This window comes from Rhizobium sp. WSM1328, from assembly GCF_057653715.1.
The window spans coordinates 280,768-336,538 of record NZ_CM172788.1 but is presented as its reverse complement, the minus strand read 5'-3'; the positions used below and the strand labels follow the sequence as shown (position 1 = coordinate 336,538).

Below are 55,771 nucleotides of genomic sequence, written 5' to 3'. Positions count from 1 at the left end.
AGCCGGATTGCTGGGGTCGAATTCAGTGCTGAAGTCGCCTTCGTCGACGCCGACCTTTTTGACGCCGACAGTCTCGACACCGTTGGTGCGATCCATCTGCTGGCCGAAGGTGATCGTCTTGCGGCGATAGGGATCGGCACCGGGCGTGTCACCCGTCGAGCGGGCATTGGCGATGTTTTCCGAGACGATGCGCAGCCGCGTCGACTGCGCCTCGAGCCCGGAACCGGCGATTTTCATTGCTGCTGAAAGCGGATCCATAACTTTACTTCCTGACGGTCATCAACATCATGCGGTTGAAGGAACTGACCAGCGAGGTGTTCAGATCGTACTGACGCTTGATATCGCCCGACTTGGAGAGCTCCTCGGCCAAACCGACCGTATTGCCGGATTCCTGGACACCGATTTCCTGGTCGAGCGCGGCATCCTTGACGTCGATATCGCCGCTGTCGCTGAAATCGTTGCCGCTGAGATGCGCCGGATTGGTGCGCGCCATGTTGATATTGGAATTGTCGAGCACCGCATCAAAGGGCGTAACGTCCTTGGCGTGGAACTTCGGGGTATTGGCATTCGCGATGTTGCCGGCAACAACCTGCTGACGAATCGTCAGCCATTCCGCCTGCCGCGAAGCCAAGTCGAAAAGTTGGATCGGTTGCATGAGAACTCTCCGTTTTTACTGTCCCGAACCTAGTGCGGTAATCTTGCGTGGGACTTACGGGAATTCAGGCTTCGAGGCGGCTTTCGGCGAAGGCCGCCGCTATGACGGCGCCGCGCGTCTTGCCGATGCGCCAGGACGCTGTAACTCTCTGAATTGCTGCGTCATTTCCCCAAATCGGAATCGATTTAAGGAATGACGCAGTAAAAAACAGGGGCTCCGGCCGGTCACGGCGGAGCCCCTGTTGCCTTCCGCGTTTGCGGACAGGTTCAATTGTTCTGGTAGGTCTCGCCCTTGGAGGTGACGATCACCCATTTGCCGTCGCGCTGCTCGAGTGTCGCAAGGCGGCTTTCATCGGGCAGGATCGAGCCGATGCGCACCACATACATGCCGGAGGGATCCTCGATCAGCGCCCGGCCGTTGGAAACATGCAACAGCCGGAAGGACGATTTGCCGGGGAAGGGCTGATCCTCCTGTATAGCGCGGCCATCGCGCTCCTTGCCGAGATCGGAGACCGTCGCCGTCGTCAGCGGATCGATCGGCGGGGCCTTCTTGTCCGCTTCGTTCTTGTTGACCATGGCAAGCGGCGAGACGCTGAAGACGTTGCGGGCCGGCCAGTCCGGCAGTTCGCGCGAATTGCTGCTGCTGGCGACATTGATGCCGAACTTGTCCGCGTTGAAGAAGACGTACCAGGGAAAGAAGGCGGAGGCGCCGGCAAGCGCCAGGCCGGCGAAGGTCAGAAACCGATCCAGGATGGCGGCTTTCCTGCGCTGCTTCAGGGAAGCAATGCGTTCGTCGTCGAAATCAGCCACGTCTAGCCTCTCCTCTGAATAGGGGCGCCCTGATTGCCCATGCCGGCTGCAGCCTTGAGCGCACCGGCGAGATCGGCGAAAGCGTCGAGCGAGTCGCGGTCGCCCGGAGACTGCTTCAGGACGTCGTAAATGATCGGCACCTGCTTGATCGCCATGTCGAGATCGGGATCAGCACCCTGACGGTAACCGCCGATCATGCGCAGATCGCGCGTCTCTTCGAAACGGTGGATCAGCACCTTCAGCCGCGATACCAGCTTTTCCTGATCCGGCGTCCAGGCCTTGCGGGCAAGACGCGAGATCGAGGCGAGCGGATCGATCGGGGGATAACGCCCTTCTTCGGCGAGACTGCGCTGCAGGACGATATGTCCGTCGAGGATGCCGCGGGTCGAATCGGCGATCGGGTCATTGTGATTGTCGCCGTCGACAAGGATCGAGATGATCGCGGTGATGGTGCCGGCGCCCTCGGGACCGGGACCGGCGCGTTCCAGGAGGCGCGGCAGCTCGGTGAAGACGGAGGCGGGATAACCGCGCGCGATCGGCGGCTCGCCGGAGGCGGTCGCCACCTCGCGGATCGCATGGGCGAAACGCGTGACGCTGTCGATGATGAAGAGGACGTTCTCGCCCTTGTCGCGGAAATGCTCGGCGATAGTGACCGCCGTCAGCGGCGCCATCTTGCGCAGCATCGGGCTCTCGTCGCTGGTGGCGACGACGGCGATCGCCTTCTTCATATTGCTGCCGAGCGTATCCTCGATGAATTCGCGCACCTCGCGGCCGCGTTCGCCGACAAGCGCAATGACAACCTTGTCGAAAGCATCGGCGCGGGCGAGCATGGAAAGAAGCGTTGACTTGCCGACGCCGGAGCCGGCGAAGATGCCGAGGCGCTGGCCGAGGCAGAGCGGCGAGAAGATGTCGATCGCGCGTACGCCGGTCTTGAAGCCGGTCTCGACACGCTTGCGGGTCATCGAGGGCGGCGCGGTATTGGAGATCGAGCGGCGATCGAGGCCCTCGGCGATCGGGCCCAGCCCGTCGATCGGCTCGCAGAGCGAGTTGACGGTGCGCCCGCACCAGCTGTCCGTCGGTGCAATGCGGAAGGCGCCCTTGCGGATGACGGTATCGTGGATGCCGATCGGCTCGCCGGGTTCGATCGGGCAGACATAGATCAGTTCCGGCTCGACGCGCACGACTTCGCCGAGATGGATGCCGGTCGCCGATTTATGGGCCACGAACTCGCCGAGACGAACGTGACGGGAGAGACCGTGAACCGTGTAGTGGCCGGCGGCGATGGTCTGCACGCGACCGCCATGGGCAACCGCAAACTCCGGCGATGCGTATCGGTCGACGAGGCCCGCCAGATGCGCCAGCTTCGGGGAAAGGCCGTCTTCGGACAGTAGCGTGGTGCTCATGCTTTAACTTTCGCCCTAAAATACGTCGCGTGCAGCTTGCTGCATGCGACGTATTTTTGGTCTTTGTTGTTGTGCATGTCGTCCTCCCAAAACCGCCGGACACTTTTGGGCGACATGCATTAGCGGCTGCCCCCAAGTGTCTGGACGGCTTCCTTGAAGGAATCCTCGCTGTCGCGCATCAGCGACGAGACACTTTCGAAGGCGCGGTTGACTTCGATCAGCTGGGTGATCTCGCGCATGGCGTTGACGTTGGAGTTTTCGAGATAACCCTGCTCGACACCGACATTGAAGCGGTCGACGACGGCGCGCGGCTGGTCGGTGGTCATGATGCCGCTGTTTTCGTAACGCAGGTAACCCTTGCTGATATCGGCCTCGAACAGGCCGAGCGAAGCAACCTGGCGGTCGGCCTGATAGATGATGCCGTCCGTACCGACGGCCGGCTCGCCACCCTTCGTGTTGAGCTGAATCGGCGCGCCGCCGGCGTCAAGAACCGGATATCCCCTTATCGAGACGAGTTCGCCGGTATCCTTGATCGTGAAGCGGCCGTCCCTCGTCAGAACGCGGCCGGCCGGCGTATCGAGCGCAAACCAGGCATCGCCCTTGATGGCGAAATCGAGCATGTTGCCGGTGTGCTGCAACTCGCCATTTCCCTCGTTCAGGTAGTCGTTGCCCTGGGAAACGAAGGCCACCTTGGTGTTCAGCTTGTTCTTAGTGGCCGCCACCATCTCATCGAACTTCACCTCGGTGGCGCGAAAACCCGTCGTGTTCACGTTCGCCATGTTGTCTGCGATGGTGTTCAGACGCTTTTCGAGAGCCATCTGCGACGACAGAGAAACATAAAGACCGGATTGCATGTCGGTAAGCTCCAAGCATTGGCGATGAACGGAACGAAAAGCCGGGGGTCGTCTCATGTGGTTCGGCCGGGATTTCGCTGAGGCGGCATCTCAGAAACGGGCGCGGGCACCCATTCGTCTTCTTTAGACTGACGGCAGATGCTTGCGCGAAGCTGGCACGCGGAAATGCCTTGCGATCGGGCCTTTCATCAGCCTCACGCAAGGCAGAAACCCTATCGGTCTAAAAGAAAAGCAACGTTCAGATTGGGCTGACGATGAACATCATTATCGGATTTATAGTGACTTGCGGCTGTATCGTCGGCAGCTTCATGGCGATGGGCGGCGAAGTGGACGCGCTGTTCCAGCCCTTCGAATTCCTCATCATCGGCGGCGCCGGCCTCGGCAGCTTCATCATGGCGAACCCGATGAAGGTGGTGAAGGACTCAGGCAAAGCGCTCAGCGAAGCCTTCCGGCACGCCGTACCGAAGGAACGCAATTATCTCGATACGCTCGGCGTGCTCTATTCGCTGATGCGCGACCTGCGCACCAAGTCGCGAAACGAAATCGAAGCCCATATCGACAATCCGGCCGAATCGACAATCTTCCAGTCGGCTCCGACGGTTCTGAAGAACAAGGAGCTGACGGCGTTCATCTGCGACTACGTGCGCCTGATCATCATCGGCAACGCCCGCAGCCACGAGATCGAGGCGCTGATGGACGAAGAGCTCAACACAATCATGCACGACAAGATGAAGCCCTACCACTCGATCCAGATCATGAGCGATTCCTTCCCGGCGATCGGCATCGTCGCGGCTGTTCTCGGCGTCATCAAGGCGATGGCCCATATCAACGATTCACCCGAAGTGCTCGGTCATCTGATCGGCTCGGCACTCGTCGGCACCTTCCTCGGCATTCTCTTGTCCTACTGCGTCTGCTCGCCGCTGGTCTCCCAGATCAAGGTCGTGCGCAACAAGCAGCACCGCCTCTACGTCATCGTCAAGCAGACGCTGCTTGCCTATATGAACGGCTCGGTGCCGCAGGTCGCTCTCGAATACGGCCGCAAGACGATCTCGGCTTACGAGCGTCCTTCCATCGACGCGGTCGAGCAGGAAATGATGAACCCTGGTGGCGAAAACAAGGCGGCTTAAATGACTATGAGCAATGCTTCGCACGACAAACCGGCAATGGATCCTGCCCTTCTCGCCAAGCTGACAGGCGGGCTCGGCGACAGAGGCGGAGTTGCCAAGATCTGCAGTTCCTTCGGGGAAATCTACAGCGAATTCTTTCCCGACGTCATCAAAAGCGAGACCGGCCTCGACGTGACGGTCAACTATCTCGGCTGCGAGATCGGCTACAAGAACCACCTGATCGAAGATCTGAGCGCGAACGTCACGCTGGTCGATGCGACGCTGCGCAACTGGTCGCAGAACATCACGCTTGCCTGCGGCAACGGCTTCGTCATCACGCTGATGGAGCACCTGCTCGGCGCCACCGCCGATACGATCGAGGAACCGGCCGACCGGCTGCTTTCGATCATCGAGCTCGATCTGGCGGTCATGGTCTTCGACAAGATCGCCAAAGTGCTGCGCTCGGCCGTCAACGCGCCGGGCGGCTTCGAACCGAGCCTTTCGGCCCCGCACGCCCTTGACGCGCGCGCCCGGCCGCCGGAAGATCGTCCGGACGAATTCGCCGCTGCCATCAACATGTCGATCACGCTTGCCGGCATCGTTTCGGAATTCGCCTTGATCGTTCCGCAGACGGCGCTGCTCAAGACCAAGGTGACGCCGCCGAAGCCGAAACGCCAGGCCACCGGCAAGTCACCGGAATGGACTGAGCAGCTCGGCGACCAGGTCCGCCGCTCGCATGTCACGCTCGAGGCGAAGATCAGGCTGCAGGACCTGACGCTTCGCACGATATCGAAGCTGATGGTCGGCGACGTCATTCCGTTCCGCGACCACGGCGACGTGCGGGTCGAGGTCAGCGCCAACAGCAAGGAATTGTATGTGTGCGAGTTCGGGCGTTCAGGCGAAAATTACATGGTCCGCGTCAAGGATACGATGAACTCGGATGACGAACTCATCCGTCATTTAATGAATTAATCGGTTCTCTGGCTTTTGGGCTGCAAAGGCAGTTTGAGGCAAGTTTCAACTGGAATAGTGATTTCATGGCTACGAAGAAAACACAGCAGAACAGCGACCTCTCCCTGGATCTTCCGGGCAGCGAAGCCGATCTCGATCAGGCGATCGACGATCTGCGCGGCGTACTGAAGCAGGATGCCGACGGCGACCTGCCGCAGTTTGGCGACGACCCGCAGAGCGACCCCTTCGCAGCAGGAACGGACCTGGCGGCCTTCGGCGGCGAGGCTTCGGAAAGTCCTTTCGGCGGCGACGATTTCGGCGGCGATTTCGGCGGCAGTGCGAGCTCGGCTGCCGGCATGGATTTCGGCAGCAGCCCCTCCTTCGAGGAGTCACCGGCTCCACTCGGCAGCGCTTTGAATTCGAACTTCGACCTGATCATGGACATCCCGATCGACGTCCAGATCATGCTCGGCACCAGCCGCATGCAGGTCTCCGGCCTGATGAACCTCAATGAAGGGGCGACGATCGCCCTCGACAAGAAAATCGGCGAACCGGTCGAGATTATGGTGAACGGCCGCAGGATTGCACGTGGCGAAATTACGGTGCTTGATAACGACGACACGCGATTCGGTGTGAAGCTGATTGAAGTTTTGAGTACGAAAAAAGCCTGATCCCTGTGTGGGACGGAGAGGTTAGACCATGATGGACTTTGACGATTTCGGCGGCGCATTAGCCGGGAAACCGTTGACCCAGGCTGAAAAGGCGGCGGCTGTTCTTCTCGCTATGGGAAAGGGAGTCGCCGGCCGGCTGTTGAAATATTTCACCCAGGCCGAACTGCAGACCATTATCTCATCCGCCCAGTCGCTGCGCGCCATTCCGCCGGACGAGCTGCTGTTGCTCGTCTCCGAGTTCGAAGACCTCTTCACCGAGGGCGCCGGACTGATGGACAATGCCAAGGCAATCGAAGCCATTCTTGAAGAAGGCCTGACGCCCGACGAGGTCGACAGCCTGCTCGGCCGCCGCACTGCATTCCAGGCCTACGAAACCTCGATCTGGGATCGCCTCAGCGAGGCGGAGCCGACATTCGTCGCGCAGTTCCTGCTGCGCGAGCATCCGCAGACCGTCGCCTATATTCTTTCGATGATGCCCTCCTCCTTCGGCGCCAAGGTGCTGCTGCAGCTTCCCGACAACCGCCGCGCCGACATCATGAACAGAACGGTCAATATGAAGACCGTCAGCCCGAAGGCTGCGCAGATCATCGAGAACCAGGTCATGACGCTGCTTGCCGAAGTCGAGGCAGAGCGCAATGCGGCCGGCTCGACGAAGGTCGCCGATCTCATGAACGAACTCGACAAGCCGCAGGTCGACACGCTGCTCAGCTCGCTCGAATCGATCAGCCGCGAATCGGTCAACAAGGTTCGCCCGAAGATCTTCCTGTTCGAGGACCTCATGTACATGCCGCAGCGCAGCCGCGTCATGCTGCTCAACGACATCTCGACGGATGTGCTCACCGTCGCGCTACGCGGGTCGCCCCCCGAGATCCGCGAATCGGTTCTCTCCGCCATCAGCCCACGCCAGCGCCGCATGATCGAATCGGATCTGCAGAGCGGCATGGGCGGCGTCAATCCGCGCGAGATCGCGATTGCCCGCCGCGCCGTGGCGCAGGAAGCGATTCGCCTGGCCAATTCCGGCCAGATCGAGCTCAAGGAAAAGGAAGGCGACGCTTCGGCGGCCGCCTAAAGTGCGCCGCGATCTTTCAGATTCGCTCCTCGCGCTTTAGGTCCTTGTTTTTACGCATGTCGTTGTCGCAAAACCGCTGCACACTTTTGCGCGACATGCTTTGGCGCTTCGAGACTGTTGACAAATCCGGCATGTCGAACGGCGGCTGTTGATCGCCGTGCCACAGGCGGCTACCCTTCCAGCAACAGACCGTGCTCTAAAGCGCGTCGCATAGAACTCGGTTCCTGCGACGCGCTTTAGGTCTTTGTTCTGATGCATGTCGTCATCCCAAAAGCGCTGCACGTTTTTGGGCGGCATGCATTAGCTGCGGCCTATTTCTTTGAAGAGGGCCGCGACTTGGCAGACGATGACAAGGACAGCAAAACAGAAGCCCCAACCGCGAAAAAGCAAAGCGATGCCGCGGAAAAGGGCAACGTGCCGTCTTCGCGCGAACTTTCGATCTTTGCGACCATCCTCGCGACCTTCATTTACCTCGTATTCTTCCTTCCCGACAGCGTCGGACGCATGAGTGAAACGCTGCGCGACATCTTCGAACAGCCCGACCAATGGAAGATCGAGACGGGGCCGGATGTGCTGGCACTATTCGTGCGGCTCGGCTGGGCAAGTGCGGCGCTGGTGGCGCCCGCCTTCATCCTGTTCATGGTGTTCGGCGTCGCCTCCTCCGTCTTCCAGAATCTGCCGACACTGGTGCTGGAACGCATCCGCCCGCAGGCCTCGCGTATCTCGCCGATCAAAGGCTGGTCACGGCTCTTCAGCGTGCCCGGCCTGGTCGAATTCGGAAAGTCGCTGTTCAAGGTGGTCGTCGTCGGGGTGATCCTGTTCTTTGTGCTCAGGAGCGAATATTTCGGTTCGATCGACGCGATGTTCTCCGATCCGCAGACGATTCTGGTGCGACTGATGGCGGCGATGCGCAAGATCATCATCGTCATGCTGATCGCCACCGCGATCGTGGCAATCGCCGATCTTTTCTGGACGCGCCATCACTGGTTCACCGAGCTGAAGATGACGCGGCACGAGGTGAAGGAAGAAAACAAGCAGGCGCAGGGCGACCCCTTCGTCAAGAGCCGGCAGCGCTCACTGATGCGCGACCGCGCGCGCCGGCGCATGATCGCCGACGTCCACCGCGCGACGCTGGTGATCGCTAACCCGACGCACTATGCGGTGGCGCTGCGTTACGCGCGTGAAGAGAACGATGCGCCGGTGGTGCTGGCCAAGGGTCAGGACCTGATTGCGCTCAAAATCAGGGAGATCGCCGAGAAGAACGGCATACCGGTGTTCGAGGATCCGCCCCTTGCGCGCTCCATGTTTGCGCAAGTCTCGATCGATAGTGTCATCCCGTCAGTCTTCTATAAGGCGGTAGCGGAGCTCATCCACCGGGTCTACGCTGCGGACGCCAAGAACAAACGGGTAAGATAAGCCGAATGAAAAAATGCCCTCACTCTACCCAGCGTGAAAAGATCCTCGCAGACGCGATCAGCCCGGTCGCTACTGAACTGCGCCTTCTGGATGCTTCTGACCTTATTTCACTGCTGCGCTTCGAGTATTACGGCAACCTTTCCGATCTCGTCGCTTCGGCGGCGGAGCTTTTCTTTCATCCGGGCACGGTGAACTTCGGCCTGGGCGGCAATTATACTCTGGAATGGGGCGGCAAGCCCGAAGTCGTTCTCGATCTGGAAATCAAGCCACGCGGTGTCACCGTCTACGCACAGCTCACCCTTGCCGAAGACCACGCCGGCATCGAGATCAATCATATCGCCTTCCAGAACCCCTCGGCGGATCCTGACGAGAACACCATATTCCTCAGAAGAAGCCTTCGGGAATCGCGTTACAGCATCAACCAGCCGCCTCAGACGCTGGCCGGCTGACGTCTTTCAAGACAACCGAGCTTTCGCATTCGCCTTGGACAGCAATTCAAAGCGTTACAGCGTCGCTTGCGCGTCTGGAAAAACGCGCGACGCTGAAAACGACCGCGCGGGTTCAGCTGATATAACCGAGCCGGATCGCCTTGGCGATCGCCTGGATGCGATTGACGGAATCGAGCTTGATGGTCGCCGAGCCGAGATAGGCGTTCACGGTGTGCACGGACAGGCCGAGCTTGTCGGCAATCTCTTCGCTGATGCGGCCGTCGCCGGCCAATTGCAGACAGGCGATCTCGCGTTCGCTGAGCGCCTCGGCAGCCGCCGTGCGGCGCTCGTCGAGCGAGAGCAGATCCATCATGATATGGCAGCATCGACCGTGCAGCTCGACGATGGTATCGCTCGAAGGATCGATCTCATCGCCGGTGAAAAGGATGAAACCGTTGCCGACGGCGCCAAGCCGCACCGGAAAGGCAAGTCCGGAGAAAGGCAGAATACCGTCCTGCAGCCGCGTCATGAACGGCGAGAAGTCCGCCGGACCGGGTGCCGCACGGTCGTAACCGCCTGCCCATGAGAGCGGCAGCAGCGACTTGTCGATATGGTCGAGAAGAATATCGCCGTAGGCATCCGTGAAGGCCTTGCCGAAACCGGCATTGGAAGACCCCCAGTTCTCGAGCTCGCAGACAAGCCGCTGCTTTGCCGGAATGCCCGAGCCGCTGACGCGGAAGATCGCGAAGCCTTGCGCATCGGCGAGCTTCTGCATCGCGATCAGCCGCGGAAAAAGATCGGACCGGCTGGAAATCCTGTTCACACGTACCATTCGCAGCTGCTCGGCGCTGCTCATGGTCCTGCCTGATGGATACCCCATATATCCCCCTATACGAGATTATTGCGGACGGCGAAGGCAATGGCCTCGGACCGGGTCTTGGTCGCCGTCTTGCGCATCACGCTGGTGATGTAGTTGTTGATGGTATTGCGGGATATTCCGAGAATCATCGCGATCTCGTCGCTGGTCTTGCCCTCGGCGATCCAGAACAGGCATTCCAGCTCGCGGTCGGTCAATTCGAAATCGCGATCGACCTTCGTACCGCCGCAGCGAAGGAAGCTCGCGACATAACCTGCAAGCAAGCCTACATCGCGCAGGCGCTCCGGCGAAAGGATGAATCCCTCCCCGAACAGGAACATCAAGGCCAGCCGCGACCGGCCGACATTGAAGGTCACCGAACAATATTGGCGGCTGGCGCCATCCGGGACCTCGGCACTGTCAGGCAGAAGAGCAAAATTCGGCTGGAAGACCTGCATGCATTTTTCCAGCTCGGTCGACCGGGCATAGCCGCGGACCAGATCATTGGCGATGTCCCTGACCAGGTCGAAAGGCCAGTCAGACGAAACGATGAAATCGAGGCCACTTTCCTGGAGGAGATCGCAGCGCGCCAGAAGGTAGTACGAAGCACCCACGTAGTCCGTCAGTGCGCGCAGACCAGACTGCAACCTGCCGGTGCTGGCGACGCCGTGGAGGCGCTGGAGCAGCTCATCACGCGGCAACAGATCCGGCACCGCCGCACTCGCGAAATTCGCCATCTGCCTCTCGCCTTTGCTCGCCTGAATTACATTCATATCCACTGGCAATGTCCTGCGGCTGAGAAACGATCGAACTCGGTGCAACAGCAATTTTTCTGTAAGGGATTCAAGTCAACTTCCGCTCGAATCCCATTTCGAATCACCCAAGGGTAAGCCAGTCGATGCAAATCACCATCTCCGACTTCTAGGGATTTACTTTCGCTGTCGCCAATGCACTGATTCGACCACTCGTTCCAGCCTTCAGATAGAGGGAGGCTAAGGTGATTCTGGCGGTATCGCAACTTGCTTCGCGTTTTACGCGAGTCCATCTCATCAAGTCGCGCTACAGCCGCATTTCAGTTGTCGGGTCTAACGTCTTATTCGAATTCTCGACCCTGATGTCATGCCGGGTCTCTTGCATCTCCAGTCACGGCTTTTCAGCAAACAGCGGTTCGGGAATCAAGCTTCGGTACCGACATGAAAAAAGGCCGGTTGCCCGGCCTTTGTTTTACGCTGCTTCGTCGATCGCCCATTTCCTGAGGATTTTCGCGGCGCGTTCCTCGTTGATCTCGACCATACGGGAAAGCTTGCGTTCCGGGCCTTCCTTGACGCGCCGATTGAAGTTTCCATCGTCGTCGCCGAGGCTGAGCAGGTCCTCGGTACTGTCGAAGCCGAAGTCGGACCCGAAGCCGTCCATGAGAGCGCCTCCGGGTGCTCCCGATGCAGGCGCGAAGTCCGGAAGCTCGAGGCCGGCCGCTTCCGGCGTCGCGTCGCCGAAAGCCGCAGAGCTGCCGTTGCCGCTGACGCTGCGCACCAGTGGCCGCAAGCCCATCCAGACCACCAAGAAGGCGACCGCGACAAAGGCGAGCGAGTTGATGATGCCGGCCAGATTGCGGCTCAGCATATCCATGACGCGGACACCACCGGTGGCGTCTTCGAGCAGCTGATTTTCGAGGAAGTCCATCGCCGTGACGGTGACGACGTCGCCGCGCTTGGCGTCGATGCCGGCCGCCGAGGCGACGATCTTCTGCATTTCGGCGAGATAGGCGTCGACCTTTGTCTGGTCGGCGGGCTCACCGACCATCTTGGCGATGCGGCCCTTGTTGACCACCACGGCGATCGAAAGCTTTTCGACCTTATAGCTGCTGCGGGTCGTCGCCGTCGTCTTGCTGTTGATTTCGTAGTTGGTCTGCTCTTCGCGCTTGTCGGACTTGTCTTGCGATTCGGGCCCGGCGGAGCCGCCGGCCTCGGGAGCCGCCTGCGGAATGTTCTGCTCGACCGTCGTCGCGCTATCGGACTGCTTCTGCTGCGACTGCTGGGCTTCCTTGGTCGAGCGGACCGAACGTTCGACCTTGGATTCGGGATCGTAGGTCGTTTCCTGGATCTGCTGGGCGTCGGTGTTGAGATCGGCGGTGACGCTGGAACGGAAGTTGTCCATGCCGAGGAAGGGTGCCAGCGCCTTGTCGATGTTGGATTCGACTTCCTGCTGAACGTTCTGGACGATGTTGAGCGAGCGGTTCAGCGAGCTGTTGCTCGCCTCGTCGCCGGAAGCGAGGAGCTGGCCGGCGGAATCGAGGATGGTGACGTCATCGACGTCAAGCCCCGGCACGGCCGAGGCGACGAGGTGGCGGATCGAGGTCGCCGCGCTGCGCCCGGTGGTAGCGCTTGCGCGAATCATGACGGATGCGGTCGGTTTCTGCTCCGCCTTCCGGAAGTTTCCAACCTCCGGCATGACGATATGGACGCGCGCGGCTGTTATACCCGAGATCGACTGGATGGTGCGGGCGATTTCGCCTTCCAGCGCTCGAACCCGCGTCACCTCCTGCATGAAGGAGGTCAGGCCGAGGGAGCCGACATTGTCAAAGAGTTCGTAACCGGCATTGGCGCTGTTCGGCAGGCCGCGCTCGGCAAGCATCAGGCGGGCCTTGCCCGTCATCCCAGCGGGAACGCTGATGCTGGTGCCGTCGGTGCCGACCTGGAAATTGATGTTGGCTTCGGCAAGCGCCATGCTGATCTGGTTGAGATCGGGCGAATCCAGACCGACATAGAGTGTTTCCTGTGCCGGCTTGTTGACGAAAAGAGCGGCCGCAAGGACGATTGCAATGGAAACGGCACCGACGCCTCCCAGAATCATCAGGCGTGTTCGGCCAAGGGAACCGAAGTTCTTAAAGATCTGAACTAATTGATTTAACAGATTCATTCTGTTCTCGCACGATTCGTCAAAGACAAAGCAGGCTTATTGCCTCATCAGACGAATAGTCGGCGAAACTTGTGCGAGCGTTTCGTGAGAGCGTGCGGGAGCGAAAAGGCCTAAAGTAATTCCAGCAAAAATGCGCAGCGGTTTTGCGTCCGGGATAGCGCAAGAACAAGGAGAGAGCGTTTCCGTCAGTCGGAGAAAAACGGAGCGTTCTAGAAGAAATCGAAGTCGCCGGCTGCCTTGCTCAATGGCTGGGAATGGCCGTGGCGTGTGGCCCCGCCCAATGCCTTCTGCATCTCTGCCAGTTTGACGAGGCTGAGCGCGGTTGCGACGTCGACTGCCCAGCCGTGCGGGATTTCGCCGGTGATGGTGTCGATGAATTCGGCAAGGCCGCGTGATTTCTGCACGGCCAGATCGATGCCCTGCATGACCTTCATGGCATCCGGCGAGTTCAGGATTTCGGCGCTGCCGAGGTCGAGAAGCTGGGGCTCGATGCGTTCGATGAGGTAGGCGACATCGTGCAGTTCGGACACGATGCGCATCAGGATGACGCTCAGCGCTTCGACAGGCGCGGGCGTTTCCATCATCTGGGTAAATGTCATATGAAAATCCTCGCCATCAAAAAAATTCGATACTGGTTTCGACGGGTTTCTGCGGAGCGGCGGGACGCTGCTCGAGAGCGACGGTTCTCTGCGTTTCGGCGCCGGTCAGAGGGTATTGCCGGGCACGACCGGAGACCGGCCAATATTCAAGCTTGCGTCCATGCTCTCCGCCGGTCGAGGAACCGACCACCGGAATGCCTTCATCCCTCAGGAACTGCACGGCGAAGGCCGCGTTCTGCTCACCGACATTGGAGAATGTCGAGATCGTCTTCGCGCCGCCGAAGATTTTTGCTTCCAGCCGGTCGCGCCGGGCGCCCTGCTTCAAGAGACCGTTGATCAGCAGTTCCATCAGATGCACGCCGTAGCGCGTGGCATCGCCGCCTGATGTCGGCGACGTCGCCGAACCGGGCAGCAGAAAGTGGTTCATGCCGCCGACACCGGCGACAGGATCTCTGAGGCACGCAGCCACGCACGAACCGAGAATGGTCGAGAGGACCGCATTCGGATCGTTCAGAACCTTGTACTCGCCCTGAATGATGTGCACGCGGCGGGCTGCCCCCTCAGTGATCATTTCAGGGCTCCAAACACGGCTTCGATGGCCGCTTTCATCTTCTCGATCGTGAACGGCTTGGCGAGCACGTTGTTGGCGCCGAGCTGGGCCGCCTTCTGCACCAGTGCGCGGTCGCCCTGGGCGGTCAGGATGATGAAGGCCGCCTTCTTGGTGTTCGGGTTGGTGCGCACGGCCTGAAGGAAGCCGATGCCATCCATCTTCGGCATGTTGAAGTCCGAGATCACCAGGTGGTGCGGCTGCTCGGCCATGATCTTCATGCCCTGCTCACCGTCACCGGCCGAGGTGATCTGCTTGAAACCGAGCTGGGTCAGCGCGTCGCTGAGCAGCAACCGGCTCGTTACCTGATCGTCGACGATCAGAACTTTGATTTTCTCCGCGATCGACATTTATTCGGTCCCTTCCTTTCGGGCGGCTGTCATTTTCAATATTTCTTCACCAATGGCAGACAGCGGCAGCTGCTGCTCAACGGCGCCAAGTTCGTGGGCAACCCTTGGCATTCCGTAAACGACACAGGTTTTTTCGTTCTGGCCGAGCGTTCTGGCGCCGGCGTGGCGCATTTTCAACAATCCGGCGGCGCCATCGCGGCCCATTCCGGTCAAAATCACGCCGACGGCATTACGGCCCGCCAGTTCAGCGACCGAATCGAATAGCACGTCCACCGAGGGGCGGTGACCGTTGACCGGTGCCCGGTCAATGAGTCGGCAGCATGGTGCCGAGGCGTTGCTGACCTGGAGGTGACGCTCGCCGCCGGGCGCCAGATAGATCTTGCCGATTTCGAGACGGGCACCGTCGGTCGCTTCCTGCACCACCGGCGCACAGAGGCGGTTCAGCCGTTCGGCGAAGCTCTTGGTGAAGGTCGGCGGCATATGCTGGGTGATGACGGTCGGCGGGCAATTCGCCGGAAACTTTTGCAGCACGGCGATCAGCGCCTCGACGCCGCCGGTGGACGAGCCGATCGCGACGATCTTGCGGCCGACGCGGAAGTCGCCAACCGAGGGCGGTGGCGCGACGGCGGCGACGGGCTGGGAATATTGGCGCTGCGTGCGCGCGGCGGCCTTGACCTTCTCGGCGAGGTCGCCAAACGGCCTGAGTTCGCCCGGCGCCGGCTTGCCGACACAGTCGAACGCGCCGATCTCCAGCGCCGCAAGCGTCGCCTCGGCGCCGCGATGGGTCATTGTGGATACCATGATGACAGGCATCGGCCGCAGCGTCATGATCTTTTCGAGGAAATCGAGACCGTTCATGTTCGGCATCTCGATGTCGAGCGTCAGGACGTCGGGGTTCAGCCGCTTGATTGCCTCCCGCGCTTCCAGCGCGTCGCCGGCCTGGCCGATGACGTTGACCTCGGGGTCGGAACTCAAGACGGCGGTGATCAGCCCCCGCATCGTCGGCGAGTCGTCAACAACGAGAACCCTTGCCGGAGCGCTCATGCCTTCCTCCCGAGACCTTTGGACGTGTAGCGATAGGTCGTGATGCCGATATTGTCGAAGACGTGTTTTGCCTCACCCGAAACACGCTCGGAATGACCGATATAAAGATGACCGCCCTCCGGCAGCAGGCCGGCGAAACGCTGCCAGATCTTCATCTGCGTCGGCTCGTCGAAATAGATGACGACGTTGCGGCAGAAGATGACGTCGAACTTGCCCTTGAACGGCCATTGCGCCATCAGGTTCAGCTCGTTGTAGGTGATCAGCCGCTTGACGCGGTCGTCGACCTGGAACTTCCGGCGGCCCTGTATCTCGACTTCGCTGAACCATTGTTTGCGCATGGCGGGCGATACGGTTTCGAGCGCGCTCTCGTCATAGGCGCCGGCGCGGGCGATCGCGAGGATCTTCGGGTCGATGTCGGTCGCCAGGATCTTGAAGTCGTAATCGGCGACGTTCGGCATCAGCGACAGCACCGTCAGCGCGATCGAATAGGGTTCTTGCCCGTCGGAAGAGGCGGCCGACCAGATGCGTACCCTGCCGCCCGATCTCGCCCGCTGCAGAAGCTCCGGCAGGACATGGTCGCGCAGGTGATCGAAATGATGGTTTTCGCGGAAGAAGCGAGTAAAATTGGTCGTCAGATGCGAAAGCATCTCGCGGCGCGGCGCAGCACCGGCCGGCGAAGCGACGAGGTCGCAATATTCCCGGAAGCCGGACAGGCCGAGATTGCGGATATGCTTCGACAGGCGCGAATAGACGAGCGACGCCTTCGTTTCGTTGAGGAAGATGCCGGCATCCGAATAGATCATTGCGGCGATTTCAGTGAGGTCGCGGCGCGTCAGCGGATATTCTCCGCTCGCCAGGACCTCGTCGGATCCCTGTCTCTGATCTTTTGCGCCCATTACACTCATGCGGCTTCGCTTTCGGTCTCTGGAAAGAGGGATTCGAGTTCGATCAGGCAGATCATGCGCTTCTCGATGGCGAGAATGCCGCGGGCAAATTGACGCTCGAGCTCGGAGGAGATCTCGGGCGTCGGCTGGATGGTTTCGTCGGTCACCGTCAGGATATCGGAAACGGCGTCGACCAGCAGGCCGACGACCTTACGCCGGACCTGGGCGACGATGATGACATGACGGGCAGTCGGATCGGCCGGCTTCATGCCGAGCCGGGCCGCAAGATCGATGATCGGCAGCACCGCGCCGCGCAGGTTGATGACACCCAGCATATAGCCAGGCGAATGCGGCATCGCGGTCGCCGGGGTCCAGCCGCGGATTTCGCGAACCGACATGATGTTCACGCAAAATTCCTGATCCCCGATGCGGAACGCGATCAGCTCGCGATCCCCCTCGTTCAGATTTTTTACAGTGTACGACATTCCCTTATCCCACCGCTGCTAACGACATTTCCGCTTTGAGCGACTGGCCGCGCGAGGCGCCGACGACTGCGTCGACATCGAGGATGAGAGCGACGCGCCCGTCACCGAGGATGGTGGCGGCGGCAATGCCCGGCACATGGGTGTAGTTCGCTTCCAGGCTCTTGATGACCACCTGGCGCTGACCCTGGATGGCATCGACCATCAGGGCGCGCTGGCCGCCGCCTTCGGATTCCACCAGAAGCGCCACGCCCTCGACCGGATTGGCCTGGGTGGCGCGGAAGTTCAGGATGCGGCCGACATCGACCAGCGGGCAGAAGCTGTTGCGGATCGAGATCAGCCGGTGGTTGGCACCGAAGGAGTGGATCGCGGCCGCTTCCGGCTGCAGGGTTTCGACGATCGCCGTCAGCGGCACGACCAGCGTCTGGCCGGCGACAGTGACTACCATGCCGTCGAGGACGGCGAGCGTCAGCGGCAGGCTCATGGTGAAGACCGAGCCGTGACCCGGCTTCGAGGTGATGTTGATGCGGCCGCCGAGCGCCTGGATCGAACGTTTGACGACGTCCATGCCAACGCCGCGGCCGGAGATGTCGGAGATCTTGTCGGCCGTCGAGAAGCCCGGCAGGAAGATCAGGTTGTCGATTTCCTCGTCCGACAGGTTGGAATCGGCCGGGATGAGGTCGTTGTCGATCGCCTTCTGGCGGACCTTCTCGCGGTTGATACCGGCACCGTCGTCGGCAAGCTCGATCAGGATGCGTCCCGAACGATGCTTGGCGGTCAGGCGGACAGTGCCTTCGGTGTTCTTGCCGGCGGCTGCACGCTTTTCGGGCGTTTCGATGCCGTGGTCGACGGCGTTGCGGATCATGTGGGTCAGCGGTTCGGCCAGCTTGTCGATGACCGTCTTGTCGACTTCGGTGTTTTCACCTTCGGTGATCAGGCGGATCGACTTGCCGGTCATGTCGGCGATTTCGCGGACGATACGCGACATGCGCTGGAAGACCGGCTTCACCGGCTGCGCGCGGATCGCCATGACCGAGTCCTGGATCTCGCGGGTGAGCTGCTGCAGCTCCTCGAGGCCCATATTGATCGAGGAGGTGCCGGTCGTGTCGTTCTCGATGACGCTCTGCGACAGCATCGCCTGGTTGATGACCAATTCGCCGACGAGGTTGATGAGGCGGTCGACACGGTCGAGATCGACGCGGATCGTCTGGCCGGCACCGGCGGCATTGTTCTGAGCGGCAGCACTTGCTGCGGCCGCTGCGGCGGCGGCCGATTCCTTCTTCTCTACGCGGGCGGCGACAATCTGCGTGACGTTGGAGGCAGTCTCGGCTGCGGCAACGGCTGCGGCCGTCTCCTCGGCCCGCGCGTCTGAGGCGGAAACCTCTTCGATTGCGCCGGCTTCGTCCAGGATCGACAGGTCGAAAGGAACCGGCACCATCGGCAGTTCGTCGTTGCTGGTCGCCTCGGCCCTTGCTTCTTCGACCGGCTTTACCGTCAGTTCGCAATCCCACTCGGCGAATTCGAAGACGGTGCGGATGGCGTCCTCGCCCTTGTCCGTCTTGATCGTGACATTCCAGAAGAAATAAGCGCCTTCCGGATCGAGCTCCTCGAGGCCCGGGAGGTCATCCGTATTGCAATAGATCGTCATTTCGCCGAGGCGCGAGAGATCGCGCAGCAGCAGGGTGGCGTCATTGCCCTTGGAATAGAGTTCGTAGCGCGGCTTGAAGATGACTTCATAGGCCGGCATGCCGCCGGCATCGCCCTCGCCGCCAAAATCGTCGAAGGAAAAGGGGACCGGCTGGAAGCCGCTGTCGTCCGTCGGCTTGGGGGTCGGCGCCGGAGCGGCCTTTGCGGCTGCCTTCGGCGCAGGCGCCTCGACTGACGCCGAGGGAGACGGCATTTCACCGTTGGCCAGCGCCTCGAGCTCCCTGACGAGGCCGCGGCTGCGGCTTTCATCGACGCTGCCGCCGTCGCGCGCAACGTTCGTCAGGTCAGCGAGCACGTCGGCCGACTTCAGCATCACCTTCAGGACGTCCTGGTTCGGCTCAAGCTTGTTGGATCGAACGCAATCGAGAGTGGTCTCGAAAACATGGGCGAAGGCTACCAGATCGTCAAGGCCGAAGGCGCCGGCGCCGCCCTTGATCGAATGCACGGCACGGAACACCGCATTGACGGTTTCCGGATCGCGATCGCCATCATTCATTTTCAGAAGACCGGATTCCAATTCTGCGAGCTGTTCCTCGCACTCCTGGAAAAAGATCTCTTTGATTTCGTTCATATCCATAGGAGCAAATCCTGGGTTTAAGCGGTTACACGCTCAATGGCATCGATCAGCTTGGCCGGGTCGAAAGGCTTGACTATCCAGCCCGTGGCACCGGCTTGGCGGGCACGGTTCTTCTTTTCCGCGTCGCTTTCCGTGGTCAGGACCAGGATCGGGATCGCCCGATATTTCTCGTTGCGGCGGACACCTTCGATGAAGCCGAAACCGTCGAGGCGCGGCATGTTGATGTCGGTCACGATGACGTCGGGATTGGACTCTTCGAGAACCTCAAGGCCCTCGATGCCGTCTTCCGCCTGGATCGTCTCGAAGCCAGCATTGTTCAGTGTCACGAGAAGCATGTTTCGGATGGTGCGGGAATCATCCACGGTCAGCACTTTTTTCTTCATTGCCGAATCTCCTTGGCAAGCAGGTGGTCAATATTGACGCCAACCAGCTGCATGGTTTTCTGAAATGCGTCGGACACCTTGGAGAAGGTGAACGGCTGCTTGTCCTGCTCCCAGGTCTTCTCGGCGGACATCAGAACCTGGGCGCAAAGCGCGCCGATCCGTTCGACGCCGGAAGCGTCTATCGAAAGACCGCTACCCCGGAGGGAGAGGAGTTTATCGCGCAAGGCGGAAGCCTCGTTGAGGTCGAGCACCGCTGTCAAATCCAGCGTTTTGCCACTCTTCTTTGCTGCCATCAGCTTTTCCTTGTCCCCTTGTCCCCGGCCCGAAAAGACGAGCTGCGGCAATCATCCGATAGGTTAGTAAACATTCCGCCCACCTCCGACGCTTGCGAACGCTTGCGGAAGGCCAAAATCGTCATTTTCGTATTCGTCCACGACCGGTGCCGGGCGGGTAGCGCCCTCAAGGGCCCGCGGCGGTGTCACGCGCACCGGCGCAGGGCGCCCGGCAGTGGCGTTTTCCCGGGCGATGCGGAATTCGCGAATCGTCTGGCCGAGCTCGAGAATGACGCTGTGGAGGTGGTCGGCGCCTTCGGCCGAGCGCTCCGCAAGGCCGGCGCTATCGGCCACCTCGCCACCCAGGCCCTTGACGTCTGATGTCACGCTGTCGAGGCTTGCGGCATGTTCGCCGGTTCGGGTGGCGATGCCTGATATGGCGGCGTTGATGTCGGTGACCTGGCGCACGATGCTGCCGATCGAATCCTGTGTGCGGCCGACCATCTGCACGCCAGCGTCGACCTGCGCCTTGGTCGTCGTCACCAGCGTCTTGATCTCGCGGGCGGCTTCGGCCGAACGCTGGGCAAGGGCGCGGACTTCCTGGGCGACGACGGCAAAACCGCGGCCGGAATCGCCGGCGCGCGCGGCTTCGATGCCGGCATTCAGCGCCAGAAGATTGGTTTGGAAGGCGATCTCGTCGATCGCCCCGATGATCTGGCCGATCTTTTCGGCCGACTGCTCGATATCGGCCATGGCGCTGATCGCGCGGCCGACGACTTCACCGCTTTCCTCGACGGCAGCGCGCGTCGTGGCGGCCGCCTGTTCGGCAGCGCGGCTGTCAGCAGCACCATCGCGCACACTGCCGGCGATGCCGGCAAGGGCAGCGGCGGAAAGCTGCAGCCGATCGGCCTGGCCGGACGCCGTGCCGGCGAACTGCCGCGACAGACCGGCAAGCGAACCTGTCGCCGCTTCGGCCTTGACCGTGCGCTCGGTAATAGCGGTGAATTCGGCCTGGAGGCCGTCCAGCGCGCCATTCAGCGCCGCGGCGATCCCGCCATAGGCGCCGTCGCCGTCGACAGGCGCGCGGCGTGTCAGGTCGCGTGCGGACAGGCCTTCGATGACATCGCCGAAGATCCTGATGATCTCGGCCTCGTTGGCGGCGCGCTGATCGGCGAGCGCGCGCTGCTCCCCGGCGCGCAGCGCATTGAAGCGGAGCGAGACGGCAATTTCCACATCGACCATGACGATGCGGATGATCGCCGTCATCAGGTCGGAGATTTCGCGGGTGCGGCGCTTGGCCGACGGCAGCAGCGGACGGCCGGCAATCTGCTCGGCGAGGCCGGAAACGACATGCTCCAGCATGACGCCATGGCCGGCCACGTGCCAGCGCGGGTCAAGACCCATCTTGCTTTCGGTATCGGAGAGAACCTTGACGCGCTCGGCATAGAGGCTGTCGAACCGCGCATCCGTCAGCACGTCCCAATGCGAGGACTGCAGATCGTGCAGACGCTCGACCTGGCGTTCGCTCTCGAAATTGCGCGAGGCGTCGGGGAATGACTGGAATCGGTGGAAGAGATCCCTGAGGCCCGCCTTCAGATGGGCTTCGAGCGCCGGCCGGTTACGGCGCACCAGCTCGCACTGGTCGGTATCGAGACCGGCAAAGCGCAGGCGGTCGCGCAAGCTGCCTGCCTGCGCTCCACGAGCCTGATCTGATGGCATGTCCTGCCTCAACGCCTGTCCCCAACCACTTTCCGGGCGAAGGCCCGGCCAAAAACTTGTGCAGCATCCGATGAACGCGAAGCGTGGAGACGGTCCTCACCACCGGTTACAACCGGCGGATCGAAACCCTCTGATCAGCTATGTTTCGGAGCTGTCTGAAGAGATGGATACCGGATCAACCCGGTACGGCGGGACGGCGTCATGCCTGGTGGGAACGAGTGCATCTTCCCATTCCGACGTGTACATCAATGTTTATGGTTAATTCCTTGCTTGAAGGTTAATAAGCCTTTCGAAGGACAGGCTTTTGAAGCAATTCAAGGCAGTTCGCAGCAAATACTGTTGCGGAGTTGCATGGCTGCTACAAGGCACACGCAAGCTCCGTGTTATATGCCGGTCGATAACCAAGACATGACGTCGACAAGGACAGAGCAATGATTGTTCTCGGATTGGGTGCCTGCTTGATTGCAATGACGCTGCTTGCAGCCGTCGCTCGCCTCGATTCCATCGCCGCAAACCGCGACATCCGCGCCCTTCGGGTGTTCTAAGCGCGTCGCAATCTTTCAGATACCTCCTTGCGCTTTAGCTCTTTGTTTTGCGCATGTCGTTGTCGCAAAACCGCTGCACAGTCTTGCGCGACATGCTTTAGAGCGCCGTGCGTCCTTTCGGACGCACAAAGGACGCTCTAACACTTTGAATCTACGCATCGTGCTTTCCGAAAATCGGAATCGATTTTCGGGCCGATGCGCTAGACCCACCCTTCCCCGTTGGCAGTCCGGCACCTTTGGTGTATCGCACTCGCGCCTTTCATGTCAGCGGAACTATCGGTTCATGTCCCCCAGATCTGGTCTCCTCATCGTTCTTGGCTTCACGCTCTGGCGCGTCGTCATGCTCAATTTCGATACGACGGACCTTTTCGTCGACGAGGCGCAGTACTGGTTCTGGTCGCAAAACCTCGACCTCGGCTATTATTCCAAGCCGCCGATGATTGCGTGGGTGATCCGGGCGATGACCGAGCTTTCCGGCTCCAACGCCATCTATTGGATCAGGCTGCTCGGACCGCTGATCCACATGGCGGCGGCACTGGTGCTGATGAAGACGGCAAAACGTTTCGTCGGGCCGGAGATCGAAGGCTGGACGGGCGCCACCTATATCACCCTCCCGGGCGTCGCGCTGTCTTCGGTGTTCTTCTCGACCGACGTGATCCTGCTGTTCTTCATCGCGATCGCGCTGCTTGCCTATTTCGGCTTGACCCAGCGGCGCTCGGTCGGGCTGGCGCTCGTCATGGGCCTTGGCGTCGGCCTCGCCTTCCTGACGAAATATGCCGTGCTGTTCGTCGTTCCGGGCGGAGCGCTTGCCCTCCTCCTCATTCCGGCGGCGCGCATCGCCATCCGGGATTTCATCATCGCGGTCGCGGTCGCGGCGGTCGTCGCCTTGCCGAACCTCTGGTGGAACCTGCAGCACGACAACACGACGGTGCGGCATACGCAGGATATCGCCCATTGGAGCGAACTCGGCATCAATCTCCGTCGCGGGCTTGAATTCTTCGCCGCCCAGTTCGGCGTGGTCGGGCCGATCATCTTCTTCGCGATGCTCTGGGCGGTCTACCGCATGATCAAGGGCAGGAGTGACGATCGGGAAAAGATGCTGGTCTGGCTGTCGATGCCGGTCGTCGTGCTCATCACGCTGCAGGCGACGGTCGCCAAGGCCTATGCCAACTGGGCGGTGACTGCCTATGTCGCCGGCACCATCCTTGCCGTCTGGCTGCTTTACCTGAAGTGGCCGAAGGGGCTCAGGCTGTCGCTGACCATCAACGGCATCGCCAGCCTGCTCTTTCCGCTGGCGACGATCTTTCCGCATCAGTTGCTGCTGCCGAACGGCGACGCGCTGATGAAGCGCTATCTCGGCCGCGCCGAGGTCAGCCGCGAGACCGCCGCACTCGCAGCTCAGGCCGGCACCGACATCATCGTCACCGACAATCGCGATATGGTCGCCGATCTTTTCTACACGCTGCGCGATGCATCCTACAGGATCTATGCGCGGGCGCCGGCGGGCCTTCCGGAGAGCTATTACGAGCAGGAATTCGCTCTGCCCGCCGACATCACCGGCAAGGTGCTTTTCCTGACGGACGGGGCCTTCACCTGCGCCACCGAGACGCCCGAGGTGCTGAAGAACTGGCAGCCGACGGAGGGCAACTACAAGGGTAAGACACTTTCCATCTACAAGGTCTCTGCCGCCTGCCTGGCACCCTGAGCGTGTTCAGTCTGCCCGATGACAGCACCAAGCCTCTTTTCAGAGGCGCAACGCAGTAACACTTTGAATTGCTGCATCATTTTATGCAGTCGGCAGGTAAACGCCGGTGCCTGCCCCTTGGATCTCCACGAATTTGACGCCGCCTTCCTCGAAGGCGAGGCGCAGTTGCGCTTCCGTCGCGCGGTGGATGTCGTGGTGCCGGCCCTCATAGTCGCGGATGGTGCTGCGCGAGACGGCAGCCCTGTCGGCAAGATCGGTTTGAGTCCAGTCGAGCAGGCCGCGCGCCGCGCGGCAGAGAGCGGGAGTGAGAATTGTTTCTCTTGCGCCTTGACCCATGATTTCAAGTTGCCCATATTGGTCGATATAGACCATATATGTCATATTACAATCGGGATTTCCAGATCGGGAGACAACAATGCCACACGATACGCCCTTGATTTCGACAATCGTCGGCGGCCTCGTGCTGGCTTTCATCTTCGGCGCCTTCGCCCATCGGCTGCGGATGCCGCCGCTCGTCGGTTATCTGATCGCCGGCGTGCTCGTCGGGCCACATACGCCAGGTTATGTGGCAGATCAGAACCTTGCGCCGGAGCTGGCCGAAATCGGCGTCATCCTGCTGATGTTCGGCGTCGGGCTGCATTTTTCCCTGAAAGACCTGCTGTCGGTGCGCGGCATCGCCGTGCCCGGCGCGATCGTGCAGATCGCTTTTGCGACATTGCTCGGCTGGGGGCTCGGCGCCTTCATGGGCTGGCCGACCGGCGGCAGCCTGGTTTTCGGCCTGGCGCTTTCGGTCGCCTCCACCGTCGTGCTCTTGAAGGCGCTGCAGGAGCGGCGCCTGGTCGAGACCGAGCGCGGCAGGATCGCCGTCGGCTGGCTGATCGTCGAGGATCTCGCCATGGTGCTGGCGCTGGTGCTGATCCCGGCCGCAGCCAGCATCGGCGGTGAGGGGCACGCTCCCGTCGAGCCGCTCTCAGCCGCGCTCAGCCGCCTGTTCGGCCTCGATCTCGGCATCGGCGGCATGATCGCCATGACGCTGGTGAAGGTGGCGCTGTTCGTGGCGCTGATGCTGGTCTTCGGCCGCAAGCTCATTCCCTGGACGATGCATCGCATCGCCCATACCGGTTCGCGCGAGCTTTTCCGGCTCGGCGTGCTGGCGATCGCGCTCGGTGTCGCTTTCGGAGCGGCGAAGCTCTTCGGCGTGTCGCTGGCGCTCGGCGCCTTCTTTGCCGGCATGGTGCTTGCCGAAAGCGAGCTCAGCCATCGCGCCGCACAGGAAAGCCTGCCGCTGCGCGACGCCTTCGCCGTGCTGTTCTTCGTCTCGGTCGGCATGCTGTTCGATCCGAACATCCTGATCGACAAGCCGCTGCCGATCCTCGCCACCATCTTCATCATCGTCATCGGCAAGTCCGTCGCCGCGCTCCTGATCGTGCTCGCCTTCAAGAAGCCGCTCAGTACGGCGCTGACGATTTCGGCCAGCCTCGGCCAGATCGGCGAATTCTCCTTCATCCTCGCCGCCCTCGGCGTCGAACTGGGGCTGCTGCCGGAGGAAGGCCGCGATCTGATCCTTGCCGGCGCCATCATCTCGATCATCCTCAATCCGCTACTGTTCTTCCTCTGCGACCGCATGCGGCCGCTGCTGGATGGTGCAAAGCGCGAAGACGTCGCGGCAGACCCTGCTCCCGCTGCAGATGCAATAGCAGCGCCGGAGGAGATACCGCCCGAAGATGACGAGGTGCACCCGACCGCTCTCCGCGGCCACGCCATTCTCGTCGGCTACGGGCGGGTTGGCAGCATCGTCGGACAGAATCTCAAGTCGTCAGCCACACCTTTTCTGGTCATCGAGGATTCTGACAAGCGCATCGGCGAGCTGAAGGCGCAGGGCATCGAAACTCTGGCGGGCAATGCGGTGATGCGGGAAACGCTCGACCTAGCCAATCTTTCCGGCGCCCGCAGCATTGCGATCGCCATCCCCAACGCCTTCGAGGCCTGCCGCATCGCCGAGCAGGCACGCAGCGTCAATCCATCGATCCTCATCGTCGCCCGAGCCCATTCCGACGCCGAAGTCGATGAGCTGAAGCAATATGGCGCCGACACCGTCATCATGGGCGAGCGTGAAATTGCGCTTGGCATGGTTGACCGGCTCGCCCAAGTGCATCATGAGAGTGTGCCCTATGAAGACAGCCATGGGCCTGATACAATTGCCCCGACGGATGACCCTCCGCCGGAAAGAGAATGAGAGATTGGCGCGCTTTTGAGCCGATACGGGAGTGACATCGCCGGGACGGAGAAGATGGAGCTGGAACAGCACCGTCTGACGAGCCGTATCGCCGCTTCCGTCCTCGTCGCCGTCCTTGCCTATCTTGGCCTGCTTTTCGGCGGCAATCTGGTGATCTCGCCGGCGGCGGCCGCCAATACGCTTTCCTCTTCCGGTCGAGATCCTCAGCCGCCGCAGCTGACTGCGCGCGATACCGTGCGTGGGCTGCTTGCCACGGAGCGCAAGCTTGTGCCGAAGCAGACGGCACATGACGGCGGATCGCCTGCCCTTGCCGCCGCTCCGACCCTTAACTTCGCCGGCTGGAATATATCAGCGGCTTTTCCGGCATTTGAAGCTTCGCTTCACGCCGCAGTCTCCAGGACCCATCAGCCGCGCGCACCGCCGGTCGCTGCCTGACGCTCGCGCCGATCGGCGCTTCCGACCATTGACGACATGCCGCCAGCGCCCGAGCGCCGGCCCTCGATATCAAGGAATACAACATGCGTACTTCACGATGGCTGGTGATCACCTATTCGGTGATCATCCTACTCGGCCTATTGATCGCCCTGCCGAACGTCCTGCCGCAATCCGTCCTCCAGCGCGTGCCGGCCTGGCTGCCGCATGAGCAGGTGTCGCTCGGCCTCGACCTTCGCGGCGGTTCGCACCTCGTTCTGGAAGTCGACGAAGCCGACCTGACCAAGGAGCGGCTGCAATCGCTGCTTCAGGACGCGCGCCGTGTGCTGCGCGAAAAGGGCATTCAGCCGAAGGCCGTGGTCCGCAGCCAGAACCAGATCGTCGTGACGCTTGCCGATGCCGCGCAGAGCGATGCTGCCGTCACCGAACTCAAGACGCTTGCCAACCCGATCAGCACCGGCCTCAGCGCCGGCCAGGCCGATCTGGCCGTCACTGCGAACGGCGCCACCATCACCGTCGGCTTCTCGCCGGCCGGCATCTCCGCCAATGTCGACAATGCCGTCCAGCAGAGCCTCGAAGTCATCCGCCAGCGCGTCGACCAGGTCGGCGTCTCCGAGCCGACCATCCAGCGCATCGGCGCCAACCGCGTGCTCGTCCAGCTTCCGGGCGCGCAGGATCCGTCACGCCTGCGCGAACTTCTCGGCTCCACCGCCAAAATGTCGTTCCACATGCTGTCGCCGAACAATGCGCCCGGACCCGGCGTGACCATGCTGAAGGACGACGAAGGCCGGTCCTTTCCGGTCCTCGACCGCGTCGAAATCTCCGGCGACCGCCTTTCGGATGCCCGCGTCAGCTTCGACCCGAACACGCATGAGCCGATCGTCAGCTTCAGATTCGACAGCGCCGGCGCCAGCCGCTTTGCCGAGATCACCCGCCAGAACGTCGGCAATCCCTTCGCCATCGTCCTCGACGACAAGGTGCTGAGCGCGCCTGTTATCCGCGAGCCGATTACCGGCGGTTCCGGTCAGATCTCCGGCAGTTTCTCGGCCGATAGCGCCACGACGCTGGCCGCCATGCTGCGCGCTGGCGCCCTGCCCGCCAAGCTGACGGTCATCGAAGAGCGCACCGTCGGTGCCGACCTCGGAGCCGACGCCATCAAGATGGGCATTTATTCCGGCATCGTCGGCTTTGTGCTCGTCGCCGTCTTCATCTTCGTACTCTATGGCACCTGGGGCTTCCTGGCGAATATCGCGCTGTTGATCCACACGATCCTGACCTTCTCGGCGCTAACGCTGGTTGGTGCGACGCTGACGCTGCCGGGCATTGCCGGTGTCGTTCTCGGCATCGGCCTTGCGGTCGACGCCAACGTTCTCATCAACGAGCGCATCCGCGAAGAAACGCGCAAGGGCAAGAGCGCCTTCGCCGCCATCGATACCGGTTTCCGCCGTGCCTATTCGACCATTATCGACGGCAACATGACGGCCCTGATCGCTGCGGCCATCCTGTTCTTTTTCGGCTCCGGACCGGTTCGCGGCTTTGCCGTGACCATGGCGCTCGGTCTGATCATCTCGATGTTCACATCGGTCGCCTTCGTGCGTGTGGCGATGATCGAGATCACCCGCCGCAGCAAGCTCAAGGTGCTGAACATCCGGCCGCTGATCCCGTTCAGCCCCTATGACAAGCACATCCAGTTCATGAAGGCGCGCTTCTTCGGCATCACCGTTTCAGCGCTGCTTTCGATCGCCTCCATCGTGCTCTTCATTCATCCGGGCCTCAACTACGGCGTCGATTTCCGCGGCGGCATCCAGATGGCCGTCAAGACCACCGGCCCGGCCGACCTCGGGACGTTCCGTGAAGGCCTGAACACGCTTGGTCTCGGCGAAATCTCGCTGCAGTCCTTCGGCGACAAGAACAGCATTCTCGTTCGCGCTCAACGGCAGGAAGGCGGCGAAGAGGCACAGACGGCAGCGGTGACCAAGCTGAAGGCAGAAGTCACCAAGATCGATCCAACCGCCACCATCGAAGGCACCGACGTCATCGGCCCGAAGGTCAGCGGCGAGCTTGCCTGGGCCGGTATCCTGTCGGTGGTGATCGCGAGCTTCGCGATGCTCATCTACATCTGGGTGCGGTTCGAATGGCCGTTTGCCGTCGGCGCCATCGTCACGTTGGTGCTCGACGTCACAAAGGCGATCGGCTTCTTCGCGATCACCGGTCTCGACTTCAATCTGACGGCCATCGCCGCCATTCTGACGCTTGTAGGTTATTCGGTGAACGACAAGGTCGTCGTCTATGACCGCATGCGCGAAAACATGCGGCTCTACAAGTCGATGCCGCTGCGCGAGATTATCGACAAGTCGATCAACGAGACCCTGGCGCGAAGCCTTTACACCAATGCGACGGCCTTCCTCGCGCTGGTGCCGATGGCGATCTGGGGCGGTAGTGCGGTGTCGAGCTTCGCGATCCCGATGGTCTTCGGCATTCTCGTGGCCGGCGCCTCTTCGATCTTCATCGCGGCACCGATCCTGCTCTTCCTTGGCGACTGGCGCCGCCGCCATGCCAAGGCATCGGCAACCGATGCGGCAGTCGAGATCATTCCGCCGGAACAGGGTCGTCCGCGCAAGTCCGCGAGCTAAAATCCCGTTGACGCATCCTTGATAGGGCGCCGGTTGCACAGCTGGCGCCCTCTTTCTATTGTCGGCTACTGCATTATGTGCCAATTCAAGGTGTTACAGCGTCCTTCGTACGTCTGAAAGGACGCGCGCGCTGTAATTGAGATCGGGGAAGCCGCCAGATGTCATCCAACCCGACAAGACCGCCGGAAACCACCGTTGCCGGAGACAGCGAGGAGCGCATCAAGCGTTTTCTCGCGACTGCCTCGCACGACCTGCAATCACCGCTCCGCCATATCGCCATGTATGCCGAGCTGCTGCTCGACGATCTCGAGGAGACGCTCGACGGCGAACAGCTTCAGAGCCTCCGGATGATCATGGAAAAGGCGCAGACGGCGCAGCGCCTCACCAAGGCATTGATGAGCCTTGCCGCTGGCACACCTCAGGTGACGCCTGAAGAGGTCGATCTGCAGGCGCTCGCCGAAAATGTCTGGGGCGAACTGACCGACGAGACGGCGGTCGGCGCAGCGACGCTTGAAAGCGACGGCCTGCCCTCGATCCGTACCGACCCTGCCCTCCTCGGTCTGGTGCTGCGGCACCTTTTGACCAATGCCCTCACCTACCGCGGGGAAGCGCCGCCGCATGTGGCCATTGCCGCGGAGCGCGAGCGGACGGACTGGTTCATCCGGATTTCCGACAATGGGACAGGCATCGATCCGGCTTATCGAGAGCGGATATTCGAGCCGTTCTGGAAATTGCCGAAGGCGGGAGCGGTCCCGGGCGCCGGTCTCGGATTGACCACGGCGCGTGAGTTTCTGGCGGCGCTTGGCGGCGATATCAGCCTCGAACGTTCGGATGAAAGCGGCAGTCGCTTCATCATCCGCCTTCCCATCGCTTGATGGTTAGATACTATAATCGTCCTTCCAGAAATCCGGGACGTCATAGGTCACATATTCGCGGATGATGTGCTGTAGCGTCTGGGCATCGATTTCGTCCTTGCCGATGCGGAAATCGACGCCGTAATCCGGGAATTCCTGGAAATAGCCGCCCGATATATCGGTCGAGACGACGCCGATCGGGCCGGTGTAGCCGATGCCACGCAGCTCCGGCACCGTCTCGCGGAAATCGGCATTGGGCAGAAGGCGATTGTCGAGCAGGATGAGATCGAAGCGCGCCAAGCGGATCTTTTCCAGCGCGTCACCGATCGATGGCGAATATTCAACCTCGACTGCCGGCTCGGAGAGATCGGCGATCTTCTTCTTGAGCGCGCGGAATTCGATAAATTCGTCGTCGACAAAGAGAACCTTTACGGCGTTCCTCCGGCCCGTTTCGGTGATCATCGTCTCATTTCCCCAATCCCGAAACCAACTTCACGAAACCAAACCATTCCTCAAGGCGATCGCCACCATATGAACGCGGTTGACAGCGTCGAGTTTGCGCGCGGCCGCGGTGATGTGCGAATTGACCGTATGTTCGGAGAGACCGAGAATGATGGCGATTTCCGCCGACGTCTTACCTTCGCTCGTCCATTTGACGATTTCCGATTCGCGCTGGGTCAGCCGTCCGGACATTTCCGGCGTCAGGATTTCCTCGTAGAGCTTGTCGAAAATGCGCATGGCGTCGAGAAGTATGTCGGCGATCTCACTCTGATCCGGCTCCTGACGCTCGCCGCTGAGCACGAGGCAATATCGCCGCCCTTCCGGCGTAAACAGCGGGATGAAGAGAAAGACGCCGCTCAGGAATTCGTTGAAAACCAGATCGGACGGATAAACTTCCGGCTGTGCGCTCCTGCCATGGACCGGCGTTGCCAGGAACTGGGCGGTCTTTGCCCGGACGGTGCCCAGCGCTTCCTTCAACGTCGTGATGAAAAGGCCGACACGCCGCTCGGCGACATTGGTGATGACGACATCACGTTCACCGAAAGGGGCCGAAGCCTCGGAAATGCGGGCCAGCGCAAAATTGTCGAAGTTGTAATGCTGCGCCGCCGATTTCAGCAGACGGAAAAAATCGGTGCGGTTGATCGCCCGGCTCAGCTCCGGTCCGGCATGAAAGGGAATTGCCGGGGCATTGTTCATTCCCACTCTTCCTCTCCTCCCGCCAATGCCTCTAATCCCGAAATCTTGGGATATACGTCTTAAACGCGAAGAGCTACAAAAATTGCGAGACGGTTGATGAGAGAAATCGAAAACGGGGACTTTCGATATGTAAGGCGGAAATCATCAATTATCTCAACGACAGGTGATGCACGGGCAGATTTTACTGAGGGGCAGTAGTTCTTACCTGGGTATCGTATTCTTCCTGCATTCAACATCCATGAATGCGAGAAGGCAGTGCCAGACGTAAGCGCGAGAGAGCCGATAGACCCATTCAGCTAAGGGGTTGGCTGATGTTCGTGGCGGCGAACGCGGGTTGATCGGTTCTCTCAGCGCTTATTTCGCGTTCCATATTCTTCGCTTCGGTTGCATCTTGTGATGCGTCCTCGACCTTGTCAATTGCGGTTTGTCAGATGGCTTGGACGAATGAGAGGAAACAGGGCTTGCGGCTTTCGACGTTTTCTACATCTCAAGATTGAGAATGATCTTGGCAAGGTCAAGTGGCTTTTCCAGATAGACATCGGCGCCGGCATCGAGTGAGCGGGCGCGGTCCTCGGCAGCATCCGATCCGCTGCAGATAGCAAGTCGCATCGCCTTGAAACGATCATCCAGGCGCAACCGCGTGATCAGGCCAATGCCGCTATCGAGCGGCATGTAGAGATCGGCGACCAGAAGATCGGGCGAGGTCTTGCCTTCTGCCGCGCGCGTCTCCAGCGCCTCAAGCGCGGTCTCGGCTGTGGAGAAACAGAATAGATCGATGTCTATCTGCTGCTTTCTGCTCATATAGTCGAGATAGAAGAGGTCATCCTTGCTGTCGTCGACATAAAATAGGGTGGTCATCTAGCACCGTAATTTGGATATTGTTCGAATGAACCTCGCTGTCCTTCGACATCACCATATCGCGGTTCCACTAAAATTCGATATACCTCATCGCAAATCATTTCGCAAAAAGCGCGGCACCGCCCTGCCTTGGCTATTGAGTATTCCTCGATTTCGGAAAAGATGGCCGCGCAAACCGAAGGAGGACACAGGGGTGCAGGATCAGGGCAACGTGGACCTGCAGGACCAGCCAAGACAGCACTACCGAGCCTTTGCGATTGCCGTCGGCTGCCTGATGTTGCTTCTCGGCGCGACGGCGCTTACCGGCTGGCTGCTGCAGGCCGAGATTGTCATCTCGCTGGTTCCCGGCTTTCCGTCGATGGCTTTCAACACCGCGCTCTGCTTTGTGCTTTCCGGCGCAGGGCTGGCCGCCTCGACGCTGGCCGCCCGCCGTTTTCGAATAATGGCAGCGATCACGATGGGGCTTGCGGCGGCGATCGCCGCGGCCCGCCTCGTCGAAATCGTCACGATCGGGCGGAGTTTTCACAATGTCGACGTGCTGATCTCGCGCTTTCTGGTTTCGCCGGATTTCCTCGCCGAGATCGGCGGCGGCATGGGGCCGAACACGGCATTGGTCTTCCTGATTGCCAATCTTTCGCTGCTGCTCTCGCTCCAGGTGGAGAAGTCGAGAAGCCAGGTGGTGCAGGAATTGACGAGCTATGTCGTTATCACGCTCGGCATGATCGCGCTGGCCAGCTATGTCACCGATGCCGAACAGGGCTACCGCTGGGGCCCCTATGCGGCGATGGCGCTGCACACGGCGGCCGGCATGGTAATCTTCGGCTCGGGGCTTCTCGCCCGCTCCTGGTGGATGCAGCCGGCAAACCGGGCACAGATCCCGCTCTGGATCCCGGCTGCGGTCTGCTTCACCGGTCTTCTCGTCGATCTCTATACGCCGCTGGGTGTCGCCAACGGCATTCTCTACGTACCGCTGGTGCTGACGGCGCTCTGGTTCGGCAACCGGAACGCGCCGCTTTTCTTCGCCTTTGCCTGCACCGTGCTCCTGATGCTCGGCTTCTTCGCCGTCAAGCACAACGAGGCGGCGTTCTGGCAGGAAATCGCCAACCGTGCCATCACGGCTGCCACGCTTTGGCTGATCGCGATCCTCGTCTTCTATTTCATGCGCAACAACTATAACCTCGAAACCGAGCGCGTCCGCTTCGGCGCGCTGGTGCGCGGCACGCCCGATGCCGTCGTCGTCATCGACGAGCGTGGAACGATCAGGAATTTCAATCCGGCGGCTGAAAGCATGTTCGGTTACTCCCCGCAGGAGACGATCGGCAAGAACATCAAGATGCTGATGCCCGAACCCTACCATTCCGAGCATGACGGCTATCTCGCCCACTACCGGCAGACTGGCGACGAGCGCATCATCGGCACGACGCGCATGGTCTCCGGACGACGCAAGAACGGCATCGTCTTTCCGATCGACGTTTCCATCAGCGCCGTCGTCACCGGCCATACGAAGACCTTCGTCGGTATCGTGCGCGACATCAGCGAGCGCGTCCGGCAGGAAGAACGGATGAAAACGACGCTTTCCCAGCTTGAGGCCTATACGGCCGAACTCGAGCGCAGCAACCACGACCTCGATGAATTCGCCTATATCGCCTCGCATGATCTCAAGGAACCGCTGCGCGGCCTGCACAACCACTCCCGCTTCCTGTTGGAAGATTATGAAGACAAGCTCGATGCGGACGGCGTGCGCCGGCTGAACCGGCTCGTGCGTCTCAGCCAGCGCATGGAGAAACTCGTCAACGAGCTTCTTTATTTCTCCCGGCTCGGACGCCAGCAGCTGGCGGTCAAACGCACCGATATCGGCCTGATCGTCAAGGATGTCGTCGCGACGATGGAGTTGCTACTCGAGGAACGACACGCCAAGGTGATCATCGACGGCCGGCTGCCGGAGGTGGTCTGCGACGCGACGCGGCTGACCGAAGTGTTCCGCAATCTCATTACCAACGCGATCAAATACAATGACAAGCCGGCGCCGCTCGTCTCGATCGGCTATCTTGATCGGTTCGTCGGCAAGGACGGCACGGTTGCCCGCAACGTGTTTTTCGTTAAGGATAACGGCAAGGGCATTCCGCGGGAATTCCACGAGGATATTTTCCGCATTTTCAAACGGCTGGAAAAGTCGCAGGATTCCGACGACGGGACCGGAGCAGGCCTCACCTTCGTTCGCAAGATCATCGCCCGGCACAATGGCGATATCTGGCTGGAATCCGAGGTCGGCACCGGCACGACATTCTACTTCACTCTGGGAAAAAAGCGCGAGGGGCAGAATGCAGCAGCGTGATACGCAACCGATCCTGATCGTCGAGGACAGCGAAGACGATTTCGAAGCGACGATGCGCGCCTTCAAACGCACCAATCTGCGCAACTCGATCCGCTGGGCGGCCTCCGGTCAGGAAGCGCTCGACATGCTCGCCGAGATGGTGCCGAAACCGGGGCTGATCCTGCTTGACCTCAACATGCCGGGTCTTGACGGCCGCAAGACGCTGGAGGCGATCAAGTCGAACGCCGGCTGGCGCAAGATCCCGGTGGTCATCCTCACGACCTCCGACGACGAACGCGATATCGAAGGCTGCTACGCGCTCGGCGCCAATACCTATGTGCAGAAGCCGGTGGATCTCGACGGGCTCTTTGCCGCGATCCAGCGGCTGAAGGAATACTGGTTCGAAATCGCGATCCTGCCACTCGAGGACTGACAGATTGGCGGAACACTGCTCTATTCTCATCATCGACGACAACATCGACGATCTCGAGGTCTATCGCCGCATATTGGGCCGCGTTTCCAGCACTGCCTATACCGTCGTGGAGGCGGAGACGGGCGAAGAGGGCCGTGCGCTGAATGGCCGGAAACGGCCGGACTGCATCCTGCTCGACTATTCGCTGCCTGGGCGCGACGGGCTCGGCGTTCTTGCCGATATCCTGGAGGATGATCCCGCCGCCAACGTCATCATGCTGACCGGCCAGGGCAGTGAGACCGTGGCCGTCGAGGTGATGAAGAGCGGGGCACGCGACTATCTGACAAAGGATTCGCTTTCGCCCGAGACGCTGCATCGTTGCATTCAGAACGCCATCATGCACGGCATGCTGGAGGCGAAACTGGAGCAGAAGCGGCAGTCGCTGGAGATTTTCACCCGCGCCATGGCCCATGATCTGAAGGAGCCGCTCCGGACGATCAAATCCTTCACCCGCATCCTGCACGGTTCTGCGGCGCTGCCGGCCGAAGACCGGGAATTGCTCGATTACGTGCTCAGCGCGGCCGACCATATGGAAGACCTGATCGTCAAGGTCTCGGGCTTCACCAAGCTCGAGGCCTCCGGCGGACTGGAGCTCAGGCCGGTCTCGCTCTCTGATGTGCTCGACCAGGTGGAGGACAATCTGCGCCAGCAGACCGAAAGCCGTGGAGCCGTCATCATCCGCGGGGCGCTGCCCGAGGTCATGGGCGATGCGACGCTGCTGACCCAGCTCCTGCAGAACCTGGTGTCGAACGCCATCCGCTATTGCGAGCAGAAGGTTCCGGAGATCAGCATCACAGGCGAAGCGCAGGGCGATACCTGCCGCCTCACGGTGCGTGACAACGGGCCCGGCATCGACCCCGAGCACCGCGAACTGATCTTCCAGCCGTTCAAGCGTCTCGTCGGCCGTGGCATCGAAGGCACCGGGCTCGGCCTTGCCATCTGCCGCCGCATCGCGCAGATGCATGGCGGCTCGATCTGGTGCGAGGCAGAAAATGGGCCGGGCGCCACCTTCATTCTCGAAGTGCCGCTCGCCGAGGCGAGGCCCGTGCCATCAGCCGCATCGGCCGTGCCGCACAGCACAAGGCCGGCGGAGCAGCAAGCCGAAGGTTCGGGCAGGCTTGCCGAAGTGCTGCTGGTGGAAGACAGCCCGGCCGACATTCAACTTCTGAAGATCAAGCTGATGCGGAGGGAGAAGGTGAACTTCAACCTGCATGTCGCCACCAACGGGCGCGAGGCGATGCGGCTGCTCGAAGAACGCGCCGGCATTGCCGATCTGCCGCAGATCGACCTCATGCTGCTCGACATCAACATGCCGATCATGGACGGCTTCGAGGTGCTGCATGCGCTTTCAGCCGACGTGCGCCTCAAGCAAATTCCCGTCTGCATCCTCAGCACATCAAGCGACGAGAGCGACATGCGGCGGGCCAGAAATCTCGGTGCGCGCGCCTATATGGTCAAGCCGCCGACCCTGCAGCAACTAGAAGAGGCACTCGAAGATGTCGAGAATTTGGAGTTGTTGCAGCGCGGCGATTCGCTTGCGCTTTGTGCGGAACAAAACTAAGCGATCGTCATTGGCAACGGTATGACCTTCGCAGCTCTCATACTCGCGCTCCTGACGACGCCGCTTCAATCAGGACTGCTCTCGATGGTATCAGGTATACATCACGTCACGGCCGTCACCCGAAAGGTGCAGGCGAACGTGGACTTTTACGCGGGATTTCTCGGCATGCGGCTCGTCAAGCAGACAGCCGGTTACGAGGACGCGACGCAGCTTCATCTCTTCTATGGCGATGGAGAGGGGACGCCGGGTTCGCTGCTGACCTTCCTCGCCTGGGAAGATGGTGCGCCCGGCCGGGCCGGCTATGGCCAGATCAGCGAAATATCGCTGTCGATCAACCCCACCAGCATCGGCTACTGGCTGACGCGTGCCATGAGCTTCGGCCTCAGCTCCGAGGGACCGGCCGACGAATTCGGCGAGCCTGTCCTACGGCTGAAGGACCCTGACAACATCATCCTCAAGCTCGCCGGCGCAAAGAGCCTGGTATCGCCGGCCGCCTGGGACGGCGCCTCGATCCCGGTCGAGCATGCCATCCAGCGGGTGCGCGGCGCAACCATGCTGACGGAGAAGCCCACCGAAAGCCGCAGCTTCCTCGAGAGCCATTTCGGTTACCGCTTCCAGGCCAGCCGCGGCACGATCGACAGGCTGGTGTCGCAATCCGGCGACATTATCGACGTGCGCGATGCGCGCGGCTTCTGGTCCGGCGCGCCAGGCACCGGGACGGTCGATCACGTCGCCTTCCGCGCCGCCGACGAGGAGACGCTGCTTGTCGTTCGCAAGGCTCTGGAGGCGACTGACGCATCGCCGACCAACATGCATGACCGTAAATATTTCCGCTCGCTCTATGCCCGCGAGCCCGGCGGTACGCTGGTGGAGCTCGCCACCGACAAGCCCGGCATGACCGTGGACGAAGAGCAGGCCGCCCTCGGGGGGAAGCTGTTCGCACCGCCCGAAGCCATCACCAATCTTCACGACCTGAAGGTGATGCTGCCGCAATTTTCGATGCCCGGCCAGCCGCGTGTCAATTATCGCGAGCTGCCATTCGTCCACCGTTTCTATACGCCCCCCGATCCCGACGGCAGCGTCTTCGTGCTGTTGCACGGCTCCGGCGGCAACGAGACGACGCTGATGCCACTGTTGAACAAAGCGGCGCCGCGGGCGACGCTGCTCGGCGTGCGCGGCCGGGCGACGGAGGAAGGTTTTCCGCGCTGGTACAAGCGCATTACGCCCTTCTCCTTCGACCAGAACGACATCAAGACCGAGGCGGAGGCCTTCGCGGCCTTTATCGAGGGCGCCGTCAAATCCTACGGGCTCGATCCTCAGAAGGTCGTCTATGTCGGTTATTCCAATGGCGCCAACCTTTTAAACTCGCTGCTCTACCTACACCCGCACCTGGTTCACAAGGCCGTGCTGCTGCGTTCCATGCCTGTGCTCAGCGATTATCCGCATGCCGATCTGAAAGGCACGGACCTGCTCGTCATCAGCGGCAAGACGGATGCCTATGGCAAATATGCGAGCGAGTTGGAAGGGAGGCTGAAGAGTTCGGGCGCCACCGTCGATTCCGACGTCATCCCCGGCGGCCACGATCTCGGCGATGCCGACATTCCGATCATCCAGAAATGGCTGCTGCAGGAAAACCGCTGATCTGCCGCGGCTTCACACCTGAACGCGGGATGTCCGGGCAATCATGATGCCGGCCAGCACGACGGCGCCGCCGAGCGCCTGCATCGTTCCGATCGCCTCGTTAAGCAGCGCCCAGGCCAGGATTGCCGCAACGACCGGCTGCAGCAGCAGTGTCAGCGAGGAAAAGGCCGGCGGCAGATAGGCGAGCGCATAGGTGATCGCCACCTGTCCGCCGGCATGGCTGATAAAGGCGAGGCCGAAGACGATCGACCAGCCATAGACGGTCGCGGGCAGCATATGGCCCTCGTAGATCAGGCCGATCGGAAAGATGCAGGCGGCAGCGCAGGTCGTGCTCCACAGCATGATGCGGAGCGTATCGAAGCGGCTGCGCAGCCTGCCGATCGCAAGGATGTAGCAGGCATAGAAGAAGGCGGCGATCATCGCGATGCCGTCGCCGCGAAGGTCGCCATTGCCGATGGCTGCCGGTCCGCCCTTCAGAATGACGACGCCTGAGAGCGCAAGGACAAGCCCGAGCGCGAAGCCGCGGCTGATCCGCGCGCTGAAAAAGACGAAGGCAATCAGCGTGACGAAAACAGGTGCGAGGTTGGCAAGCAGAGTCGCATTGGCGACCGACGTCATGGTGAGCGAAAGATGCCAGGCGGCAAGGTCAAGCGCCAAGATGACGCCTGGGAGAATGAGCATGCCGTAGTCGGAAAGGCTTTGCGGCTTCGGCCCCCTTTCCTTCTTCAGCAGCGAGACGATGACGATCGGGATCAACGCCAGCGCCACACGCCAGAAGGCCGTCGCCATCGGTCCGACTTCGGACAGCCTGACGAAGATCGGCGAGCCGCCGATCGCCGCGCCGCCGAGAAGGAGCGCCGCAAGGGCGAAACGATTGGAAGGCGAGGCTTCGGAAAGGGTGGGGGCGGCCTGCGACATGGTCTCGATATTTCTGGTCGCCCGAATGCCGGGCCGGCGGGATATTACAGCGCCGCGCGTCTTTTCAGACGCGCAAAGGACGCTGTAACACTTTAAATTGCTGCATAATTTTATCCTTAAATCGCCTTCGATTTAAGGAATTATGCAGTGATGGCCGAGGGACTATCAGAAGTCGATCACCGGGGACAGTCGAAGAGCGACATATTGGTGGAAAATCAGGCAGGATGCCTATTCGTCGCGCTGGTCCGCAGCTTTTCGGCAATCTCGCCGGCGACGAAAAAGGCATGCTCGGTCACCTGCGGCAGTCCCATCAGCTCGCCGAATGTACCGCGCGCCAGCGGGCCGGAGATCAGCAGCGAGGGATCTACCTTTCCTGACGGGCCGATCGCCTCCGAGCGCTCGGTGCAGGCAAGGCCGAGGCCGGTCGGGTCGAGCGCCAGGTGACCGTTCGCCGCGAGTGCTGCGAGCCAGGGTTGGGTGTCGAGAATACCGCCATGCGCCGGGCCGGTGGTGACGACGACGGCGTCATAGCGCCGCTCCAACGGCTGGCGCTGATGACGCGGCTGCAGGGAGCAAAGAATGAGCTCGCCCTCGATGCGCGCATCGGCGACCGAGCCGGCCAGGATATCCAGACGGCCCGAGGTAACAGCTGCGTCGAGCACGGCCTCGACCTGCGGGGCGATCCGGAAACGATGCACATCCCAATAGGGACGCAGATGGCGGACGAGACGGCGTCGTTCGGCGACCGGCAGCGCCTGCCAGAGATCGTATCCCTGCGCCCGCACCTGGTCGATCACCCCATGCCAGCTTATGCCCTGCGCCTTCGCCGCACCTATGGCGGTACGGATCCCTCTCAGCAGCGACACGGCGGAATGGGCTGCACTGGAGACGAAATCGCCGAAGAGTTCCTGCGGTACCAGCGGATGGCCGCGAGACCGCAGCCCGCGGCGCGAGATCGCGGTCACCGAACCGTCATGCCCGCGCTGCGCCAGCGAGGCGATGACATCGGCGGCCGTCAGGCCATTGCCAATGACCAGCACCCGGTCATGCGGGCGGATCACGTCGAGCGCGTTCGGCTTGGTGGTATCGGCGACGAAACGGGGATGGGCAGCAAGCCGGCTCCCAAGCCGGCTTGGGGCTGTCGGCGGCGGATGGCTGGTGGCGATCGCGACGATATCGGCCTTCGTCACGCCGCCTCTGTCGTCGCGGATTGACCAGCGGCCGGCACAGCGTTCGACAGCCGTCACTGCAGCGCGGCAATGACGCACGCTACCGTCTTCCAGCAGCGGCTTCAGCAGCGAGGCGACATAATCGCCGAACAGCCGGCGCCGGGGGAAGAGCGAGCCATCGGGCTGCCTGGCCTCAGGGTCGCCGGCGACCGCATCGCGGACTTCGATCCAGGCCAGGAATTCGCCCAGGTCATCGGGCTGCAGGCTCATCTTGGCGGCTGGAACATTGATGCGGTGGGCCGGATCGGCCGTGTCGTAGGCAAGGCCGCGGCCGAGTTCGGCACGCGGCTCGAAAACCACGATGGCAAGGCGCTCGCCGCAGTTGGCTCTCGCGAGATGATAGGCGACGCCGGCGCCGGAGACACCGCCGCCGATGATGGCGACGACGGGCTGTTCAGACGTCGGGAGAGGCTTGGGCTGCATGGTGGCCGGGATCATTGCTTTCGATGCCCGAGCATAGAAGCCGGGCATTGGTCACGCAATCCTCCGCTCTCGATTGTCTATAATTATTATGTAGATTTAGCCTTACCCCCGATATCGTCGTCGAGAACTCGGGATTGCCGCGGATGGTGTTGCTCACGGTGCAGATCTCGTCTTCGGCGGCATGGGCGATTTTCTGCCGGGTTTCCTCGTCGATATCGCCCTTGATCGAAAAGGCGATGTTGAACTTGGCGACGCGCGAAAGGCCTTCCGTCGCTTTCTCGCCGGTGACCTCGGCAGTGATCTCGTTGATCTTGTCGAGAATGCCCATCTGGCTGGCGGCGATGCGGGCGCTAAGCACCAGGCAGGCCGAGAGCGAGGAATAGAGCAAATCGAGCGGATTGAAACCCGGCTGCGACGGCGCGGTGACGATATCTATTTCGCCCTTGGTGGCGGAGGTGACGTGCGGGAAACCGGTACGGCCGAGAACGGCGGTGGCGCCGGTCGGGCGGGGACGAGCTTTGAGATCGGCCATGTTGAAATCCTCTGACGAACATGTTGCAGATAGTAATTTCCGCCTGAGGCGGCAATGGCAAGCGGCGGCCCTTCGGTTTCGGAACCTTTCGATCCGTCATCAGTTGATTACACCTGAACGAAATCAGTGACAAAGGTGGATTGCGATGACTGACGTCCGCAGCATGGATAACCAAGGCCGGCGGATGGATGCTCGCGATCGGCTGATCGTTGCGCTCTATGCGCAGCTGAAAGCCGAGCGGGAAACCCGCGAAACGCTGGAATGGGCGATCCGAAATGGCGCCGTCTCACAGGAAGTGCTGGAAGCCATCGCTGCTGATCCGGTTCCCGTCGTCACCAGCGAGGATATCGCCTCGCTGGAGAAGATCATCGCGCTCGATGAACGGCGCAAAGCAAATCGGAACTAGCCGACGACATCATGCACCCTATTTGAGTGAGAAGAGGAGATCCGAAATGGCCGATATCACCTATCAGGTCGTGCCGCATGACAATGGCTGGGCCTACAAGCTAGGCGACACACTTTCGGAAACCTATGCGACAGCGGATGAAGCGATCATCCATGCCAAGGACGCCGCATCGCGCCAGAAGATCGGCGATGGCGATGCGTTGCTCGCCTATCCCGCGCCCGACGGCCGTGGCTGGGCATTTCAGGAACTCGAAACCGACAAGAGCGGCAGCCGGCTCTGATTGCGACGGAGGATGGAATGGCCGCTCGGGCAAGCTGGAAGGGTCATCTGAAGGTGGGCGACCTTGCCTGCGCCGTCGGGCTCTACACCGCCGTTTCCTCCTCCGACCGCGTCTCCTTCAACATCATCAACCGCAGGACCGGCCACCGGGTGGAACGGCAATTCGTCGACAGCGAGACCGGAAAACCGGTCGAGCGGGGCGACCAGGTCAAGGGCTACCAGATGGAGAATGGCGATTACATCGTCATCGAGGGCGACGAGATCGCCGAAATCATGCCGGAAAGCGACAAGGTCCTCAATATCAAGGCTTTCATCGCCTATGACGATATCGACAAGCTGTATTTCGACCGCCCTTATTATCTCGCGCCCGTCGACGAACATGACGAAGAGGCGCTGTCGCTGATCGCCAGGGGCATGCGTGACGGCAAGGTCGCGGCGCTGGCCGAAGCCGTGCTTTTCCGGCGCAACCGGACACTGCTGATCCGTCCGCATGACGACTACATCGTCGCGACGATGCTGAATTTCGACTACGAGGTGCGCTCGGCCGAGACGGTTTTCGAGGACATTCCCGACATCAAGTTCGACAAGGAAATGATCGCGCTTGCGGGCCATATCATTGGCACCAAACAAGGCAGCTTCGAACCGAGCACATACGAAGATCGCTACGAAGCCGCCCTCGTCGAGTTGGTGAAGGCGAAGATCGAGGGCCGGGCGCCACCGAAGAAGAAACCGGCCCCGGAACGCAAGGTCGTCGACCTGATGGAAGCGCTGCGGCAAAGCGCCAAGATGAGCGGCAACGCTCCAGCAAAGAAGGCCCTGGCGAAGAAGAAGGCACCGGCGCGCAGCGACAGCCGCAGCAAGAAGGCAAGCTGAGATGGCCTCGACCCTGGCGGGCGATGGGCAATCTCAGGCGCATCCGACCTCGCGCGAATGCATCGGTTTGTCGCGCCGGCGAAGCCGCTTGACCTGAAGCGCGTCAAAGTGGATTCCCGCGGCGCGCTTTAAATCTTTGATTTATATATGCAGTTTCCCGAAATCTCTGGCCACTTTTTCATTGGCGCGGCTTCTGGCCGCCTTCGGCCGCCAGGCTCTTCTTCAGCGCATCCATGATATTGATGACGTTGCCGGTCGATTTCACCGGTGCAGGTTTTTGCGCAGGCGCCGCCTTCTTCAGGCTCTTCTGCTTGCCGCGGATCATCGACTTCAGGCGTTTCTGGATCGGATCCTGCACCATGGCCGGGCTCCAATTCTTCGTCTCTTCCTTCACCAGTTGCGTCATCAGCGCAAGCAGCTTGCTGTCGATTTCAGTTTTGTTGTCGAGTTCGGCCACGGGGTCCCGCACTTCGTCGCCATAGCGCAGGGTCCAGAGAACGATGCCTTTGCCCAGCGGTTCCAGCAGCACCGCACGCTCGCGGCGATAGAGGACAAGGCGGGCGATGCCGACGACGTCATTCGCCTTCATCGCCTCGCGGATGACGCAGAAGGCTTCCACTCCGACCTTGTCCTCGGGCGCCAGAAAATGCGGTTTGTCGTACCAGATCCAATCGATCGAGCCGCGCGGCACGAAATTGTCGATCTCGATGGTGCGGGTGCTTTCGAGCCCGACTTCCTCGATCTCCTCGTCTTCGAGAAGAACATAGTCGTCCTCGCCGCGCGGATAACCCTTCACCTGGTCCCTCTCGGCCACCGGTTTGTGGGTGACGCTGTCGACATAGCGGCTTTCGACGCGGTTCTTCGTCTGGCGATTGAGGACGTGGAAACGGACCTTGTTGCTTTCGGTCGTCGCCGGCGTCAGCGAGACGGCGGCGGTGACGAGCGAGAGCTTGAGATAACCTTTCCAGAATGTCTGACGTGCCATGTCTGTCATGTCTCCCGGACACGGTTGGGCATGGCAATCAACGGCGGGTTCGGTCTTTGGTTCCGGCAATTGACGATTTCGTTGATCGGATGCGGTCGGTGCATGTCCATTTCATGGATCGGCTGCCATGCCCGAGCATTGCGGGCGGAGAGACCAGAACCACTCTTTCCTTGCCACCGCCATTTTCCTCTTCAATAATGAAAGCCCCAAGACGTCAGGATATCGGTCATCTGAATGTTGCGACTTTTCGCCAACCTCGTCATCGTCCTCGCATTGAATTTCCTTCTCATCGTCGGCAATGCTGGGCCGTCCTTCGCACAGGAATGCCCTGACCCTGCAAAAGCGACGAATGCCTCGGCCCAGCAAAAGCAGGCAAGCAAGCGACTTAATCGCGCTCTTCCCAGCTATCGCGTCAAATCGGCCCGATACAATCTGGCTCTTGTCGGCGATTCGCTCGTCGAACTCTGGCAGCCCTGGATCAAGGACAGCTTTCCCACCCGCCCGGCGATGAACCTCGCGGTCGCCGGCGACACCACGCAAAATGCATTGTACCGCCTCGATGATCTAGACCTTCCGGATTTCCATCCGACGGATGTCGTCGTGCTTATCGGCACGAATAACCTGGGTGCGAAAACGGCGCCATGCGCCGTGGCGGCGGGTGTCGTGGCTGTTGTCAGCAAGGTTCGCGCTCTTTGGCCAGGCGCCCATATTTATGCGTTGTCCATACCGCCTCGGGGCAAGCGCTACGCCTTCTACGAGGATGTCCGAATTCCGGCCAACCAACTTGTCGCATCGTCATTGGCTGAAATGCCTGGTGTCACCTTCGTTCAAATGAACGATGATATGTTGCGGTGCGGCAAACCAAGCGATAAGGATTGTTCCAACTACAAGCCTGACCATCTTCATTTCAATGAAGGGGCATACAAGCTGATCACGAGCTTCCTCGCCGCAGCGGGTCTGCAGCTTTGATTTTTGCCGCTCAGGTGGTTACCAAAACGTAAGGCGGAATGTCATGAGCACCTCATTTGACAGCTACCAACCGATTGGCCTGCAAAGACATAGACCCAGAGCTCGCGCGCAATATCGCATTCGGCGTGAAACCCTCGTTCGGATCCTCCTCTCGGCAATATTTTATATTTCCCTCTGGAGAGCGACTGGCATGTGGTACGGGCTGCCCGCCGACTTCCAGGAGGGTGTCGGCAAAGATCCCATGCCAATGCGACTGTTGCTGATGTCGCTCGTTCCACTCATCGGCCTCTACTGCTTGCTGGAGCCCAGGCGAGTCGTTGAAATGCTCCGCAGCGCCTCGCCGCTGGTCGGCATAATCTGCTTATGCGTCTTTCTGTCGATTGCTTTTTCCGTCAGCGTTACAGCCTCGCTCCGGGCTCTCGTCGCCGTCGCATTGCTGACTGCTGGACCCCTTCTTTACAGAGCCCGTTATGGAGCCGTCGACACATTTGAAAGCTTGGCGAAATTTGCCATTGCCACGGCTTTCATCAATATTCTTTACACGGCAGCCTTTCCCCGGTTTGCGGTGATGAGAGGCAGTTATGCCGGGATGGTGAAAGGGGCGTTCTACCACAAAAATATGCTCGGCCAGTTTTCGGCAACAAACTTCATCCTGCTACTTCCAGCCCTGCCGATGTGGCGCCTGCGCTATTATGATCTCCTGCGATGGGCGGCAATGCTGCTCTACCTCGTGCTCATCGTGCTGGCGAAATCATCGACGGCGATCATCCTGCTTTCGATCGGAATAGCCGTATACTACGGAATGAGCTGGATTCAGCGCTTTCCAGGCCGCATCTTCAGATCCTTCGTCGTTCTTCTTGCATTCGCCCTGCTAGGCTTCGTCGTCTCCGTCGCGTTGATGGGTGTGGCCCAGGCGATTGCCGAGTCATTCGGGAAAGACCTTACGCTCAGCGGACGTACGAATGTCTGGGAACAGTTGCTGCCGCTGATCTACGAGCGGCCGTTTTCAGGCTGGGGATTCGCCTTGTTCCGACAGCCCGATATCATGGAGCAATATGTTCGCCTTACGTGGGACGCTCAATCGACACACAACACCTATATCGAACTTGCGCTGAACATGGGCATACCAGCCACCATCATCTGGACCTCGTTCGTCGTGGTGCGGCTCGTGGGGAAAATGACCTCGTCACCCCTCAATCAAGCGCTCGCCATCACCAAGCGAAAGGAGGTTGTCATTATCCTCCTGATCTTGATCGGCGCGTTCACCGAAGCCGGAATGATGCTGGCCCCCTTCATCTTGTGGCCCCACACCGTGATCGCGCTTACGAGTCTTGGCCCGGAGTTCCTGTCCCGCTTCCGCAAACCGACCCAGGCAGGGGCGCAACATGCATCAGGCTAAAAAGATGACTTCAAATAATCGTAGACTGGTTGGCCTCGATGGGATTCGTGGCTTGGCGGCCATTTGTGTGGCAGTGCATCACACCGAAGGTTTCGTCGGATTTGATGCAGCACCTGCTGCCTATCTCGCCGTCGACCTGTTTTTTTGTCTCAGCGGCTTCGTGATCGGCCACGCCTATGAGAGGAAACTCATTCAAGAGTCTTCACTCTCTGCCAATGATTTTGCCATCAAGCGTCTCATCCGCTTATACCCCCTGTATCTGCTCGGTTTGCTGCTCGGCGTACTCGCATATGCCGGCATGTCGCTCAGCAGAAATCAGCAAATCGATCCGATGCTGTTTGCCACCTCGTTGATTGCCTCGATGTTCTTCCTGCCGGCGATCGGTGGAACATCGCTGAAGGCGCCGAACCTGTTCCCCTTCAACGGTCCGTCATGGTCCCTATTCCTAGAGATCGTGATCAACCTGGCCTACGGCTATGCGGCGAGAATGCTGTCCAGCGGCGTACTCGCACTCATCCTGCTTGCGTCATGGGTTTGGCTGGCGGCGCAAACGCTGGCCCATGGAAGCGCCGACCTGATCCCGCTCGACGGCGCCTTGCTCTCCGGATTTCCCCGCGTTCTCTTTTCTTTCAGCCTCGGCATCTTGATGTACCGCTACCGTCAGCGGCTTTCCCCTTCAGGCATCGGAAAAGCCGCCGCAGTGACAACAATCGTCGTCGCGACCGCTCTTCTCGTCTTCCAGGCGCCGGCCGCCTGGGTTGGCATAAAGGACCTGATTGTCATCACTGCTTTATTTCCTATCGCCGTGCTTGTCCTTTACACAGCCAACTTCGATGGCGTGTTGCGGCAGCCGCTTCTTATTGCGGGAGAGGCGTCTTACGCGCTCTATGCAATTCATGTTCCGCTGCTGGGCTTGCTGTTGGGAGCCTGGAAAGCCGCTGGCCTGGGACAACCGCCGGCCTGGGCGATCTTTGCCATCGTTCTTCCGCTGATCGTCCTATTGGCCATTGTCGTCACCCGCCTCTACGATGAACCGGTTCGCAAAGCGCTCAGCGCTGGAAAGGCCATGAGACTTCGCTGGCGTCGATCCTGATTTTGCGCGATCCGGGCCCCCGTCGCACCGCTTAAATCGAGAGATAGCGCTTCTGCCAAGGCAGCTTGTGTTCCTGCCATGCGCGCGGCGTGAAGTCGTCATAGGCAGTCTCGGCGATCGCCAGCATCCAGTTCTGGTCTTTGCGAGCCAGCAAGACGCATGACAATTCCATGCCAGGCTCCGCGGTGAAGGAGGGCCGATTGGCGCCTGGGATATCGATCCCCTTGTTGCGCCACTGGATGCGGATTTCGTCGGGCTCGGATGTCCATTCGCCGGAGGCAACGGACGCGTTGCCATCGGGCTTCAAGCGAAGCGGCGGCGGGGTGACGTTCAGGAAGCTGCCATCGTTGCGATAGTTGCCATCGATATCACCCGCAGTCGCTTTGCCGTTTCCCTTGAGAACGATGTCCTGCTCGCACCGCAGGAATATGTTGCGCCGAAAGCTGCCGGACCACCGACGGTTGGCGAAGAACGCGATGTCGCATTGGCTAATGACGTTGTCGTGGATATCGATGTCTTTGCGAAATGCCAGTTCCTGATCCGAAAAACCGCTCAGGCTGACGCCACGATTGGTGTTCTCGATCCAGTTGTCATAAATGTGATGGCCGGCGTGATCGGCCTTGTCGCCAACGCCGTAGCCGAAGGAATAATCATTCATCCTGCCATCGCGCATGATGTTGCTGCGCACCACGGCGTCATCGCCGATCGACGAAAAGGAGAAATTCTTGCCGCCGATGAAATTGTACTCGACCAGGTATTGTCGCGTTTTGTCGCAGACCAGCGCGCCCTTGTTCGATGCGCTCGCCGGCGACTGCAGGAAGAGGTTGCCGCGGATCACGATATCGGAGCTGATATTGTCGTCGCTGTTTTGATAGGCGAATTGGCAGCAGTCTGCTCCCTCGCCCGGGGCCGCGCCGATGCGATTATTCTCCAGCAACACGTGCGTCGTCTTCGTCAGGTAGATGCCGTCGCCGTTCACATTCTCCGTTTCACAGCGCCTGACGGTGAGATTCTTGCCATTGTGAAATTTGAAGCCGCGAGGGGAATTCTTGACGATAACGTCTTCGATCACCGTATCGGAAAACACCTGATAGGCGACGCCGACATCGGGCGCACCGTCGATGACCTGTCCGCGTGTAGACGCGCCGTGAACTTTCTTTCGCAGGATGGCGGTCATTGCATTTCCTTCGATACCGGTGCCGCGGGGAATTAAGCAGAGGGCATGTGGCAGATGTTTGAATATTTGGAAATTCAGCTTGTAAACCGCCCATCTTTCAGAAACGACAGGGCTTGGCTCCACATCGTCTTGTTGACGGGCAAGAAAGTGTGGTTTGCCGGAATGACGATATGTGCTGCCGCGCCGCCAAGGCGCGTGCTCTCCACCGAAACCTTCCCATCATTCGGAACCCTGAGGCCAATGATAAGCGAAGAGACCGGATCAATGGTCCGGTTCCCGGCGATGATGCCAAGTTCGTAATCGACCGTGCCGAACAGCTCGGTCATGGCGGTTTGATCGGTAATCAGCTGCTGTCCTGCCGGTCCATAGATCTTCCTGTATAGTGGCCAGCTCTTGAGGAAATCGGCAATCTGACTGCCGTTGTTCGGCGTTCCGACCATGACCACTCTCCCCAGCTTGGCTGGGCGATAGCGCCTGAGAAAAGCGCGGATGACCAGCCCACCCATCGAATAACCGACGAAATGGACCCGGCCATCGCCTGCTTTCTTCACGGCGTCGTCGATCTCCGGTCGGATGATGTCGATGAGGTCGCTGATCGAAAACCTGGTGGAGGGGTAACCGACATTCACAACCCGATAACCGTGGCCGGACAGGAAGCCGGCGAGCTTCGCCATGCTTTTCTTCGTCCGGGCAATGCCGTGAAAAAGAAGAACTGTGTCGTTCATCACTGTCCGCTCAACGTGCTGCTATCGATAGGGTCTATCCTGTAGCTCTCAAGGTGAAGCTTGTCACGACGGCAGACGTTCTCGAATAGCGGCGCGTGCTTGATGCGGCGTCCTGCTAGTGATCTAGTGGAGGATGAAATGAAGGTGAACTTCAGCAGCCCGTCTGATGAATGTTCGACCGCTCCTGTGCTAGCCTCCTATGCGCGTCTGAAAAGACGCGCAGCGCTGTAGAGAAAGAAATGCGAGCACGTGACGACCAGCATCCGACATATCGCTAAACTTGCAGGAACGTCAGTCTCTTCGGTCTCGCGCGTGCTCAACAACAGCGGTTATGCCTCGCCTGAGCTCAGGGAGCGGGTCGAGGCGGCCATCCGAACGCTGAACTACACGCCGAGCAAGGGTGCACGCATGCTGCGCGGTGCACCAAGCCGGATGATCGGACTGATGCTGCCGTCGGTCGACGTGCCCTTCTTCGGCATCCTGGCCCATGCGATCGAACAGGAATTGTTCCAGCACGGCTATCAGACGCTGATCTGCAGCACGGCGGAAAATATGGACCATGAGGTGCGCTATATCTCCATGCTGCTCGCTCAGCGCGTCGATGGCGTCATCGTGGCAAGCGCCTTTGGCAGCATCGAGCATTTCGGCGTGCTGCGGGACGCTGGCATTCCGATCATCGCCATTGACCGCGAGCTGAGCGGCATCGCTGACGACGCTGTCATGGCCGATCACGAGGAAGGCGGACGGCTGATGGCGCGCCATCTGATCGACCTCGGCCACCGGGCAATCGCCATTGTCGGCGCGCCGGCCCACAGCCAGCCGATCCAGCTTCGCCTTCAGGGCATCACGGCAGAAATGGCGAAAGATGGCATCGCGCCCGCCATCGTGGCGATGGCGGAAGAGCACAGCTTTGCAGAGACCTACCGGCTGGCGCGGGAATTGCTGGCGTCTCGACCCGAGGTCACCGCGATCATCGGCACGACCGACGTTTCGGCGATTGCCGCAATCCATGCCATCCAGGATCGCGGATTTTCCGTTCCGGGCGACTATTCGGTCGTGGGCTTCGACGATCTGCCGGAGGCCGCCTACGTCTTTCCACGGCTGACAACGGTCGCACAGCCGATCCGCAATGTCGGACAGCAGGCAGCACGGCTGCTGGAAGCGCTGATCGAGGAGCACCAAACAGGAGACGAATCTCGGCAAGGCGCGATCGTAAAAGTGCCGGTCACCCTGATCGAGCGCGATTCCACCGGTCTCGTCCGCAACTGAGGTGGGACCCCGAAGCTAGGGCCGGACGATGACCTTGATCTCGCCCGGCAATGGCGCGTTGCCCACCACGTCGGCGACCTCCTCGAGACTTATGGTTTTGGTGACCAATGCGTCCAGCTCCAACACTCCGCTCGCGACCATTGCCGCAGCGCGCGAATGGGTGAAGGGGTTGAGGTAGGCCGGCCTGATATCGACTTCGTTTACGAGCAGATCGAAAGGCAGAACCGGCACCTCGACACCCGCCGGTGTGACCCCAAAAAGCACGAAGGTACCACCGCGCCGCGCCATCTTCAGACCGCTTTGAAGCGTGTCGCTGACGCCGGCGCACTCGATGACAACGTCGGCGCCGCCTTTGGTGACCTCTCGAACGGAAGCGATTGTGTCTGAAGAGGTCGGGTCGAAGGCGTGCGTCGCCCCCAGGCGCAGAGCGGTTTGGCGTCTCGATTGCTGCCGCGTAATCAAAATAATCTCGCCTGCCCCAGCCAGGCGGGCCAGTTGCACCATGAGCAGGCCGATCACGCCCCCGCCGAGGATCGCGACGCTGTCGCCCGGACGGATCCTTGCCTTGTCGATGGCGTGAATACAGCAGGCCAGCGGTTCACTGAAGGCGCCGTGAACGGGATCGAGGCCGGCAGGCAGGACGAAGGCCTGGGCCTGCGGCACCGCTACATATTCGGCAAAGCCGCCATCCCGTGTCACACCGATGGCGGTCAAGCTCTCGCACAAGTTCGGCCGCGCCTGCGTGCACGCCCGACAGGTGCCGCAGGCAATATTCGGGTCCACCGTCACAAGCTCACCACCGGTAAAGCGGGTAACGGTATCGCCGATCGCTTCCACTATGCCGCACAATTCGTGGCCCAGCGTGACGGGGATAGCCGTCGGATACTCGCCCTTGTACATGTGGCGATCGGAACCACAGATGCCGGCCACTGCAACCCGGACAAGCAGCTCGCCCGGTCCGGCAACCGGCCTCTCGACGCTGCGCATGGTCAAAGACCCGATCGACTCCAAACGTACAGCTCTCATTCCACTCCTCCAGACATCAAGTTCGATTGCCCATTCCGGCTGATGAAGCCAAGCGCCTCAGCTCATGACATTGCCGCCGTCGACATTGTAGCACTGCGCCACGATGTATGCTGCATCGGGTCCGGCCAGGAAGGCGGCCATGGCAGCTTGTTCTTGGGGGGCGCCAAATCGTCCGGCCGGGACGGCGGCGGCCACGCGGCGCTTGACGTCACCGGGTCTCAAACCTTCCCGGCTGCCGAGTTTTGCATCGACGACGTCCCACATCGGCGTATCGACGACGCCGGGAGCGATGGCGTTGACGTTGATCCCGTAACGGATCAGCTCCAGAGCGCAGCTTTGGGTGATGCTGATGACGGCCGCCTTGGAAGCGCAGTAAGCCACGGCCGGTCCTTCGCCCCGGCGCCCAGCCTGGGACGAGAAGTTGATGATGCGTCCACCTTCCCCTCTTTCCACCATGTGCCGGGCAACGGCCTGCGTCATGAAGATCAGGCCTTCGATATTGACCTGAAATACCCTAGCGGTCCGTTCCCGGGATATTTCCAGGATGGACTCGACGTCGTAAATGCCTGCGGCGTTGACCAGGATGTCGATCTGACCGGCGGTTGATATAGTGAAGCGTACGGCTTCTTCGATGCTGTCCTGGCGGGTCACGTCAAGCGCTGCACCCCAGACATCAGGGCCGATCGCTTCCGCCACCCGTGCGCATCGTTCACCGTCGAGGTCCGCCACGACAACCCTCGCGCCTTCGGCAGCGAAGCGTTGGCATACCGCCTTGCCGATGCCGCTCGCTCCTCCTGTAACCAATGCCACCTTGCCGGAGAGCCGCGCCGTTTCCGTATGGGTCATCGCACTGCCTCCCCGGTCGCGCCTAAATCGGCAAAGGCGCCGTGCGCGGCTGCCATAATGAATAGCTTCATGTTTGCTCTTCCCCTTTTGACTGAACGATAATCGGAGCCGCCCTCCTGAGGCGGCGCCAATGGGCTAAGCGGATTGCGGGTTCGTCTCCTTCGCCTCGCGAATAAGGACAGACATGTCGGGGATGCCATCGGTGGCCGTCGCCCCCTTGAGGCAACGCGCAGCTGCGGCATGGGCGACGGCGCAGATATGCTCGACCGGCCAGTTCTCATGCAGGCCGTAGAGCACGGCGGCGCAGAAAGCGTCTCCTGCGCCGACGGTACTGACGATGTCATCGGGATCGACGGGTCGTGAACGCGTCATGATCGGAGAAGCGCCGGGCGAAAACCAGAAGCAGGTTTCCGGCGCATGGATGATCGCGCCCTTGGAGACGCCGGCCGCAAGAAGGCGCTCCCCCGCTTCCAAAAGCCCCGCCTCGGTCAAATCTCCCTCCGCATCGCGAACGATAACGCCGGTTGCCCGTCCCGCCTCCATCTCGTTGATGATCAGATAATCGCAGAATGGCAGAGCGACGCCGACCTTGGCCGCAAATTCCGGGTCTTCGCTCGATACGAAATCCACGCAGGTCGTCAGGCCGGCGCGCCGCGCCGCTTCCAGCAGGCGCGATGCTCCCGAACGGCCGTCGGGGCCAATGCGGTCGAGACCCGGCAACAGCATGAGATAGCCGAGATAGAACAGCCGATAGCCGGCCTTGGCGAAGGCTGCGGGTGAGACAAGCTCATCCGTGACGGCATCGTTGGCGCCACCATGATAGAAGAAGGTCCGGTTCTGGCCGGGCACATTCATGACATGCGTATGCGCCGTCACCCGGTCGGCAAGCGCGGTGAGCCCCACGACATCGACGCCGGCAACCGCAAGGCGGGCCTTGACGATCTCTCCGTCCTGATCGGCGCCGATGCATCCCGCCGCCGCCAGTTTTCCGGGAAATCCAAGCGAAGCCAGATCGGTGACGACATTGGCCGCCCCGCCCCCCACACCCAGATCCTGGTGCAGGATATGGGCGAGATTGCCCTGTTCGGGCCAATAAGACAGGGTGTGGACGCGATCGACGATGAAGTTTCCGGCGCAAACGATGCCGCCCTGCTTTTGACTGTCGCGATCGTGAACCTCCTCCCCGGCTCGCATCAGCTGACTCCTTCGTTCCACAAGGGTCTCAGCGGCGGCTCGTCTTCCTCGATCGCGGCAAAGCGCGCGATCGGCTCCAGAAAGAAATTGTCGCTGTTGTCGTCGTTGACCTGGCTGACCTCGCCGACAAGGACAGGTCCGCCGCCTTTCCTGCCGTAGAAGCGGTGGTAAAGCCCGGTGCGGATCGTCACGCTCTGGCCGGGCTGGAGAACCAGCGGCTCCCATGCGGCGAGCCGGTGCTGCAGCCCGTCTACCGGCACCGTCACATCCTCCGCCAGCACATTGCCATCGGCATCGGTTGCGGCGAATTCGATGACGAGATCGCCGCCGGCGCGATTGATGATGTCTTCCATCTTCGCCGCATGACGGTGGGTCGGCGTAACCTGCCCTTCCCCAACGAAGAGCAGCTTTTCGGCATAGGTCCGTTCACCCCTGATATCGACGACGCCATTGCGCAGGCTAAACAGCACGAGACCGCATTCGGCGAAGCGGTTCGAGCCGAAATCGGTGACATCCCAACCCAGCTGATGGGCGCGCAAATAGGCTGATGCCTCAGGATGAGCGGCAAAATCGGCCGCCGTCCAGGAGCCCCATGCCGGCAGAGACCAGTGCCAGCGCTCGAGGGTCTCGGTTGCCCGCAGCAACGCGGCGTTGATCTCGGAGCGCTTCATCAGGCTGACGCCCCGTCATACTCGACCGGTATCACGACGTCCTCGAGGCCGGATTTGAGGGCTGCCGTCAGGACCGCATGATGCGCCTGCGCCTCGGCCGGCGTCGCGCAGCCGAAACCGTTGGCATTTCCTCCAACAAGCTCATCGACGAAGGCCGCCCACATCTGCTGTATGGCGTCGGCAAAACCGAATTCGAAGATCTTGCCTGTTATGGCTGGAAACAGCGAGCCATAACCGAGATCCTCGGTGCTCCAAGCCTGGACACCGCCATTATAGTCCATCCACTGCCATTGGCGCGGCGACTTCGTGCTGAAGAACGCGCTCTTCTTCATGCCGAGAACGCGGAGGTACCAGGTGTTGGATTCGCCGGGCGCGATGCGCCAGGTTTTCAGCACCATCGGGAAATCCTGATCGCCGGTGCGCACGCGGCTGCTGATCGTAGCATTGTCCCAGGTGGTGCAGGGCAACATGCCGCCCTTGCCGTCAGGACGTTCGGTGACCTTCTTGACCAATTGCGCATGCAGGGTCGTCGGGCGCCAGCCGAGACGCAGCGGCACGTGCAGCACATGCATGCCGAGATCACCCATGCAGCCATAATCGCCATTGATATCGGCCATGCGCTTCCAGTTGATCGGCTTCTGCCGGTCGATATCCGAAGAGTGCAGGAAACCCGCCTCGACTTCGATTATATCCCCCATCTCGCCACTTTTTGCGAGCGCGATGACCTTCTGCGCGCCGGGGAAGAAAGGCATTTCCGACGAGCAGCGGACCAGGAGTTCGGGATGCTCGGCGAGAACAGCCATGATATCCCGGTTCTGCGCGGCGTCCATGCCGAAGGGCTTTTCGCCGAGAAGATGTTTTCCGGCCTTCAGGACGTCGATGTAGAATTGCTGGTGCAGCACATGCGGGACAGCGCAATAGACCGCATCGACCTCGGGATTGGCCAGAAGCTCCTTATAGTCGGCGGCGAACTGCCGAACGGTCGGCACATGATCCCTGAACCAGTCGAGCAGCGTCGCGTTGGTATCACAGACGGCGACGATTTCCGGTCGCGCCTTCACATCGGCCAGATGCAGCCAGCGCGCCGCAGCACTCGCGAATTCGCGCCCCATCAGACCGCAGCCGATGACGCCGAAGCGGAATATTTTCGTCATGACATGTCCTCCCAGACGCGCGTCAGCCAATATGCAGCAAGGCCTGCTCGACGGAAGCCTTGTCATGGACGATCGCCATCAAGGCCCGCGTCATGCCGGCGGGATTTTGATGCTGGATGACGTTGCGGCCATAGACGATGCCACGGGCGCCCTGCTCCATCAACTGCTTGGTGCGGATCAGGATTTCCTGATCCGAAACGCGGCCGCCGCCGCGCACCAGCACCGGCAGGCCTTGGGCGATCTCGACGACGCGGTGATATTCCTCGACATTGTCGCAGGGGTCGGCCTTGATGATATCAGCGCCGAGTTCGGCCGCCTGGCGCACGAGCGGCAGGATCTTGTCGATCGCGCCGTCGACCATGTAGGCGCCCTTGGAATTGTCCTGCATGACGAGCGG

At 60.8% G+C, this 55,771-nt stretch carries 55 protein-coding genes and 1 pseudogene (2 of these 56 running past the window's edge); 22 read left to right on the top strand and 34 right to left on the bottom strand.

What is annotated here, in order from left to right; translation table 11 throughout:
- The 5 genes from flgC to flgF all read right to left on the bottom strand — a co-directional run.
- A protein-coding gene (gene flgC / locus AC2444_RS01710) for a flagellar basal body rod protein FlgC (protein ID WP_003556520.1) crosses the window boundary here: on the bottom strand, window positions 1-258 show its 5' portion. It extends 159 nt beyond the left edge of the window; 258 of the gene's 417 nt are visible here — the first part of the coding sequence; it begins with the start codon at window positions 256-258; the stop codon falls past the left edge of the window.
- 4 nt (window positions 259-262) lie between these two features.
- Window positions 263-655, bottom strand: coding sequence for a flagellar basal body rod protein FlgB (flgB, locus tag AC2444_RS01705; protein ID WP_012756060.1), 393 nt, complete (start codon window positions 653-655; stop codon window positions 263-265).
- A gap of 266 nt (window positions 656-921) precedes the next feature.
- Window positions 922-1,464, bottom strand: a complete 543-nt coding sequence (locus AC2444_RS01700; RefSeq protein ID WP_012756059.1) for a hypothetical protein — start codon at window positions 1,462-1,464, stop codon at window positions 922-924.
- A gap of 2 nt (window positions 1,465-1,466) precedes the next feature.
- The gene (gene fliI / locus AC2444_RS01695; RefSeq protein WP_012756058.1) at window positions 1,467-2,867 is read right to left on the bottom strand and encodes a flagellar protein export ATPase FliI; all 1,401 of its coding nucleotides are present in this window, start codon (window positions 2,865-2,867) and stop codon (window positions 1,467-1,469) included.
- Window positions 2,868-2,986: 119 nt separating this feature from the next.
- The gene (gene flgF / locus AC2444_RS01690; protein ID WP_012756057.1) at window positions 2,987-3,721 is read right to left on the bottom strand and encodes a flagellar basal-body rod protein FlgF; all 735 of its coding nucleotides are present in this window, start codon (window positions 3,719-3,721) and stop codon (window positions 2,987-2,989) included.
- A gap of 254 nt (window positions 3,722-3,975) precedes the next feature.
- Here flgF and motA point away from each other — a divergent pair, with 254 nt between their 5' ends.
- The 6 genes from motA (at window position 3,976) to AC2444_RS01660 (ending at window position 9,383) form a co-directional block, all read left to right on the top strand.
- Entirely contained in the window at window positions 3,976-4,848 is an 873-nt protein-coding gene (motA, locus tag AC2444_RS01685; RefSeq protein ID WP_003556508.1) for a flagellar motor stator protein MotA, read from the top strand.
- Window positions 4,849-5,799, top strand: a complete 951-nt coding sequence (locus tag AC2444_RS01680; protein ID WP_012756056.1) for a FliM/FliN family flagellar motor switch protein — start codon at window positions 4,849-4,851, stop codon at window positions 5,797-5,799. It begins immediately after the preceding gene.
- 65 nt (window positions 5,800-5,864) lie between these two features.
- Window positions 5,865-6,449: a flagellar motor switch protein FliN gene (gene fliN, locus AC2444_RS01675; RefSeq protein WP_012756055.1), complete on the top strand. Its 585-nt coding sequence runs from the start codon at window positions 5,865-5,867 to the stop codon at window positions 6,447-6,449.
- A 28-nt stretch (window positions 6,450-6,477) separates the two neighbouring features.
- The gene (fliG, locus tag AC2444_RS01670; protein WP_012756054.1) at window positions 6,478-7,518 is read left to right on the top strand and encodes a flagellar motor switch protein FliG; all 1,041 of its coding nucleotides are present in this window, start codon (window positions 6,478-6,480) and stop codon (window positions 7,516-7,518) included.
- 336 nt (window positions 7,519-7,854) lie between these two features.
- Window positions 7,855-8,934 (top strand): flagellar biosynthesis protein FlhB, encoded by a 1,080-nt coding sequence (gene flhB / locus AC2444_RS01665; protein ID WP_012756053.1) that lies wholly within the window; start codon window positions 7,855-7,857, stop codon window positions 8,932-8,934.
- A gap of 5 nt (window positions 8,935-8,939) precedes the next feature.
- Window positions 8,940-9,383: a hypothetical protein gene (locus AC2444_RS01660; protein ID WP_012756052.1), complete on the top strand. Its 444-nt coding sequence runs from the start codon at window positions 8,940-8,942 to the stop codon at window positions 9,381-9,383.
- 112 nt (window positions 9,384-9,495) lie between these two features.
- Here AC2444_RS01660 and visR read toward each other — a convergent pair whose 3' ends face one another.
- From visR to AC2444_RS01595, 13 genes are all read right to left on the bottom strand, one after another.
- Window positions 9,496-10,242 (bottom strand): transcriptional regulator VisR, encoded by a 747-nt coding sequence (gene visR / locus AC2444_RS01655; protein ID WP_012756051.1) that lies wholly within the window; start codon window positions 10,240-10,242, stop codon window positions 9,496-9,498.
- A gap of 8 nt (window positions 10,243-10,250) precedes the next feature.
- Window positions 10,251-10,997, bottom strand: coding sequence for a transcriptional regulator VisN (visN, locus tag AC2444_RS01650; RefSeq protein ID WP_012756050.1), 747 nt, complete (start codon window positions 10,995-10,997; stop codon window positions 10,251-10,253).
- 445 nt (window positions 10,998-11,442) lie between these two features.
- Window positions 11,443-13,134, bottom strand: coding sequence for a flagellar basal-body MS-ring/collar protein FliF (fliF, locus tag AC2444_RS01645; RefSeq protein ID WP_012756049.1), 1,692 nt, complete (start codon window positions 13,132-13,134; stop codon window positions 11,443-11,445).
- 209 nt (window positions 13,135-13,343) lie between these two features.
- Complete coding sequence (gene cheT / locus AC2444_RS01640) at window positions 13,344-13,733, bottom strand: chemotaxis protein CheT (RefSeq protein ID WP_128449661.1); 390 nt, start codon at window positions 13,731-13,733, stop codon at window positions 13,344-13,346.
- Window positions 13,734-13,749: 16 nt separating this feature from the next.
- Complete coding sequence (gene cheD, locus AC2444_RS01635; protein ID WP_003545509.1) at window positions 13,750-14,304, bottom strand: chemoreceptor glutamine deamidase CheD; 555 nt, start codon at window positions 14,302-14,304, stop codon at window positions 13,750-13,752.
- Complete coding sequence (locus AC2444_RS01630) at window positions 14,301-14,690, bottom strand: response regulator (RefSeq protein WP_003556488.1); 390 nt, start codon at window positions 14,688-14,690, stop codon at window positions 14,301-14,303. Before AC2444_RS01630 ends, cheD begins: the two co-directional genes overlap by 4 nt.
- Window positions 14,691-15,734: a protein-glutamate O-methylesterase CheB gene (cheB, locus tag AC2444_RS01625; protein ID WP_012756047.1), complete on the bottom strand. Its 1,044-nt coding sequence runs from the start codon at window positions 15,732-15,734 to the stop codon at window positions 14,691-14,693.
- Window positions 15,731-16,639 carry a protein-glutamate O-methyltransferase CheR gene (cheR, locus tag AC2444_RS01620; protein WP_012756046.1) on the bottom strand — a complete coding sequence of 303 codons (909 nt, stop codon included), beginning with the start codon at window positions 16,637-16,639 and terminating at the stop codon, window positions 15,731-15,733. The genes cheB and cheR overlap by 4 nt, the downstream gene beginning before the upstream one ends.
- Window positions 16,636-17,103: a chemotaxis protein CheW gene (locus tag AC2444_RS01615; protein WP_012756045.1), complete on the bottom strand. Its 468-nt coding sequence runs from the start codon at window positions 17,101-17,103 to the stop codon at window positions 16,636-16,638. Before AC2444_RS01615 ends, cheR begins: the two co-directional genes overlap by 4 nt.
- Before the next feature lie 4 nt (window positions 17,104-17,107).
- Complete coding sequence (locus AC2444_RS01610; RefSeq protein ID WP_012756044.1) at window positions 17,108-19,384, bottom strand: chemotaxis protein CheA; 2,277 nt, start codon at window positions 19,382-19,384, stop codon at window positions 17,108-17,110.
- A gap of 17 nt (window positions 19,385-19,401) precedes the next feature.
- A complete protein-coding gene (gene cheY1 / locus AC2444_RS01605) occupies window positions 19,402-19,767 on the bottom strand; it encodes a chemotaxis response regulator CheY1 (RefSeq protein ID WP_003545492.1) in 366 nt (121 codons plus the stop codon).
- Entirely contained in the window at window positions 19,764-20,060 is a 297-nt protein-coding gene (locus tag AC2444_RS01600) for an STAS domain-containing protein (protein WP_003545491.1), read from the bottom strand. The genes cheY1 and AC2444_RS01600 overlap by 4 nt, the downstream gene beginning before the upstream one ends.
- Window positions 20,061-20,123: 63 nt before the next feature.
- Entirely contained in the window at window positions 20,124-21,758 is a 1,635-nt protein-coding gene (locus tag AC2444_RS01595) for a globin-coupled sensor protein (protein ID WP_012756043.1), read from the bottom strand.
- A gap of 828 nt (window positions 21,759-22,586) precedes the next feature.
- Here AC2444_RS01595 and AC2444_RS01590 point away from each other — a divergent pair.
- The gene (locus AC2444_RS01590; RefSeq protein WP_012756042.1) at window positions 22,587-24,008 is read left to right on the top strand and encodes an ArnT family glycosyltransferase; all 1,422 of its coding nucleotides are present in this window, start codon (window positions 22,587-22,589) and stop codon (window positions 24,006-24,008) included.
- Window positions 24,009-24,089: 81 nt separating this feature from the next.
- On the opposite strand, the gene AC2444_RS01585 is transcribed toward AC2444_RS01590, so the two are convergent.
- Complete coding sequence (locus AC2444_RS01585; RefSeq protein WP_012756041.1) at window positions 24,090-24,389, bottom strand: helix-turn-helix transcriptional regulator; 300 nt, start codon at window positions 24,387-24,389, stop codon at window positions 24,090-24,092.
- Between the two features lie 34 nt (window positions 24,390-24,423).
- Here AC2444_RS01585 and ybaL point away from each other — a divergent pair, with 34 nt between their 5' ends.
- The 4 genes from ybaL to AC2444_RS01565 all read left to right on the top strand — a co-directional run bounded on the left by ybaL (window position 24,424) and on the right by AC2444_RS01565 (window position 30,184).
- Window positions 24,424-26,244, top strand: coding sequence for a YbaL family putative K(+) efflux transporter (ybaL, locus tag AC2444_RS01580; protein ID WP_012756040.1), 1,821 nt, complete (start codon window positions 24,424-24,426; stop codon window positions 26,242-26,244).
- 54 nt (window positions 26,245-26,298) lie between these two features.
- Window positions 26,299-26,679 (top strand): hypothetical protein, encoded by a 381-nt coding sequence (locus AC2444_RS01575; protein WP_012756039.1) that lies wholly within the window; start codon window positions 26,299-26,301, stop codon window positions 26,677-26,679.
- A gap of 83 nt (window positions 26,680-26,762) precedes the next feature.
- Window positions 26,763-29,309: a protein translocase subunit SecD gene (gene secD, locus AC2444_RS01570; RefSeq protein WP_012756038.1), complete on the top strand. Its 2,547-nt coding sequence runs from the start codon at window positions 26,763-26,765 to the stop codon at window positions 29,307-29,309.
- A 158-nt stretch (window positions 29,310-29,467) separates the two neighbouring features.
- Entirely contained in the window at window positions 29,468-30,184 is a 717-nt protein-coding gene (locus AC2444_RS01565; RefSeq protein ID WP_012756037.1) for a sensor histidine kinase, read from the top strand.
- Window positions 30,185-30,187: 3 nt separating this feature from the next.
- Here AC2444_RS01565 and AC2444_RS01560 read toward each other — a convergent pair whose 3' ends face one another.
- The 3 genes from AC2444_RS01560 to AC2444_RS01550 all read right to left on the bottom strand — a co-directional run bounded on the left by AC2444_RS01560 (window position 30,188) and on the right by AC2444_RS01550 (window position 32,218).
- Window positions 30,188-30,625 (bottom strand): response regulator, encoded by a 438-nt coding sequence (locus AC2444_RS01560; protein WP_003556461.1) that lies wholly within the window; start codon window positions 30,623-30,625, stop codon window positions 30,188-30,190.
- Between the two features lie 30 nt (window positions 30,626-30,655).
- Window positions 30,656-31,360, bottom strand: coding sequence for a helix-turn-helix transcriptional regulator (locus tag AC2444_RS01555; protein ID WP_012756036.1), 705 nt, complete (start codon window positions 31,358-31,360; stop codon window positions 30,656-30,658).
- A 480-nt stretch (window positions 31,361-31,840) separates the two neighbouring features.
- Window positions 31,841-32,218 carry a response regulator gene (locus AC2444_RS01550; protein ID WP_012756035.1) on the bottom strand — a complete coding sequence of 126 codons (378 nt, stop codon included), beginning with the start codon at window positions 32,216-32,218 and terminating at the stop codon, window positions 31,841-31,843.
- 28 nt (window positions 32,219-32,246) lie between these two features.
- Between AC2444_RS01550 and AC2444_RS01545 the strand changes: the two genes are divergently transcribed.
- From AC2444_RS01545 to AC2444_RS01530, 4 genes are read left to right on the top strand one after another with little or no spacing between them, the layout of a single operon-like run.
- Window positions 32,247-34,553: a sensor histidine kinase gene (locus AC2444_RS01545; protein WP_017992927.1), complete on the top strand. Its 2,307-nt coding sequence runs from the start codon at window positions 32,247-32,249 to the stop codon at window positions 34,551-34,553.
- A complete protein-coding gene (locus AC2444_RS01540; protein WP_003545468.1) occupies window positions 34,540-34,965 on the top strand; it encodes a response regulator in 426 nt (141 codons plus the stop codon). Before AC2444_RS01545 ends, AC2444_RS01540 begins: the two co-directional genes overlap by 14 nt.
- A 4-nt stretch (window positions 34,966-34,969) precedes the next feature.
- Window positions 34,970-36,565 carry a response regulator gene (locus tag AC2444_RS01535; protein WP_012756033.1) on the top strand — a complete coding sequence of 532 codons (1,596 nt, stop codon included), beginning with the start codon at window positions 34,970-34,972 and terminating at the stop codon, window positions 36,563-36,565.
- A gap of 21 nt (window positions 36,566-36,586) precedes the next feature.
- Window positions 36,587-38,206 (top strand): VOC family protein, encoded by a 1,620-nt coding sequence (locus AC2444_RS01530; protein WP_171815671.1) that lies wholly within the window; start codon window positions 36,587-36,589, stop codon window positions 38,204-38,206.
- 12 nt (window positions 38,207-38,218) lie between these two features.
- On the opposite strand, the gene AC2444_RS01525 is transcribed toward AC2444_RS01530, so the two are convergent.
- The 3 genes and pseudogenes from AC2444_RS01525 to AC2444_RS01515 form a co-directional block, all read right to left on the bottom strand.
- Complete coding sequence (locus tag AC2444_RS01525; RefSeq protein WP_012756031.1) at window positions 38,219-39,124, bottom strand: DMT family transporter; 906 nt, start codon at window positions 39,122-39,124, stop codon at window positions 38,219-38,221.
- Between the two features lie 215 nt (window positions 39,125-39,339).
- A complete protein-coding gene (locus tag AC2444_RS01520; protein WP_171815670.1) occupies window positions 39,340-40,824 on the bottom strand; it encodes an FAD/NAD(P)-binding protein in 1,485 nt (494 codons plus the stop codon).
- A 58-nt stretch (window positions 40,825-40,882) separates the two neighbouring features.
- A pseudogene (locus tag AC2444_RS01515) lies at window positions 40,883-41,308 on the bottom strand (OsmC family protein); the annotation flags it as partial.
- A 145-nt stretch (window positions 41,309-41,453) separates the two neighbouring features.
- Between AC2444_RS01515 and AC2444_RS01510 the strand changes: the two are divergent.
- The 3 genes from AC2444_RS01510 to ku (AC2444_RS01500) are packed head-to-tail and all read left to right on the top strand — an operon-like array spanning window position 41,454 to window position 42,866.
- Window positions 41,454-41,714: a hypothetical protein gene (locus AC2444_RS01510; RefSeq protein ID WP_012756028.1), complete on the top strand. Its 261-nt coding sequence runs from the start codon at window positions 41,454-41,456 to the stop codon at window positions 41,712-41,714.
- Window positions 41,715-41,760: 46 nt separating this feature from the next.
- On the top strand, window positions 41,761-41,994 hold the full coding sequence (locus AC2444_RS01505) for a DUF2188 domain-containing protein (RefSeq protein ID WP_012756027.1): 234 nt from the start codon (window positions 41,761-41,763) through the stop codon (window positions 41,992-41,994).
- 17 nt (window positions 41,995-42,011) lie between these two features.
- Complete coding sequence (gene ku, locus AC2444_RS01500; protein ID WP_012756026.1) at window positions 42,012-42,866, top strand: non-homologous end joining protein Ku; 855 nt, start codon at window positions 42,012-42,014, stop codon at window positions 42,864-42,866.
- 178 nt (window positions 42,867-43,044) lie between these two features.
- Here the strand turns inward: ku (AC2444_RS01500) and ku (AC2444_RS01495) are convergent, their stop codons facing one another.
- Entirely contained in the window at window positions 43,045-43,851 is an 807-nt protein-coding gene (gene ku / locus AC2444_RS01495) for a non-homologous end joining protein Ku (protein WP_012756025.1), read from the bottom strand.
- Between the two features lie 234 nt (window positions 43,852-44,085).
- On the opposite strand from ku (AC2444_RS01495), the gene AC2444_RS01490 reads away from it, so the two are divergent.
- From AC2444_RS01490 to AC2444_RS01480, 3 genes are all read left to right on the top strand, one after another.
- The gene (locus AC2444_RS01490; RefSeq protein ID WP_012756024.1) at window positions 44,086-44,820 is read left to right on the top strand and encodes a GDSL-type esterase/lipase family protein; all 735 of its coding nucleotides are present in this window, start codon (window positions 44,086-44,088) and stop codon (window positions 44,818-44,820) included.
- A 43-nt stretch (window positions 44,821-44,863) separates the two neighbouring features.
- The gene (locus tag AC2444_RS01485) at window positions 44,864-46,219 is read left to right on the top strand and encodes an O-antigen ligase family protein (RefSeq protein WP_012756023.1); all 1,356 of its coding nucleotides are present in this window, start codon (window positions 44,864-44,866) and stop codon (window positions 46,217-46,219) included.
- Window positions 46,220-46,286: 67 nt separating this feature from the next.
- A complete protein-coding gene (locus AC2444_RS01480) occupies window positions 46,287-47,312 on the top strand; it encodes an acyltransferase family protein (RefSeq protein WP_041935624.1) in 1,026 nt (341 codons plus the stop codon).
- Window positions 47,313-47,343: 31 nt separating this feature from the next.
- Here the strand turns inward: AC2444_RS01480 and AC2444_RS01475 are convergent, their stop codons facing one another.
- The gene (locus AC2444_RS01475; protein WP_012756021.1) at window positions 47,344-48,489 is read right to left on the bottom strand and encodes a right-handed parallel beta-helix repeat-containing protein; all 1,146 of its coding nucleotides are present in this window, start codon (window positions 48,487-48,489) and stop codon (window positions 47,344-47,346) included.
- Window positions 48,490-48,563: 74 nt separating this feature from the next.
- Entirely contained in the window at window positions 48,564-49,214 is a 651-nt protein-coding gene (locus tag AC2444_RS01470) for an esterase/lipase family protein (protein ID WP_012756020.1), read from the bottom strand.
- 249 nt (window positions 49,215-49,463) lie between these two features.
- Between AC2444_RS01470 and AC2444_RS01465 the strand changes: the two genes are divergently transcribed.
- Window positions 49,464-50,483, top strand: a complete 1,020-nt coding sequence (locus tag AC2444_RS01465; protein ID WP_012756019.1) for a LacI family DNA-binding transcriptional regulator — start codon at window positions 49,464-49,466, stop codon at window positions 50,481-50,483.
- Between the two features lie 15 nt (window positions 50,484-50,498).
- Here the strand turns inward: AC2444_RS01465 and AC2444_RS01460 are convergent, their stop codons facing one another.
- The 6 genes from AC2444_RS01460 to AC2444_RS01435 form a co-directional block, all read right to left on the bottom strand.
- The gene (locus tag AC2444_RS01460) at window positions 50,499-51,509 is read right to left on the bottom strand and encodes a zinc-dependent alcohol dehydrogenase family protein (RefSeq protein WP_012756018.1); all 1,011 of its coding nucleotides are present in this window, start codon (window positions 51,507-51,509) and stop codon (window positions 50,499-50,501) included.
- Window positions 51,510-51,566: 57 nt separating this feature from the next.
- On the bottom strand, window positions 51,567-52,355 hold the full coding sequence (locus AC2444_RS01455; RefSeq protein WP_012756017.1) for an L-iditol 2-dehydrogenase: 789 nt from the start codon (window positions 52,353-52,355) through the stop codon (window positions 51,567-51,569).
- Between the two features lie 135 nt (window positions 52,356-52,490).
- The gene (locus AC2444_RS01450) at window positions 52,491-53,549 is read right to left on the bottom strand and encodes a carbohydrate kinase family protein (RefSeq protein ID WP_012756016.1); all 1,059 of its coding nucleotides are present in this window, start codon (window positions 53,547-53,549) and stop codon (window positions 52,491-52,493) included.
- Entirely contained in the window at window positions 53,549-54,220 is a 672-nt protein-coding gene (locus AC2444_RS01445) for a D-lyxose/D-mannose family sugar isomerase (RefSeq protein WP_012756015.1), read from the bottom strand. Before AC2444_RS01445 ends, AC2444_RS01450 begins: the two co-directional genes overlap by 1 nt.
- On the bottom strand, window positions 54,220-55,374 hold the full coding sequence (locus tag AC2444_RS01440) for a Gfo/Idh/MocA family protein (protein WP_012756014.1): 1,155 nt from the start codon (window positions 55,372-55,374) through the stop codon (window positions 54,220-54,222). Before AC2444_RS01440 ends, AC2444_RS01445 begins: the two co-directional genes overlap by 1 nt.
- A gap of 22 nt (window positions 55,375-55,396) precedes the next feature.
- Window positions 55,397-55,771 carry the 3' end of a class I fructose-bisphosphate aldolase gene (locus AC2444_RS01435; RefSeq protein WP_128439589.1) on the bottom strand. 450 nt of this gene lie beyond the right edge of the window, so the window shows 375 of its 825 coding nt (coding positions 451-825); the start codon falls outside the window, past its right edge — the gene reads right to left on this strand; its stop codon occupies window positions 55,397-55,399.

Excerpts from the sequence above, each read along its gene's own strand:
- AC2444_RS01550 (WP_012756035.1), bottom strand. The coding sequence starts at position 32,218 with ATGACCACCCTATTTTATGTCGACGACAGCAAGGATGACCTCTTCTAT.
- fliG (WP_012756054.1), top strand. The coding sequence starts at position 6,478 with ATGATGGACTTTGACGATTTCGGCGGCGCATTAGCCGGGAAACCGTTG.
- AC2444_RS01600 (WP_003545491.1), bottom strand. The coding sequence starts at position 20,060 with ATGGCAGCAAAGAAGAGTGGCAAAACGCTGGATTTGACAGCGGTGCTC.
- AC2444_RS01450 (WP_012756016.1), bottom strand. The coding sequence starts at position 53,549 with ATGCGAGCCGGGGAGGAGGTTCACGATCGCGACAGTCAAAAGCAGGGC.
- AC2444_RS01660 (WP_012756052.1), top strand. The coding sequence starts at position 8,940 with ATGAAAAAATGCCCTCACTCTACCCAGCGTGAAAAGATCCTCGCAGAC.
- AC2444_RS01590 (WP_012756042.1), top strand. The coding sequence starts at position 22,587 with ATGTCCCCCAGATCTGGTCTCCTCATCGTTCTTGGCTTCACGCTCTGG.
- AC2444_RS01610 (WP_012756044.1), bottom strand. The coding sequence starts at position 19,384 with ATGGATATGAACGAAATCAAAGAGATCTTTTTCCAGGAGTGCGAGGAA.
- AC2444_RS01560 (WP_003556461.1), bottom strand. The coding sequence starts at position 30,625 with ATGATCACCGAAACGGGCCGGAGGAACGCCGTAAAGGTTCTCTTTGTC.
- AC2444_RS01455 (WP_012756017.1), bottom strand. The coding sequence starts at position 52,355 with ATGACCCATACGGAAACGGCGCGGCTCTCCGGCAAGGTGGCATTGGTT.
- AC2444_RS01510 (WP_012756028.1), top strand. The coding sequence starts at position 41,454 with ATGACTGACGTCCGCAGCATGGATAACCAAGGCCGGCGGATGGATGCT.
- AC2444_RS01565 (WP_012756037.1), top strand. The coding sequence starts at position 29,468 with ATGTCATCCAACCCGACAAGACCGCCGGAAACCACCGTTGCCGGAGAC.
- AC2444_RS01540 (WP_003545468.1), top strand. The coding sequence starts at position 34,540 with ATGCAGCAGCGTGATACGCAACCGATCCTGATCGTCGAGGACAGCGAA.
- AC2444_RS01485 (WP_012756023.1), top strand. The coding sequence starts at position 44,864 with ATGAGCACCTCATTTGACAGCTACCAACCGATTGGCCTGCAAAGACAT.
- AC2444_RS01470 (WP_012756020.1), bottom strand. The coding sequence starts at position 49,214 with ATGAACGACACAGTTCTTCTTTTTCACGGCATTGCCCGGACGAAGAAA.
- AC2444_RS01445 (WP_012756015.1), bottom strand. The coding sequence starts at position 54,220 with ATGAAGCGCTCCGAGATCAACGCCGCGTTGCTGCGGGCAACCGAGACC.
- AC2444_RS01530 (WP_171815671.1), top strand. The coding sequence starts at position 36,587 with ATGACCTTCGCAGCTCTCATACTCGCGCTCCTGACGACGCCGCTTCAA.
- visR (WP_012756051.1), bottom strand. The coding sequence starts at position 10,242 with ATGGGGTATCCATCAGGCAGGACCATGAGCAGCGCCGAGCAGCTGCGA.
- AC2444_RS01595 (WP_012756043.1), bottom strand. The coding sequence starts at position 21,758 with ATGCCATCAGATCAGGCTCGTGGAGCGCAGGCAGGCAGCTTGCGCGAC.
- motA (WP_003556508.1), top strand. The coding sequence starts at position 3,976 with ATGAACATCATTATCGGATTTATAGTGACTTGCGGCTGTATCGTCGGC.
- fliN (WP_012756055.1), top strand. The coding sequence starts at position 5,865 with ATGGCTACGAAGAAAACACAGCAGAACAGCGACCTCTCCCTGGATCTT.
- AC2444_RS01475 (WP_012756021.1), bottom strand. The coding sequence starts at position 48,489 with ATGACCGCCATCCTGCGAAAGAAAGTTCACGGCGCGTCTACACGCGGA.
- AC2444_RS01615 (WP_012756045.1), bottom strand. The coding sequence starts at position 17,103 with ATGTCGTACACTGTAAAAAATCTGAACGAGGGGGATCGCGAGCTGATC.
- AC2444_RS01680 (WP_012756056.1), top strand. The coding sequence starts at position 4,849 with ATGACTATGAGCAATGCTTCGCACGACAAACCGGCAATGGATCCTGCC.
- flgB (WP_012756060.1), bottom strand. The coding sequence starts at position 655 with ATGCAACCGATCCAACTTTTCGACTTGGCTTCGCGGCAGGCGGAATGG.
- ku (WP_012756026.1), top strand. The coding sequence starts at position 42,012 with ATGGCCGCTCGGGCAAGCTGGAAGGGTCATCTGAAGGTGGGCGACCTT.
- AC2444_RS01545 (WP_017992927.1), top strand. The coding sequence starts at position 32,247 with ATGAACCTCGCTGTCCTTCGACATCACCATATCGCGGTTCCACTAAAA.
- secD (WP_012756038.1), top strand. The coding sequence starts at position 26,763 with ATGCGTACTTCACGATGGCTGGTGATCACCTATTCGGTGATCATCCTA.
- AC2444_RS01585 (WP_012756041.1), bottom strand. The coding sequence starts at position 24,389 with ATGACATATATGGTCTATATCGACCAATATGGGCAACTTGAAATCATG.
- cheD (WP_003545509.1), bottom strand. The coding sequence starts at position 14,304 with ATGATCACTGAGGGGGCAGCCCGCCGCGTGCACATCATTCAGGGCGAG.
- AC2444_RS01505 (WP_012756027.1), top strand. The coding sequence starts at position 41,761 with ATGGCCGATATCACCTATCAGGTCGTGCCGCATGACAATGGCTGGGCC.
- cheT (WP_128449661.1), bottom strand. The coding sequence starts at position 13,733 with ATGACATTTACCCAGATGATGGAAACGCCCGCGCCTGTCGAAGCGCTG.
- AC2444_RS01575 (WP_012756039.1), top strand. The coding sequence starts at position 26,299 with ATGGAGCTGGAACAGCACCGTCTGACGAGCCGTATCGCCGCTTCCGTC.
- AC2444_RS01630 (WP_003556488.1), bottom strand. The coding sequence starts at position 14,690 with ATGTCGATCGCGGAGAAAATCAAAGTTCTGATCGTCGACGATCAGGTA.
- cheR (WP_012756046.1), bottom strand. The coding sequence starts at position 16,639 with ATGAGTGTAATGGGCGCAAAAGATCAGAGACAGGGATCCGACGAGGTC.
- ybaL (WP_012756040.1), top strand. The coding sequence starts at position 24,424 with ATGCCACACGATACGCCCTTGATTTCGACAATCGTCGGCGGCCTCGTG.
- AC2444_RS01525 (WP_012756031.1), bottom strand. The coding sequence starts at position 39,124 with ATGTCGCAGGCCGCCCCCACCCTTTCCGAAGCCTCGCCTTCCAATCGT.
- fliF (WP_012756049.1), bottom strand. The coding sequence starts at position 13,134 with ATGAATCTGTTAAATCAATTAGTTCAGATCTTTAAGAACTTCGGTTCC.
- cheB (WP_012756047.1), bottom strand. The coding sequence starts at position 15,734 with ATGAGCGCTCCGGCAAGGGTTCTCGTTGTTGACGACTCGCCGACGATG.
- AC2444_RS01440 (WP_012756014.1), bottom strand. The coding sequence starts at position 55,374 with ATGACGAAAATATTCCGCTTCGGCGTCATCGGCTGCGGTCTGATGGGG.
- AC2444_RS01490 (WP_012756024.1), top strand. The coding sequence starts at position 44,086 with ATGTTGCGACTTTTCGCCAACCTCGTCATCGTCCTCGCATTGAATTTC.
- fliI (WP_012756058.1), bottom strand. The coding sequence starts at position 2,867 with ATGAGCACCACGCTACTGTCCGAAGACGGCCTTTCCCCGAAGCTGGCG.
- cheY1 (WP_003545492.1), bottom strand. The coding sequence starts at position 19,767 with ATGAAGAAAAAAGTGCTGACCGTGGATGATTCCCGCACCATCCGAAAC.
- AC2444_RS01555 (WP_012756036.1), bottom strand. The coding sequence starts at position 31,360 with ATGAACAATGCCCCGGCAATTCCCTTTCATGCCGGACCGGAGCTGAGC.
- ku (WP_012756025.1), bottom strand. The coding sequence starts at position 43,851 with ATGGCACGTCAGACATTCTGGAAAGGTTATCTCAAGCTCTCGCTCGTC.
- flgF (WP_012756057.1), bottom strand. The coding sequence starts at position 3,721 with ATGCAATCCGGTCTTTATGTTTCTCTGTCGTCGCAGATGGCTCTCGAA.
- AC2444_RS01460 (WP_012756018.1), bottom strand. The coding sequence starts at position 51,509 with ATGAGAGCTGTACGTTTGGAGTCGATCGGGTCTTTGACCATGCGCAGC.
- AC2444_RS01520 (WP_171815670.1), bottom strand. The coding sequence starts at position 40,824 with ATGCCCGGCTTCTATGCTCGGGCATCGAAAGCAATGATCCCGGCCACC.